Origin of the sequence: Pseudomonas sp. F8002, assembly GCF_013385495.1 — a bacterium.
Classification (GTDB): Bacteria; Pseudomonadota; Gammaproteobacteria; order Pseudomonadales; family Pseudomonadaceae; genus Aquipseudomonas.
On the sequence record NZ_JACAPW010000041.1, the window covers coordinates 169,572 to 226,315 of the forward strand.

Sequence of the window (56,744 nt, forward strand, 5' to 3'; positions counted from 1 at the left end):
GGGCCCCCCGCCGCTGCGGACACTTTCCCCAGGAGTGTTTTTATGTCCGCTTCCCTTCCGAGTCTGGGTTACGGCCTGGGTCTACGCAGCGAGTACTACCAGCAGATCCTTGAACAATCGCCGGCCGTGGATTGGTTCGAAGTGATCTCCGAGAATTATCTGGTGCAGGGCGGCAAGGCCTTGTACTACCTGGATGCGATAGCCGAGCGTTATCCCCTGGTGATGCACGGTGTGTCCCTTTCAATCGGCGGGCCCCATGCCCTCGATACCGATTACCTGAAACAACTCAAGCAGCTCTCCGAGCGCATCCGGCCGGCGTGGATTTCCGATCACCTGTGCTGGAGCCGTGGCAACGCGCACCAGTTGCATGACTTGCTGCCGCTGCCCTACACCGAAGAAAGCCTGTACCACGTCGCCGGGCGCGTGCGGCAGGTGCAGGATGTGTTGCAGCGCCCGTTCGTGCTGGAAAACGTCTCCAGCTACGTGCGCTCCAAGGCGGATGAGTTTACCGAATGGGAATTTCTCAACGCCCTGAGCCACCTCACCGGCTGCCAGTTGCTGCTGGACGTGAATAACGTCTACGTCAGCTCGCGCAATCACGGGTTCGACGCCTGGGAATTTATCCGCAACCTGCCGCCCGAAAGCATCCGCCAACTGCACCTGGCCGGGCATATGGATTACGGCGACTACGTGATCGACACCCATGACCATCCGGTATGCGATCCGGTGTGGGCGCTGTATCAGCGGACCCTGGAGCACCTCGGGCCAGTCTCGACCTTGCTCGAACGCGATGACCATTTCCCGCCTTTCCAGGAGCTGCTCGACGAGTTGAACAAGGCCCGCGAACTGGGCGCGAGCGCGCTGGACAGGAGAGCGTTATGCGCCTGATCGATTGGCAATTGGCCTTTGAGCGGCATTTGCTGGCCGAATCTTCCACTGCCAGCAACAGCTTCAGCGCCACCTTGATCGGCGGCCCGACCCTGGATGTCGAGACGGGCCTGGCGATTTACCACAACGCCTATCACGCCCGATTGCAGGAAGTGCTGCGCGATGACTTCAGCGCCGTCTGGTATTGGCTGGGGGACGAGGAGTTTGCAGCGTTGGGTTCGGCCTATATCTGCCGTTATCCCTCGGCCCATTACAGCCTGCGCTGGTTTGGCGAGCGGTTCCCCGGGTTTATCGTTGAGCATTATGGCGAGCAAGGTTTGGCGCCTGCCGAGCTGGCGCGGCTCGAATGGGCATTCACCCTGGCCTTTGATGCACCGCAGGGCGAGCCGTTGACCCTGCAAGACATGGCAACGCTGCCGCCCGAAGACTGGCCCGGGCTGCTGGTGCAGTTCGTGCCCTCGGTGCAGCAGGTGCTGTGTGATTTCAACAGCCTGGGCATCTGGCGTGCGAGCAAGGGCGAGTGGGACTTTCCCGGCAGCGAAGCCCTGCCATTGGCGCAGGTGTGCCTGGTCTGGCGCCATCAGAATGTCTGCCAATACCGCAGCGTTGAACCGGCGCAAGCCTGCGCGCTGACAGGCATGGTCGCCAACGGTTGGAGTTTTTCCGAACTGTGTGCCGAGTTGGCAGTCACTTACCAGGAGGGCGCGCCATTGCAAGCGGTTACCTGGCTGAAACAGTGGGTCCAGGAGGGTTTGCTCCAGCGGCGGGCACCATAGAAAGGCGCTATTGTTTCGATAGCCTGCTAATTTTTCCGTGGATGGTCTACCCTCATTTCAGACGTCTGAAACAAGGGGGGACTACTCATGCTCGCGCAACTTCCACCGGCCTTACAGAATCTCAAGCTACCGCTGCGTCTTCGACTCTGGGACGGCCATGAATTCAACCTGGGCCCGGATCCCAGCGTCACCATTGTGGTCAAGGACCCCATGATGGTTTCAAAGCTCAGCCATCCGACGCTCGATTCACTGGGCGAAGCTTTCGTCGAGGGCAAACTGGAGCTGGAAGGCTCCATTTCCGAAGTGATCAGGGTCGTTGACGAGTTGAGTCATGCCCTGGTTGATGACGACGAGGGGAGTCGTCCGGTGCGCTCGATCCACGACAAGGCCACCGACGCAGCGGCTATTTCCTACCATTACGACCTGTCCAACGAGTTCTACCAGCTGTGGCTGGACCGCGACATGGCCTATTCCTGTGGGTATTTCGAAACCGGCAGCGAATCCCTTGATCAAGCCCAACAAGACAAATTCCGCCACCTGTGCCGCAAATTGCGGCTGCAGCCGGGGGAGTATTTGCTCGACGTGGGCTGCGGTTGGGGCGGGCTGGCGCGGTATGCCGCGCGGGAATTCGGGGTCAAGGTGTTTGGTATCACCCTGAGCAAGGAACAGCTGGCGCTGGCCCAGGAGCGGGTGAAGGCCGAAGGCCTGGAAGACCAGGTAGAGCTGACGCTGCTGGACTACCGCGACTTGCCTCAGGATGGCCGGTTCGACAAGGTGGTGAGCGTGGGGATGTTTGAACACGTCGGCCACGCCAACCTGGCGGAGTACTGCAAGATTCTCTACGGCGCGGTGCGTGAGGGCGGCCTGGTGATGAACCACGGGATTACCGCCAAGCACATTGATGGCCGGCCCGTGGGCCGTGGCGCGGGGGATTTTATCGAGCGTTATGTGTTCCCCAACGGCGAGTTGCCGCATCTGTCGATGATGACCGCCGAGATCAGCGACGTGGGCCTGGAAGTCGTCGATGTCGAAAGCCTGCGCCTGCATTACGCGCGCACGCTGGATCACTGGAGCGAGCGCCTCGAAGACAACTTGGAAGCGGCAGGCAAGATGGTGCCGGAACAAGCCTTGCGCATTTGGCGCCTGTACCTGGCCGGCTGTGCGTATGCGTTTGCCCGGGGCTGGATCAACCTGCATCAGATTCTGGCGGTGAAACCCCATGCCGATGGTAGCCATGAGCTGCCGTGGACGCGGGATGACCTGTACCAGTAAGCAATGGTACCGGTGATCTGAATGTGGGAGCGGGCTTGCTCGCGAAGGCGTTGTATCAGAAACACATTCAGTGAGTGACACTCCGCTTTCGCGAGCAAGCCCGCTCCCACATTGGGTTCGGTGCAAGCCTTACAAAATTGGAGAAATCAGCCGCGCGATCCGCATGCCCAATTGTTGCAGGCGGTGGGTCTGGCGGTTTTCTTCCTGGCTGATTTCATGGGCCAGGGCGAAGTCTTCCAGCAGCATGTGCTCCACCTGGCTGGCGAAAGTGTCATCTACCGTCAGCAACATCACTTCGAAATTCAGCCGGAACGAGCGGTTATCCAGGTTCGCACTGCCGATGGCGCTGATTTCACGGTCGACCAACACCACTTTCTGATGCAGGAACCCTGGCGTATAGCGAAATACCCGCACCCCGGCGCGCACGGCTTCGATCGCATACAGGCTGGAAGCGGCGTAGACGATGCGGTGATCCGGCCGTGACGGCAGCAGCAGGCGCACGTCGACACCGCGCAATACCGCCAACCTCAAAGCCGCAAACACCGCCTCATCGGGAATGAAATACGGGCTGGTGATCCACACCCGCTCGGTCGCCGCATGAATGGCCTCGACGAAAAACAGCGAGCAGGTTTCGTAGGGATCCGCCGGGCCGCTGGCCAGCAACTGGCAGAGCACGCCGTCGTCCGGGTAGGTATCCGGCAGCAGCAGCGGCGGCAGCTCACGCGAGGCCCAGAACCAGTCTTCGGCAAAGGATTCCTGCAAGCACGCCACCACCGGGCCGCTGACTTGCACATGGGTGTCACGCCATGGCGCCAGCGGCGGCTTTTTGCCCAGGTACTCATCGCCGACGTTATGCCCACCGACGAACCCGGTAATGCCATCCACCACCACGATCTTGCGGTGGTTGCGGAAGTTGACCTGGAAGCGGTTGAGCCAGCCGCTGCGCGTGGCGAAGGCCTTGACCTGCACCCCGGCGTCTCGCAGCGACTGCACATAACGATGGGGCAGGGCATGGCTGCCGATACGGTCATACAGCACGAAAATGGCTACGCCTTCGGCGGCTTTTTCCTTGAGCAAGGTGTGCAGTTGGCGGCCGAGTTCGTCGTCATGAATGATGAAGAACTGGAACAGCACAGCGGTCTTTGCCGAGCGAATCGCCTCGAAAATCGCGCTGAACGTAGCCTCGCCATTGATCAGCAAACGCACCTGATTATTCGCCAGGCAAGGCATGCGTCCCAGCTTGGGCATGGCCCGCAGCGAAGCGTAGGCCTGGGAGTTGCGCGCGGCCAGCGCCTCTTCAACCCATGGGCGCCAGTTCAGCTCGGTGATCGCCTTGTGCATTTCCTGGTTGGCCTGGCGCCGCGCCTGAATGTAGGCGTCGAAAGTGCTCCGGCCAAAGATCAGGTAGGGAATCAGCGTCAGGTAGGGGATGAACATCAGCGACAATGCCCAGGCAATCGAGCCTTGGGCGGTCCTGACGGTCAGCACCGCATGGATGGCGGCGAGGGTGCCCAGAAAATGCAGGGTGGCAATGAAATAGGCGAGCAGGTGCGGGCCAAAGAAATCCATGGACAACGGTACTCCTGACGAACAAGTGCCTAACAGACCATGTTCGGCCACGAATGTCGCTATTTTATTTGCTGTGCAACACTGGCGCTTTTGCGGCGTCTAACGCCGACAATTGCCCAGGAGTTACCCGATGAATGCTCGTCTGCTTGGTTTGGCCATGGTTGTTGGTTTGACGCTGCCTGTGGCGGCGCAAGCGCAGATGTTGGCGCCGGGCTTGTGGGAGTTGACCACCAGCAACATGAAGGTCGATAACCAGGACCTGCCGGACTTGTCGCTGATCCTCGGTCAGCTCAAGCAACAGATGACCCCGGAACAACGCGCGATGCTTGAGAAGCAAGGCATCACCATGGCCGGCAAAGGCGTACAGGTGTGCCTGACCCCGGCCCAGGTGGCGTCCGATTCCATCCCGCTGACCGACCCGCAATCGGGTTGCAAGCAGGAAGTGACGGACAAGACCGGCAACCAATGGAAATTCCGTTTCAGCTGCCCGAAAGCCCAGGGCACTGGCGTGGCGACGTTCCAGAGCCAGCAGGAATTCACCACTACGGTTAACGGTACCTTCAACGCCACCGGCGTACAGCAGAAGGGCAGCCTGGACACCCACGCGCAGTGGTTGGGCAGCAACTGCGGCACGGTCAAACCCCGCGCTTAACCTAAGACATACCCCGATCAAAATGTGGGAGCGGGCTTGCTCGCGAATGCGGTGAATCAGTCACAGGTGTATTGGCTGACCCACCGCATTCGCGAGCAAGCCCGCTCCCACATTTGATTGGATTGCCAGGTACAGAGTCTCTTCAACGCTGGAAATGCAGCGGCAACCCCTGGCAACTGTCGTGCACGCGCCCGTCGTGCCAGGCCAGGTGGCCGGACACAAGCGTGGTGCTGACGCTGTGCCGGAAGCTGCGCCCGGCAAAGGGCGTCCAGCCGCACCGGGCCAGGATCGGCTGGCTGCTGACGGGTTTGCCGTGAGGCTCGGGTTGGATCAGCACCAGGTCGGCCCAATAGCCTTCGCGCAGGTAGCCACGGTCGGGGATCGCAAACAGGTCCGCGACCCGATGGCTGGTTTTCGCCACCAGCGTGGTCAGCGGCAGCAGGCCGTCGGCGACCAATTCCAGCAGCGCCGGCAGGGCGTGTTGCACCAGCGGCAAGCCTGACGGCGCTTCGCGGTACGGCAGCTGTTTTTGCGCCCAGGTGTGCGGCGCATGGTCACTGCCAATTACATCCAGACGATCACTCAACAATGCCAGGCGCAGGGCGTTGCGGTCGGCGCGTGTCTTGATCGCCGGGTTGCATTTGATCTGGTGGCCGAGGCGGGCGTAGTCGCGGTCATCGAACAAGAGGTGATGCAGGCAGACCTCCGCCGTGATGCGTTTTTGCGCCAGGGGTTTATCTTCGAACAGCACCAATTCCCGGGCGCTGGTGATGTGCAACACATGCAGGCGCGTGCCGTGCCGCTTGGCCAGTTCCACCGCCAGGGACGAGGAGCGATAGCAGGCCTCGGCATCGCGGATCAGCGGGTGCGCCACGGCAGGAATGTGCTCACCGAAACGCTCGCGCATCCTTTGCTCGCGGGCCAGGATGCTGGGGGTGTGCTCGCAGTGGGCCAGGAGAATGGTCGGCACCTCGGCGAACAGACGCTCGAGGATCTTCGGATCATCCACCAGCATATTGCCGGTAGACGCACCCATGAACACTTTGACCCCGGCGACTTCCCGCGGGTCCAGCGCGGCGACGGTGTCGAGGTTGTCGTTGCTCACTCCGAAGTGAAAGCCATAGTTGGCCACCGAATGCAGCGCCGCGCGGCGCTTCTTGTCGGCCAGGGCATCCAGGTTCAGGGTCGCCGGGTTGGTGTTGGGCATGTCCATGAAACTGGTGATTCCACCCGCCACCGCCGCGCGGGACTCGCTGTAGAAGCTGCCTTTGTCCGGCGCGCCGGGCTCTCGGAAGTGCACCTGGTCGTCGATCATTCCCGGAAGCAGCCACTGGCCTTGGGCGTCGATTTCCACGGTGGCGTTGGCGTTGTCGATGCTGCCGGCGATCTTCTCGATACGGCCATTGGCGACCAGCAGGTCAGCCTCGAATTCCTCGCCTTCGTTCACCAGGCGGGCGTTGCGGATCAGCAGGCGGCTCATGGTCAGAACTCGTTTTGCAGGGCTTTGTAACCCAGCACCAGGTCGACGTTGGTGCGCGCCACGTCTTCGGAAAACTCCGAAGCGCTGACACTCACCGGCGGGAACTGGGACAGGTCGGTGTTGGGGCCGATGCGGGTGGTGGAGGGCACGTAGAACGCGTCGGGCAAATCGCGGCCGTCGACTACAGAGTTGTGCCGCACCACGCAGCCATCGCCGACGACGCAATTGAACAGCACGCTGTTGAAGCCGATGAACACCCGGTCACCAACGGTGCAGGGCCCGTGGACGATGGAGCGGTGGGCGATGGAGGTGAACTCGCCGATGGTTACGGCGGCGCCGGATTTGGAGTGGATCACCACGCCGTCCTGGATATTCGAATTGGCACCGATGGTGATCGGGTCCATGTCACCGTTGGCGTCGACTTCGTCGGCGCGGATCACCGCGTAAGGGCCGACAAATACGTTTTCGCCGATGACCACCTTGCCGCAGATGATTGCGGTTTTGTCGACGTAGGCCGATTCGGCAATCACGGGCAGATCGCCGGAAGGGTTCTTGCGGATCATGGGTCAGGCTCCTTGAGGGGCGCGGTGATGATGTTGACGTGATGGCCGTCGATGGCGTTGTAGAAGCAGGTGGGCCGGCCGGTGTGGCAGGCCGGGCCTTGCTGGTCGACGATCAGCAATACCGCGTCGCCGTCGCAATCCAGGCGGGCCTCCACCAGCAGTTGCCAGTGGCCGGAGGTTTCGCCCTTGCGCCACAGTTGCTGGCGCGAACGGGACCAGTAGCAGACGTGCCCGGTGGCCAGGGTTTCGTCGAGGGCCTGGCGGTTCATCCAGGCCAGCATCAACACTTCGCCGCTGCCGTGTTGCTGGGCGATGGCGGCGATCAGGCCATCGCTGTTCCACGGCAGGGCGTCGAGCACGCTATCGAGTGGAAAGCGGCTGCCGATGGCAGCCTCTTCCAGGTCAAGCATGCTCAGGCTCATGGCTTGCTCAGGGCCGCGCACAGGGTGTTGAGGTTGTATTCGAACAGGCCGGTGAAGGTGCTGGCCGGACCTTCTGCAGCCAGGGCGTCCGAGTACAGCGTGCCGCCGATCTGCGCGCCGCTTTCGTCAGCGATCTGCTGGAGCAGACGCGAGTCCTTGATGTTTTCCATGAACACGGCCTTGACCTTGTCCTTGCGGATCTGGGTGATCAGCGTGGCGACTTCGGCGGCCGACGGTTCACGTTCGGTGGACAGGCCTTGAGGCGACAGGAACTCGATACCGTAGGCCTGGCCCAGGTAGCCGAAGGCGTCATGAGAGGTGACGATGCGACGGTTACCCGGTGGCAGCGCGCCAAACTTGGCCTTGGCTTCAGCCAGCAGGCGGTAGATTTCTTTCAGGTACACCTGGCTGTTGTGCTCGTAGTCGGCCTTGTTGGCCGGGTCGGCAGCGATCAGCGCCTTGGTGATGTTGTTCACGTAGATAACGGTGTTGGCCAGGTTGTGCCAGGCGTGCGGGTCGGGGATGGTTTCGCCGTCCTCTTCCATGGTGTGGGAGAGCACGCCTTTGCTCGCAGTGACCACAGTGGCCTTGGTCTCGGTGCTGGTGACCAGGCGATCCAGCCACGGCTCGAAGCCCAGGCCGTTCTTGATGATCACCTTGGCCTTGAGCAGGGCCTTGGCATCGTCCGGTGTTGGTTCGTAGGTGTGGGCGTCGGCGTCGGGGCCGACCATGTTGCTGATCTGGATATGATCGCCACCGACCTGGTGGGTCATGTCGTCAAGAATACTGAAGCTGGTAACCACCTGAAGCTTGTCGGCAGCCTGGGCCGTCGCGAACGACAGCGGCAGCAACACACTGAACAGCACGAGTAGAGCGCGCATCGGGAAACACCTCATTGGGATGTAAGCAAAGGCGGGCGGCGCAGCAAGCCGTGCACCGGACCGAAGACCACGGACAGCAGGTACCAGCCGCCAGCCACCAGCACAATTGCCGGGCCGCTGGGCAGCGAGTAGTAGAACGACAGCAACAAGCCAAGCCATACCGACAGGCATCCCAGCACCGCTGATATGGCGATCAACACTGGCAGGCGCCGGCTCCAGAAACGTGAAGCAATCGCCGGCAACATCATCAGGCCGACCACCATCAACGCGCCGATGGCCTGGAAACCGATCACCAGGTTCAGCACCACCAGCGTCAGGAACAGGCCGTGGGCCAGCGGGCCGAGGCGGCTGACGGTTTGCAGGAACAGCGGGTCGAGGGTGTCCAGCAGCAGCGGTTTGTAGATCACCACCATGGCGATCAGGCTGAAGCCCGAGACCCAGAGCATGCCGGTGAGGGTCGGGCCGTCTACCGCCAGGGCCGAGCCGAACAGCAGGTGCAGCAGGTCCAGGCGTTTGCCGGCGAGGCCGAGGATCAGCACGCCGCTGGCCAGGGAGATCGGGTAGATGGCGGCGAGGCTCGCGTCTTCCTTCAGCCCGGTACGACGGGTAATCCAGGCGGCGAGGCCGGCCATGCTCAGGCCGGCGCCCAGGCCGCCGATGGTCAGCGCGGGCAGGCTCAGGCCGGCAAACCAAAAGCCCAGGGCGGCGCCGGGCAGGATGCCGTGGGACACCGCGTCACCGATCAGGCTCATGCGGCGCAGGATCAGGAACACCCCAAGCGGCGCCGTGCTGCATGCCAATACCAGACCGCCGACGAGCGCGCGGCGCATGAAAACGAAATCGAGAAACGGCATCCACAGGTGGGCGGCGAAGTGCATCAGGCCACCTGCATTTGCGGCTGCGGGCGGATCAGTTCTTTGCTGGAGCCGAACACGCAGCCACTGCTTTTGATCTGCACCACTTGCTGGGTGTGTTGGCGTACGGAGCCGAGGTCATGGCACACCACGACCACCGTGCGGCCTGCGTCGTGCCAGGCGTGGATGTGTTTCCAGCACAGCGCCTGGCCGTCTTCGTCGAGGGCGGCGTGGGGTTCGTCCAGCAGCAATATCGGCGACTCAGCCAGGCTCATGCGGGCGAGCAGGGCGCGTTGCAGTTCGCCGCCCGACAAGGCCATCAACGGCCGATGCTCCAGGCCACTGAGGCACCAGTCTTCGAGCACGGCGCTCAGGCGTTCGGTACGTTGTTGCGGGGTTTGCTTGCTGCCCCAAAAACCGGCGGCCACCAACTCTTCGAGGCTGATAGGAAACTGGCGATCGAGGTTCTGTTGCTGGGGCAAAAACGACAGGCCGCCACGGCGTGGAACATCGATCGTCACCTTCCCCGCCAGTGGCTTCTGCAATCCGGCGATAACTTTCAACAGGCTGCTTTTGCCGGTGCCGTTGGCGCCGATGATGCCGGTAAGGCTGCCTTTTTCCAGGGTGAAATCCACGGCGGGGGTCAGTGGTTGGCCGGGGGCGCCCCAGCGCAAAGCGGTGCAGGTGATCATTCGGAAGGTCTCGTCCAGCGGCTTTCGGCCACGGCATCGTGCGCGTGAAGGCTTTCGGCGTGGATCACTTTCAAGTGGAAGGCATTGACCGCATCCGAGCGTTTCAAGGCGAGGTTCAGGCGGCGGGCGGCGTCTTCGCAGAACATCAGGTTCTGCCCGTTGGCCAGGGCGAAGGCTTGTTCGTCTGCACGCTTTACGGCGGTTTGCACGGCAGTGCCGAGGGCGGCTTCGGTTTCGTCGATCAACTGGGTCAGCGGCAGTGTTGGCTGATCGCCTTGAAGCCGGACCTGCAACAGCGCGCTGCTGCGCTGGCTGTGGGGCGTGGCGACGATGCCGTTTGCGCTGCCGAGCCAGGTCAGTACGTCTTCGTGCTGCAGCGGTGTGCCGGCAAAGTCCTCGATAAATTGCTGCTGAATCAATTGCCTGGCGAGGGCAGCGGAGCAAGGGCAGGTTGAAGAGTAAGTAACGTCAATTTTTAGTTCCACGTGGAACATCTGGTTTTCCAGGCGCGCCTCGATGCTTACCGGGTAGCTTTTCCAGCCGGCCAACGGGCTGACCAGCGCCGGGCGTTTCAGCAGCAGACCTGCATGAATCCGCAGGTAGGCATTTGTGGATAAACCTTCATGACTGTCGAGAAAACGTTGCAATACACTGCGCAGCAGTGCTGGCGTAAGCGGCTGCTGTTCAAGCATTTCCAGCGCCAGGTAAAGCCGTGACATATGAATGCCACGGGCCTCGCCGTCGTCCAGGCTGACGCCGGCATCAGCCGTGGCGCTAAGGCTTTGGCCGTCGATCAGAATGGGCAGGGCAATGCCGCACATGCCCACCCAATCGAGCGGCGAGGCTTGGCGTGAAGCCTGCGCGGCGATATCGGGCAGAGTCAGCGCGTTCATGAGCAGGTCCATCGTTGGAAATAAAAAGACATGTTATATTATTACAATTGAAACGACGAAAGTTTTTCTGTTCTGTCTTTTATTCAGTCATGTCGAGTACGGAAGCTCCTTTATTTGCGGTGTAAGTCATGCACAGACGTCAACTTCTCAACCTGCTGCTGGCCAGTGCGGTGTTCACCTTGCCCTTGGGCGTGTCTGCCGCGCAGATCCGCAATGCACGGCTGTGGCGGTCGGATAACAAGCTGCGGCTGGTGCTGGACCTCAGCGGCCCGGTGCAATACAAGACCTTCACCCTGACCGCGCCGGAGCGGTTGATCATCGATTTGAGCGGCGCGAAGCTGACCGGTGATTTCAGCCAACTGGCCCTGACCAACAGCGGCATTACCTCGATTCGCTCGGGGCATTTCGGGCAGGGCGATACGCGGATCGTGCTGGATTTGAAGGCGCCGATGCAGCTCAACAGCTTTCTCCTGCCGCCGCAGGATGGCCAGGGCCACCGCCTCGTGCTGGACCTGACAAGCGCCACTCATGCGCCTATGCAAATCGCTGCGGCACCGGCCGCGTTGGCTGCACCCGTGCCGGCGCCGGTGGACAGGGCTCATCCGAAACGCGACATCATCGTGGTGGTCGACCCTGGGCACGGCGGCAAGGATCCCGGCGCGATTGGCTCAAAGGGCCAGCGCGAAAAAGACGTGGTGCTGTCCATCGCCCAATTGCTGGCCAAGCGTCTGAAGCGCGAGAAGGGCTTCGATGTGAAGCTGGTGCGCAACGACGACTTCTTCGTGCCGCTGCGTAAACGTGTGGACATCGCCCGTCAGCACAAAGCCGACATGTTTATCTCGGTACACGCCGATGCCGCGCCACGGCTTACGGCGTCCGGCGCCTCTGTCTATGCGCTGTCTGAAGGCGGCGCCACCTCCGCCACTGCACGGTTCATGGCGCAGCGGGAAAACGGCGCCGACCTCTTGGGCGCCACCACCTTGCTCAATCTCAAGGACAAGGACCCGATGCTGGCCGGGGTGATTCTCGACATGTCGATGAACGCCACCATCGCCTCCAGCCTGCAACTGGGCAGCTCGGTACTGGGCAGCCTGCAAAGCATCACCACGCTGCATCAAAAACGCGTGGAACAGGCCGGCTTTGCGGTGCTCAAGTCGCCGGACGTGCCGTCGATCCTGGTGGAAACCGGGTTTATCTCCAACACCCAGGACGCCCAGCGACTGGTCACCGCACGCCATCAACAGGCGGTGGCAGACGGTTTATTTGAAGGGTTGAAGAACTACTTCCAGAAGAACCCGCCGATGAACAGCTACATGGCCTGGGTTCAGGAACAGAAAACCGGCCAGGTCTAACAGCCGGTGATTCGACTACAGGTGAACTTGGCGCTGGCACCACCGGAACTGGAAAACCGGTTGAGGGTGGTCCAGCCCACTCGCCGCGTGTAGCCCACCCACGCCTCACCATCGGAAGCCAACCCGGTAAAGAACGTCAGTTGCCCGTAGCGGCTGCTGGTTTGTGCCCAATAGCGTTTTCCGATCACTTCAAAGCCCCGCAAATACGTAGTGCTGCCTGCCGTCGCGACGCTGTAGGCATTGCCCTGGGCGTCGACGCACGCCAGCAGGTTGGCGCTGCGGGTGCAGTTGGCCAGCAGGCTGGGCACCTGGGCGTTGGCCAGGCTCGCCAGCATCAGCAACACAGCACACAGCAGGTATTTCATAGAGGCTCTCGGGGCGTTATTCGGCTGCCAGCATTGCGCCCTTCGTCGTCACGAGCAAGGGGGATTGGCTTATTTGCATTGTTATACTATAACATTAAAAAACAGCCTGACCCGTGAACCACCTCCGATGACCGAACAAGACCTTCTCGCCCAACCCTGCGCCGACTACATGAATGAAGCCCAGCAAGGTTTCTTCCGCGAGCTGCTGCTGGCCCAGCGCAACGAGCTGCAAGCGCGTATTGACGCTGAATTCATGGTGCTGCGCGAACAGGAGCCCAACAGCGATCCCGCCGATGTCGGCAGCGCCGAAGAACAGCGCCAATGGCAACTGCGCCTGCTGGAGCGCGAAAAAAAGCTGTTGGACAAGATCGACGAAGCCCTGGAACGCCTGGCCCGCGGTGAATACGGCTGGTGCCGTGAAACCTGCGAACCCATCGGCCTCAAGCGCCTGCTGCTGCGCCCCACGGCCACCCTGTGTATCGAAGCCAAAGAACGTGAAGAGCTGCGCGAACGCCATCAACGGGCGATTTGACCGGCCAACCCTGATGAGGAATACCTGATGCCCAATCGTCTCCCCGTTACTGTGCTGTCCGGATTCCTCGGCGCCGGCAAAAGCACGCTGCTCAACTACGTCCTGCGCAACCGCGAAAACCTGCGGGTGGCGGTGATCGTCAACGACATGAGCGAAATCAACATCGATGGCAGTGAGGTCCAGCGCGACGTCACCCTCAATCGCTCCGAAGAAAAGCTGGTGGAGATGAGCAACGGCTGCATCTGCTGCACCCTGCGCGAAGACTTGCTGGAAGAAGTCGGAAAGCTCGCCAAGGAAGGTCGGTTCGATTACCTGTTGATCGAGTCCACTGGGATCTCCGAGCCGTTGCCGGTGGCGGAAACCTTCACCTTTCGCGATGAAGAAGGCCAGAGCCTGGCGGACATTGCCCGGCTCGACACCATGGTCACCGTGGTCGACGGCATGAACTTCCTGCTCGACTACCAGGCTGCCGAAAGCCTGGCGTCCCGGGGCGAAACCCTCGGTGAAGAGGACGAGCGCTCGATCACCGACCTGCTGATCGAGCAGATCGAATTTGCGGATGTGATCCTCATCAGCAAGATCGACCTGATCAGCAGCAGTGAGCGCGAGGAGTTGATGGCGATCCTGGAGCGCTTGAACTCCCAGGCTGAAATCATCCCGATGGTCATGGGCGAAGTGCCGTTGGCGAAGATCCTCAACACCGGCCGTTTCGACTTCGAGCGTGCTTCCCAGGCGCCGGGCTGGTTGCAGGAACTGCGTGGCGAACACCTGCCGGAAACCGAAGAGTACGGCATCGCCTCCACCGCCTATCGCGCCCGCCGCCCGTTCCACCCGCAGCGGTTTTTCGACTTTATCGACCGGCCTTGGGTGAATGGAAAACTGCTGCGCTCCAAGGGCTTTTTCTGGCTGGCCAGCAAACACCAGGACGCCGGTAGCTGGTCCCAGGCTGGCGGCCTGATGCGCCATGGGTTTGCCGGGCGCTGGTGGCGTTTCGTGCCGAAAACCCAGTGGCCCCAGGACGAGGAAGGCATCGCCGCAATCATGAAAAACTGGCAACTGAGCACCGGCGATTGCCGGCAGGAGCTGGTGTTTATCGGCCAGAACATCGACTTCGCCCAGATGACCGCCGAGCTGGACGCTTGTTTGCTGACCGACGATGAAATGGCCACGGGTGTCGAAGGCTGGCGCTTGTTGGCCGATCCCTTTGGCCCTTGGTTCGAAGAGGCTGCCTGATGCTGGCACCGACCCTGAAACTGCGCCCGGTGGTACGCCAGACCCACGGCGAAACCCCGGCCGTGCTCACTGATATCCTTGAGGACGGCGTGAACCTGGCGGTGTGGCAGCGTCAGTTGCCCCTGCACATCGCCGAGTTCGGCGCGTTACTGGTGGCACTCAATGAGCCATTGGCCGAGTCGCTGGTGGTTGAACTGAACAGCGAAGACGCCGAGCCAAACCTGCAGGACTTGGCATCAGGTTGCCGTGATCTTGAAGGCTACGAAGGCTTTATCGCCGATGTGTCGTGGCTGGTCAGCGCCTTTGCCTGTTTGCTCGGAGCCAAGCGTATCGGCGTGCGTTTGCGGCTATTGGACAAGGCCATGTGCCCGCGTTTTCATGTGGATCATGTGCCGGTGCGGCTGATCACCACCTACGCCGGCATCGGCAGCCAGTGGTTGCGCGAGGGGGTTTTGGAGCGGCGACACCTGAGCCAGGCGAGTGCTGAGCCAGAAGAACGCATTGAGCAAATCCACTGCGGCGAAGTGGCCTTGCTCAAGGGCGAAAAATGGCACGGCAACGAAGGCTTTGGCCTGATCCACCGCTCGCCGCCGCTGCAAGCGGATCAACGACGGTTGATTCTGACGCTGGATTGGTTGGCGTAACCGGGTAGGATCGAACCTCTCTACACGGTCTGAATGATGTCCACCATGCTGCAGAACATTCCCACCCACGTGATTGCCGGGCCCCTGGGCGCCGGCAAGACCAGCCTGATCAAGCACCTGCTGGCCCAGCGCCCGGCCAACGAGCGTTGGGCGGTGTTGATCAATGAGTTCGGGCAGATTGGCCTGGATGCCGCGTTGCTCACCCGTGATGACGACGGGATTGCCCTCGGGGAAGTGGCGGGTGGCTGCCTGTGTTGCGTCAACGGGGCGCCGTTCCAGGTAGGGCTGGGGCGTTTGTTGCGTAAGGCCAGGCCCGACCGGCTGTTTATCGAGCCGTCCGGGCTTGGGCACCCGGCTCAATTGCTCAAGCAGCTGCGGGAAGCACCCTGGCAGCAGGTACTGGCGGTGCAGCCGTGCGTGCTGGTACTGGATGCCCAGGCGTTGGCGGCGGGCAAACCTTTACCCAATGCCCAACGGGAGGCATTAGCCAGCGCCGGGCTGTTGGTATTGAACAAGAATGAAGCCTTAAGTGATGCGCAGCGCCTGTTGATTCAAGGGCAACTGCCCGGCCGGCCGATCTATTGGACGCAGCAGGCGCAACTGCCCTTGGCCCGGTTACCGGGTGTGAATGCTCAAGCGGCAGCGGCTGTGGATAAATTCGAGTTGCCCAAAGGCCTGGGGCAAATGCCGGCCATCTGGACGGATCCGGCATCGCCGATCTGCCTCAGCCAGGGCCAGGAGGATGGCTGGAGCATTGGCTGGCGCTGGCATCCGAGTCAGCGATTCGACGCGCGGCGCATTCAGCAATGGCTGCAGTCGTTGGACTGGCGACGGGCAAAACTGGTTATCCACAGCCTGGATGGCTGGGCATCGGCCAACGCTGTGGATAACACAGCATTGGCCTGGCAGCCCAGCGAATGGCGGCGGGATTCGCGTATCGAATTGATCTTCAGTGAAATGCAGGACGTTGCGCAGTTACAGGGTGGGTTAACCGCTTGCCGTCAGTGACGGGTCTTGCTGTTGCCATGCTCCTGGCGCCACTGGCTTAGCTCAATGATCTCGGCGCTGGGCAATGGCGTCTTGATCTCGAACGGGTAGGGCGCCAACTCGATTTGTGCACTGTGGGCGCCGAATTGGGTGATGGTCCCCGGGTGCCGCGTTTCGCCGGTCACGGTGAATTCGAAGTTGTAGATCCGTGCCAGGCGCCGCCGCCCGCTGGCATCTTTCACAAAACCGATGCGCTTCAACGCCACGGCGCCATCGAGCAGCTCGATGTCGAGCTTGGCGCAGTGCTGCTTGACCCGTTCCAGCGCCCGCTCGCGCAGGCCGTGGTTGTGCCACAGCCAGGCGGCACCGGTCGCCAGCAGCATCAGCACGAAGATATTTCCGAGGGTCAGCATTCGATGAACTCCAACAAAGTAGGGCCAGCTTAACTGCGTCTCCGGTCTGTCGTACAGGCCGCGTTTAGTCGCATACTGCGCAGCCAGAATATCAACGGCTTTACGGAAATCCCCTGCATGAAACGTACGCCCCATCTGCTTGCGATCCAGTCTCATGTGGTCTTCGGCCACGCCGGAAACAGCGCCGCCGTGTTCCCCATGCAACGGGTCGGGGTGAACGTGTGGCCGCTCAATACGGTGCAGTTCTCCAACCACACTCAGTATGGTCAGTGGGCGGGAGAAGTGTTGGCGCCGCAGCAAATTCCTGCGCTGGTGGAAGGCATCGCGGCGATTGGCGAGCTGGGCAACTGTGATGCAGTGCTGTCGGGCTACCTGGGCAGTGCGGCCCAGGGCCGGGCGATCCTCACCGGCGTAGCGCGGATCAAGGCGATCAACCCCAAGGCTCTTTACCTGTGTGACCCGGTGATGGGGCATCCGGAAAAAGGCTGCATCGTGCCCCAGGAGGTCAGCGACTTCCTGCTGGAGGAAGCGGCGGCGATGGCCGACTTTCTGTGCCCCAACCAGCTGGAGCTGGACAGCTTTGCCGGGCGCAAGCCGCAGTCGCTGTTCGATTGCCTGGGGATGGCCCGTGCATTACTGGCCCGCGGGCCGAAAGCGGTGTTGGTCAAGCACCTGGATTATCCCGGCAAGCTGCCGGACGGCTTCGAAATGCTGTTGGTGACGGCTGAAGGCAGCTGGCACCTGCGTCGGCCACTGCTGGCATTCCCGCGTCAGCCGGTGGGCGTGGGCGACCTGACGTCGGGCCTGTTCCTGGCGCGGGTGTTGTTGGGCGATAGCCTGGTGGCGGCCTTTGAGTTCACTGCTGCGGCGGTGCATGAAGTACTGCTGGAAACCCAGGCGTGCGCCAGCTATGAGCTGGAACTGGTGCGCGCCCAGGACCGGATTGCCCATCCGCGAGTTCGCTTCGAGGCAACCCCGATAGGGCTTTAAGGCCCGTCTGCCTTGATTTCCTGATAGCGCTTTTCCAGCTCCTGGCGAATCTGCCGGCGCTGTTGAGCCTGCACAAACCGGCGCTTGTCTTCGCTGTTCTGCGGTTGCAGCGGCGGCACGGCGGCCGGTTTGCGCTGGTCATCCACCGCGACCATCGTGAAGAAGCAGCTATTGGTGTGGCGTACCGAACGCTCACGGATGTTCTCGGTGACCACCTTGATCCCCACTTCCATCGACGTGTTGCCGGTGTAGTTGACCGAGGCCAGGAAGGTCACCAGCTCGCCGACATGGATCGGCTCGCGAAAAATCACCTGGTCCACCGACAACGTCACCACATAGCGCCCGGCATAACGGCTGGCGCAGGCGTAGGCCACTTCGTCGAGGTACTTGAGCAGCGTGCCGCCGTGCACATTGCCAGAGAAGTTGGCCATGTCAGGGGTCATCAATACTGTCATCGACAGCTGGGCGTTTCCGGGTTCCATAGCACACTCACGGGTTGTAGGCATTGGGTGGGGAGGCACCTCTGCGGGTGCTGAGATCTTTGCAGAGCCATTCATAACGGGACGCTGGGCCCCGGCTTGCCGTCACGCCCGGGGCGATCTGTTTCCATATATTGCACCGGCTTTCTGCCGCAAGTCGCGGTGTTACCCTTCAAAAGCCCGTCTCAAAGGCAATTCTTACGATCAAGGCAGACTTTTCTTTCCGTTCATTGCGACCTTTCGGGGTGCATGCGTGGAAATGGGAAAAGCGCCAGTACCCCTCAAGGAGCCCCTCGCCATGCACGCCATCAGCTTTATCCAGGACCTGGCCGTGATCATGCTGGTGGCCGGGGTGGTGACGATCCTGTTCCATCGGCTCAAGCAGCCGGTGGTGTTGGGGTATATCGTCGCCGGCTTCATCATCGGCCCGCACACCCCACCGTTTGGCCTGATCCACGACGAAGACACGATCAAGACCCTGGCCGAGCTTGGGGTGATCTTCCTGATGTTCTGCCTGGGCCTTGAGTTCAGCCTGCGCAAGCTGTTCAAGGTTGGCGCCACCGCATTTATCGCGGCGTTCCTCGAAATCATCCTGATGATCTGGATCGGCTACGAAATCGGCCGCTGGTTCGACTGGAACACCATGGACTCGCTGTTCCTGGGCGCGATCCTGGCGATTTCCTCGACCACCATCATCGTCAAGGCGCTCAATGACCTGAAGATGAAAAACCAGCGCTTTGCCCAGCTGATTTTCGGGGTGCTGATCGTCGAAGACATCCTCGGCATCGGCATCATCGCCTTGCTGTCGAGCATTGCCGTCAGCGGCACGGTCAGCTCCGGCGAGGTGTTCTCCACCGTCGGCAAGCTCTCGCTGTTCATGATTGTCGCGCTGGTGATCGGGATTTTGCTGGTGCCACGCCTGCTGGAGTACGTGGCCAAATTCGAAAGCAACGAGATGCTGCTGATCACCGTGCTGGGTCTGTGTTTCGGTTTCTGTCTGCTGGTGGTCAAGCTGGAATACAGCATGGTGCTGGGGGCATTCCTGATCGGCGCGATCATGGCCGAATCCCGGCAATTGCTGAAGATTGAGCGCCTGATCGAACCGGTTCGCGACATGTTCAGCGCGATCTTCTTTGTCGCCATTGGCTTGATGATCGACCCGCAGATCCTCCTGCAATACGCCTGGCCGATTGCGGTGATTACCGTGGCCGTGGTGCTGGGCAAGATGTTGTCCTGTGGGTTGGGGGCGTTTATTGCGGGTAACGATGGCCGCACTTCATTGCGAGTGGGGATGGGGCTGTCACAGATCGGCGAATTTTCATTCATCATCGCCGCGCTGGGGATGACGTTGCAGGTCACCAGCGACTTCCTGTATCCGGTGGCGGTGGCTGTTTCTGCGATTACCACACTGCTCACACCCTATCTGATCCGTGGCGCAGACCCGCTGTCGCTGAAGATTGCCGCAGTGATGCCCAAGCGCATGAGCCGGGTGTTCGGGATGTATGGCGAGTGGCTGCGCAGCATTCAGCCCCAGGGCGAGGGTGCGATGCTGGCGTCGATGATCCGCAAGATCATTCTGCAGGTGGGGGTGAACCTGGCGCTGGTGGTGGCGATCTTCTTTGCTGGCAGCTTTTTCGCGGCGCGTATTGGCAGCTACCTGGAAGGCTGGGTCAGCGATCCGAGCTGGCAGAAGGCATTGATCTGGGGTGGGGCGTTGCTGCTGTCGCTGCCGTTTTTGATTGCGGCGTACCGCAAGCTCAAGGCGCTGTCGATGCTGCTGGCGGAGATGAGCGTGAAGCCGGAAATGGCCGGGCGCCACACTCAGCGCGTGCGCCGGGTGATCGCCGAAGTGATCCCGCTTCTTTCGCTGCTGGTGATTTTCCTGCTATTGGCAGCCTTGTCGGCCAGTATCCTGCCGACCAACAAGTTGCTGGTGCTGATCGCCGTGGTGACGGCCGCGGTGGCCGCCGTGCTCTGGCGCTGGTTCATCCGCGTGCATACGCGGATGCAGGTCGCCTTGCTGGAGACCCTGGATAACCATAAGGATACGCCGGAGCACTGAGTGGGTCGCAGAGGGCTGCTTCGCAGCCCAGCGCGAGCAAGCTCGCTCGCCACAACAAGCGCCCTCGGCACACAGGGGTCTCAGCTTTCCAGCCAGACGTCCCGTGCCCAGTGCCACACCGATTCCCAGGTTTCTTCGGTGACGAGTTCTTCTTCGCCGGACCACAGCACCACGGTGCCGTCTTCCTCGACGCAGTAGTAGTCGTCGCCGTCCTGGCAGATCGGGATCATGCTGCGGTCAACACCGGCATCCCAGGCGTTGGCGGCAACGTCCGGCAGGTAGGTGTGGGACTGTGGGTCGGTGACGGTCACCGGCTCCAGGCTGCCGTAGACCACATCGCTGACGGTCAGCAGAAATTCACGGAAGACGAACGGAATATCGATGAACAGTTGTTCCTCGATTTCCACCAGTTGATCTTCGTCAGGCAGCTCCAGAGGAACCGGTACCGGTTCGTTGGCTTCACGCAATTGTTCGATAACTTCTTCCACGGCCGGGATCCTCTTGCTAGATGGCGCGGTTTATAGGGGCGTTTTATACAGTAGCTCGCTATAAGTGCAACCGTGAAATAGAAAACCCCGGACAAGTCCGGGGTTTTTGTTACTGCGTACTCAAGCGGGCAGGGATCAGCCGTTCTGGCGGATACCGGCGACCAGCCAAGGCTGGTTTTCGCCTTGTGGGCGCTCCATGTTCCAGCTTTCGCTGAACACTTCGCCCTGGTCGAAACGCGAGGTCTTCGACACACCGCTGAAGGTCAGGGTGGCGATGGTCTTGTCGGCGCGGTCATCCACACCTTCAAGCTGCACTTTCAGGTCGTCGATGTAGGTCGACTGGAAGCCGTCGCCCAGGTCGGCACGTTCGCGCTTGAGGAACTCCAGCAGTTGCGGGGTCACGAACTCGGCGATCTTGTCCATTTCGTTGGCGTCCCAGTGTTGCTGCAGGGACTGGAAGTGGCTGCGGGCCGCTTCGACGAAGCGCTCTTCGTTGAACCAGGCGGGTGCGTTGATCACCGGACGAGCGGCAGCAGGAGCAGTCGAACCGCCGAAGATCGAACCCATGGCAGCAGGCTTTTGCTCGAACACTTCACGCTGCATCGGCGCGCCGGCTGGAGCCATGTGCTCCTGTTGTTTGCGGCGACGGGCGGCGATAAAGCGGAAGATCAGGAAGGCGATGACCGCCATGATCAGGATGTCGAAGATCTGCATGCCCTGGAAGCCGCCGCCCATGAACATGGAGGCGAGCAGGCCGCCGGCCGCGATACCGGCCAGAGGGCCCAACCAGCGCGAAGCACCGCCAGCCTTGGCAGCAGCGCCTGCGGCACCGGCAGCGCCAGCGGTCGCAGCTGCGCCGCCCATGCCGCCGCCGGAGGGGGCCATTTGGCTGGTCTGGTGGCTCGGCGCCGAGCCCATGGATTTGCCGCCACCGAAGCGCTTGGCGTTGGCGTCGAGGCTCATCGTCAGGCCGATGCACAACGCCATGGCGATGCTAAGAAAACGTTTCATAAAGGGAATTCCCATTTGTGGATTGCACGCGCGCCATGTTGCACAGGTGTGATGTCAGTGGCTAGCGGCATAGTGTTTCGGGCTTTTGCGTAGGGCCAATACCGAATCGTCTGTAGGACTTAATACAGATATTGGCCCCGCCGCTGCCAAATACAAGGGTGGGGCAACATCCTTCATGTTCTACAGTTGTTTCAGATTGCTTCGAGCTTGGCGTAGCCCATCATCAGCCACTTGCTGCCTTCGGCGAAGTTCACCTGCACCCTGGCCTGGGCACCGGCGCCTTCGAAGTTGAGGATCACGCCTTCGCCGAAGATCGCGTGCTTGACCTGCTGGCCAAGGCTGAACGGCGTCTCGGGGATTTCCGAACCAGCGAACATGCTGCTGGAGTTCTGCTGCTGGCCGCCGCCGAACGGGCGACTGACGCTGTTGGACAGGCGCACTTCCTGAATCAGCCCTTTCGGCACTTCACGTACGAAGCGCGACACCTTGTTGTAGGTCTCACTGCCGTACAGGCGCCGGGTTTCGGCGTAGGTCATCACCAGGTTCTGCATCGCCCGGGTGATGCCCACGTAGGCCAGGCGGCGTTCCTCCTCAAGGCGGCCGGGTTCTTCCAGGCTCATCTTGTGGGGGAACAGGCCTTCTTCCATGCCCACCAGGAACACGTAGGGGAATTCCAGGCCCTTGGCACTGTGCAAGGTCATCAGCTGAATGCTGTCTTCATGCTCATCGGCCTGGGTGTCGCCGGCTTCCAGGGAAGCGTGGCCGAGGAATGCCGCCAGTGGCGTCAGGTCTTCGTCTTCTTCGGTGTTTTCGAACGCACGGGCGGCGCTGACCAGTTCCTCAAGGTTTTCTACCCGGGCCTGGCCTTTCTCGCCTTTTTCCGCTTCGTGGTAGGCGATCAGGCCGGACTGCTCGATCACGGTCTGGGTCATCAGGTGCAGGGGCATTTCCATGCACTTGGCGGCCAGGTTCTCGATCAGCTCGATAAACACGCTCAAGGCACCGGCCGCACGGCCGGTCAGGCCCTTGTTGGCGATCAGCAGGCGCATCGCTTCCCACATCGACACATCGCTGTGGCGTGCGTGGTCGCGAATCGCCTCGACGGTCTTCTCGCCGATGCCACGGGCCGGAATGTTGATCACCCGTTCCAGCGCCGCATCGTTGCCGCGACCTTCCAGCAAGCGCAGGTAGGCCATGGCGTTCTTGATTTCGGCACGTTCGAAGAAGCGCTGGCCACCATAGATGCGATACGGAATGCGCTCGCGCAGCAGGGCCTCTTCCAATACCCGTGATTGGGCGTTGGAGCGGTAGAGAATCGCGATATCGCTGCGGGCCAGGCCGGTTTTCAGGGCGCTTTCGATGGTTTCCACCACGTAGCGCGCTTCATCGTGTTCGTTGAAGGCGGCGTACAGGTTGATCGCTTCGCCTTCGCCGCCGTCGGTCCACAGTTCTTTGCCCAGGCGCCCGGTGTTGTTGGCGATCAAGGCGTTGGCGGCCTTGAGGATCCCGGCGGTGGAGCGGTAGTTCTGTTCCAGGCGGATGGTTTCGGCGTCCGGGAAGTCGTCGCTGTACTGGTAGATGTTCTCGATTTTCGCGCCACGCCAGCCGTAGATCGACTGGTCGTCGTCGCCCACCACCATCAGGCTGTCGCCGCCCTTGGCCAGCAGGCGCAACCAGGCGTACTGCACGGCGTTGGTATCCTGGAACTCGTCCACCAGGATGTGGCGGAAGCGCTTCTGGTAGTGCGCCAGCAAGCCCGGGTTGTCGCGCCACAAGTCGAGGGCGCGCAGCAGCAGTTCGGAGAAGTCGATGACGCCGGCGCGCTGGCAGGCCACTTCATAGGCTTCATAAATGCTGCGCATGGTGGCCAGGAACAGGTCGCCGCTGGCCTGGATATGTTGCGGGCGCAGGCCTTCATCTTTCTGGCCATTGATGAACCACTGGGCCTGACGGACCGGCCAGCGTTGTTCATCCAGGCCCAGCTCGCGGATCACCCGCTTGACCAGGCGTTGCTGGTCGTCGCTGTCGAGAATCTGGAAGGTCTGGCTCAGGCCGGCTTCCTGCCAATGCGCCCGCAACAGGCGGTGCGCCAGGCCGTGGAAGGTGCCCACCCACATGCCGGCCGGGCTGATGCCCATCAACTGCTCGATGCGATGACGCATCTCGGCAGCGGCCTTGTTGGTGAAGGTCACCGACAGGATGGAATGCGGTGAGGCGTTCTCGACCTGGATCAACCAGGCGATACGGTGCACCAGCACTCGGGTTTTACCGGAGCCAGCACCGGCCAGGACCAACTGACGGCCAACGGGGGCCGCTACGGCCTGGCGTTGGGCATCGTTGAGGGAGTTCAGCAAAAGAGAGAGATCATCGCGCATCGGCGCATTCTAGGGTGCCCGGGGGAGTCGGGCAAATCCCAATGCCGGGTGGTCACGGGAAAACTTCTGCGTCGACACAGGATAAGGCAACAATCTATTCACGGTGATGACCGGTCGGTCATCGCCCACAGCCCGCGCCCTGTCTCACTCAAGCTGTCTGGCTCCAAGGTTTGCGCCTGATTGTCGCACTGTTTTTATGACTTGGGGCAGTTTGGCCCGAGCGTTTGCTTGTGTATGCTCCGTCGACGTTTCGGGCTCACCATTATAAGAACACTGCCTATGACCCTTAGCATTGACCTGGCGGGACCCTCCGTGGCGCCGGCGCAGGTTATCCGCAAGCACTACGCCATGGAGATGGCGGTGGAGCGCACGCGCCTGCTTTACCAAGGCTCCCTGCTGCCTACTTTATTAATGCTGGTGAATGGACTGGTCTGCGCCTGGTTGCTCTGGAGCCCGCAGCGCTATCTGCTGGACAGCATTTGGCTGGTATGGCTGCTGGCGCTGGTGGCCTTGCGGGTAATTCAGGTGGCGGCGTTCGATTCCGCCATGCCCAGCCGCCAGGCGCAGCCGATCTGGCGACGCATGTTCATGCTGGGCTCGGCCGTCAGCGGCTTGACGCTGGCCAGTGCTGCCATCGCCCTGGTACCGGTGGACAGCTTTGCGCAGCAGGCCTGGGTGTTCGGCCTGCTCGGCGCGGCGACCTTGTCCGCCAGTGTGGCCTATGCCGTCAGCCTGCCGGCTTTCCTGTCGTTTGCCGTGCCCTGCCTGGTGCCGGCCATCCTCTATTTATTCTGGAGCGGCGACCCGCAACAGCAAGGCTGGGGTTGCCTGGGCCTGATTCTGCTGGCATCCCTGAGCCTGGTGGCATGGCAGGTCAATCGCCTGATCCAGCGCGGGCTGCTCAGGCGCTTCCAGAACCAGGCGTTGATCGAGCATCTGCAGCAAGCGCAGCAACGCAGCGAGCAACTGAACCAGGAACTGGTGCGTGAGGTGGAGCAGCGGCGCCAGGTCGAACAAGAGTTGCGCGAAGCACAGATCGGCCTGCAGCAACGCGTCGATCAGCGCAGTCAGGAACTGGACGCGGCCAGCCTGGCCCTGAGCAAAAGCGAGGCGCGTCTGGCCATGGCGTTGCAGGCCAGCGAACTGGGGCTGTGGGACTGGAACCTGCAAACCGATGAGGTCCACCATACCCAGCTCAAGGAGTTGTTCGGCCTGGAGCCGGAATACGTCACGGCGATGCTCAGCCACCTCAAGCCACGCCTGCACCCGGACGACTTGCCGCTGCTCAAGCGCGCGCTGGTGGAGCACCTTAAAGGCCGCAGCGAGGACTACCTGGTGGAATACCGGGTGCGCCATGGCGATGGCCATTGGGTATGGATCCAGGATCGTGGCCGCGCCGTGGAGCGCTCGGCAGGCGGGCGCGTCACGCGGATGCTCGGTACCCGCCGCGACATCAGCGCCGGCAAGGTCCTGGAAGAACAGCAGCGCCTGGCATCGACGGTGTTCGAGGCGGCCAGCGAAGGCATAGTGATCCTCGACCCGGACTACGTGCTGATAGCCGTCAACCAGGCATTCAGCCGCGTCACCGGCTTCGACATTGACGACATGATCGGGCGCAATGTCGTGGAACTGCCCAGCAGCCGCGACGCACGGCGCCACTTCCCGGTGATCCGCCAGGCGTTGCTCAGCCACGGCACCTGGCAGGGCGAGCTCGTGGAGACCCGCAAGAACGGCGAACTCTACCCGCAATGGCTACAACTGAATGTAGTCCGGGATATTCGGGGAAATGTCAGCCATATCGTGGGTTTCTTCGCTGATCTGTCCGCGCGGCGCGAATCCGAGGAGCGCATGCGCTACCTCACGCATTACGACGAATTGACCGGGCTGGCCAACCGCTCGCTGTTCCGCGAGCGGTTGCGCGAAGCCCATCAGCGGGTGCGCCAGGGTGGCCGCAGCCTGGCCTTGCTGCATATCAACCTGGACCGTTTCAAGCTGCTCAACGACAGCCTCGGGCATGAAGTGGCCGACCAGTTGTTGCAGAAAATGGCCCGCCGCTTGATCAACGCCTTGCCCGAAGCCGACACCATAGCGCGGCTCTCTGGCGATGAATTCGCCGTGCTGTTCGACGCCTACGGCAACCTGTCGAGCCTGGCGCGGGTGGCCACGCGGTTGCTGGCCAAGTTGCGGGTGCCGGTGACGGTGGAAGGGCACGAGCTGGTGGTCAGTGCCTCAATGGGCGTCAGCCTGTTGCCCGACAATGCGCGGGAAATATCCGCGCTGGTCAGCCAGTCGAACATGGCCATGCAGCACGCCAAGCACCTGGGCGGTAATAACTTCCAGTTCTACACCGACAGCCTGCAGGCCAGCACCCTGGAACGTTTGCAGCTGGAAAACCAGCTGCGCAAGGCGATTGATGAGCGCCAGCTTACGGTGTTCTACCAACCCAAACTGTGCCTGGCCAGTGGCAAGCTGAATGCGGCCGAAGCATTGATTCGTTGGGAACATCCGCAGTGGGGCATGGTGCCGCCCGGCGACTTTATCGGGCTGGCCGAAGAAACCGGCCTGATCGTGCCGCTGGGGGAGTTCGTGTTGCGCCAGGCGTGCTGGCAGGCTTGTGAATGGCAACGCCAGGGGCTGGCGCCGATTCGGGTGTCGGTCAACCTGTCGGTGCACCAACTGCGCCAGGGCAAGCTGATCAGCCTGGTGCGCCAGGTGCTGGAAGAAACCGGGCTTGATCCGCAATACCTGGAGCTGGAACTGACCGAAAGCCAGCTGCTCGACAGCGTCGAGCACATCATCTCGACCTTCCAGCAACTGCGCGACCTGGGGGTGAAGCTGGCGATTGATGATTTTGGCACCGGTTACTCATCCCTCAGTTACCTCAAGCGCATCCCCGTGGACTACGTGAAGATCGACCAGACGTTCATTCGCGGCCTGGGCCAGGGACGCGAAGATGCCTCGATCACCCGCGCAATCATTGCCATGGCCCACGGGCTGTCGCTCAAGGTGGTGGCCGAGGGTGTGGAAGATCAGCAGCAGCTGGACTTTTTGCGGGATGAGCAATGCGACGAGGTGCAGGGCTATTTGATCAGTCGGCCGGTGGAAGCGGATGGCTTGGCGGATTTGTTACGAAAAAATGCCGATTTTCCATAGTTGAGCCCAAGCCGCACGCGGGGCTACATCGAGCCTGCCCGCTGAATCAGCGGGCAGCAGCGTGATTAAGTGATGCATCGAACGGGCAAATCGGTAATTCTTGTAGTATAACTACAAGCTTGCTACATCCCTGGCGTCTGCCAATAACAAGAGTCCAGCCCTTTGAACCTGTTGCAACATATCGCCCAGTCGCGCCACCTGTTACGCAAATCGGAACTCAAGGTTGCCGATCACGTGCTGCTTGACCCTGCGGCCGTGATGCACAGTTCCATGGCCGACCTGGCCCACAGCGTGGGCATCAGCGAGCCGACCATCGTGCGCTTCTGCCGCGCCATCGGTTGCTCCGGTTTCCAGGACTTGAAGCTCAAGCTGGCCCAGAGCCTGGCGGCCGGTGCGAGCTTTGGCCAGTTTGCGATCCACGAAGACGATTCCGTCGCCGACTACAGCCTGAAAATCTTCGACACCACTCTGCACACCCTGATGGAAGTGCGCGAAAAGCTCGACCCGGTGGAGCTGCAAAAAGCCGTGACCGCCATGTCCCAGGCCCAGCGCGTGGAGTTCTACGGTTTCGGCGCGTCCGGCGCGGTGGCGGCGGATGCCCAGCACAAGTTCTTCCGTTTGCTGCTGACGGCGGCGGCCTACAGCGACCCGCACATGCAGGCGATGTCGGCGGTGACGTTGAAGCCCAGCGACGTGGCGATCTGCATTTCCCAGTCCGGCCGCTCCAAGGATTTGCTGATCACCGCCAACCTGGTGCGTGAAAGCGGCGCGACCCTGATTACCCTGTGCCCGAGCCAGACGCCATTGGCAGAGCTGTCGACCGTCAACCTGGCGATCGATGTGCACGAGGACACCGAGATCTATACGCCGCTGACCTCGCGTATCGCCCACCTGGTGGTGATCGACGTGCTGGCGATGGGCGTGGCCATGGCGCGCGGCCCGAGCCTGGTCAACCACCTCAAGAGCGTGAAGCGCAGCTTGCGCAGCCTTCGGTTGTCACCCAAGTCCGTAAAAGCCCTCGACGACTGACTCAAGGGCGTCCACGGTCAAAATGTGGGAGCTGGCTTGCCTGCGATAGCGATCTGTCAGTTGCCATCTTCATGGGCTGATGCACCGTTATCGCAGGCAAGCCGGCTCCCACAGTTGATCGTGTTGAGCCCCGCAAGATTCATCGTCCTGTCATCCCCATGCCGCTAAACCGTCATTGCCCGAGCCCATCCTGAACTCCCCTTACTCGCATTGGGAGACTCGAAATGGCTCGGCAATACGAAGAAAGCAACAGCACCGTCAAGACCCGCCGCCAGCAGGAAGACCAGCGCCGCATGGCCTTCCGTCGCGCAATTGAAGACCGCTGCGATCAGCGTCAATTGCAACAGAGCATCAGTGACTATCCGGAACTCCACTGGCAGGCACCCGCGGCTGCCCAGCGAAGCGTTCAGCCAGCGCGCTGATCTGCAGCCGCTCGCTGCGGATAAAGCCCAGGAATGCATGGGCCACCGGTGACAGGCGCTTGGCCTTGGCCTGCACCAGGCACCAACTGCGGTACAGCGGCAGTTCTTCCACCGGCAGCTCCCTGAGCCCGCCGGTGGCCAGTTCCAGGTTGACCGCGTGGCGTGTCAGCAGCGCCACGCCCAACCCGGCGGTCACGCACTCGCGCTGCGCTTCGGCCGAAGACACTTCCACCGTCTGGGTGAAGTGCACGCGCTTCTCCTTGAAATACTCTTCGCACGCCATCCGCGTCCCGGACCCCGGCTCGCGCAACAGCAGCGTGTAAGGCTCAAGGTCCTGCAGGCGCAACGGCCCTTGATGGCTCAGCGGATGATCGTGGGGTGCCACCGCGACAATCGGGTTGTTCAGGAACGGCAGGAATTCCAGGCCCATGTCCTGGGGCACCATCGACATGATCACCAGGTCATCGCGGTTGTCTGAAAGCCGGCGAATCACCTGGGCGCGGTTGACCACCGTCAGGTGCAGGTTGACCTCCGGATGCTGGCGCTTGAAGGCGGCAAACAGGTGCGGCACGAAGTACTTGGCGCTGGATTCCACCGCCAGTTTCAGCTGGCCCTGCAACGAGCCCTGCATGTCGGAGAGTTGCATGTCGAGGTTTTCCAGGCGGCCGAAAATGTCCCGGCTGGCCCGTTGCAAGGCTTCAGCAGCTTCAGTCATATAGAGCTTTTTGCCGACGTAATCGAACAATGGCTGGCCCAGCAGCTCCTCCAGCTGCTTGATTTGTAGGCTAACTGCCGGTTGCGTGAGGGACATTTCCTCGGCTGCGCGGCTGTAGGAACGCAAATCACAGACTTCATTGAAAATCTGCAATTGACGCAATGTCATACGCATCAATGACTTACGCATTGTTCAAACACTCCTGGCGACCCTTGATGCGACGACTATAAGTCTTTGCTTATACACAACCCAATAATTATTGATTTTTGTTAATCCCTGCAGGGGCATAGTGTGTGTCACGCGACTGCCATGAAACATTTGGTCACGCGCCGACCCGCTTCCAGGGTCGAAGTAGGTAGCAATCGGCTCAAGGGAATTTCCAAGTGATAAAAAAGATCCTGATCGCCAACCGTGGTGAGATTGCCGTACGTATCGTGCGTGCCTGCGCCGAGATGGGCATTCGTTCGGTCGCGGTCTATTCCGATGCCGATCGCCATGCCCTGCATGTAAAGCGTGCAGATGAAGCCCACAGCATCGGTGCCGAGCCATTGGCCGGTTACCTGAACCCGCGCAAGCTGGTGAACCTGGCGGTGGAAACCGGTTGCGACGCGCTGCACCCCGGCTACGGCTTCCTCTCGGAAAACGCCGAGCTGGCAGACATTTGCGCCGAACGTGGGATCAAGTTCATCGGCCCGTCCGCAGAAGTGATTCGCCGCATGGGCGACAAGACCGAAGCCCGCCGCAGCATGATCAAGGCCGGCGTACCGGTGACCCCGGGCACCGAAGGCAACGTTGCCGACATCGCTGAAGCCCTCACCGAAGGCGACCGCATTGGTTACCCGGTGATGCTCAAGGCCACCTCCGGTGGTGGCGGTCGCGGTATCCGTCGCTGCAACAGCCGTGAAGAACTCGAACAAGCCTTCCCCCGGGTAATTTCCGAAGCCACCAAGGCCTTCGGTTCGGCGGAAGTGTTCCTGGAAAAATGCATCGTCAATCCCAAGCACATCGAGGCGCAGATCCTCGGTGACAGCTTCGGCAATGTGGTGCACCTGTTCGAGCGCGATTGCTCGATCCAGCGCCGTAACCAGAAGCTGATCGAAATCGCCCCTAGCCCCCAGCTGACCCCTGAACAGCGCGCCTACATCGGCGACCTGTCGGTGCGCGCGGCCAAGGCCGTGGGCTACGAGAACGCCGGCACCGTGGAGTTCCTGCTCGCCGAGGGCGAGGTGTACTTCATGGAGATGAACACCCGGGTGCAGGTGGAACACACCATTACCGAAGAAATCACCGGCATCGACATCGTGCGTGAACAGATCCGCATTGCGTCGGGCCTGCCGCTGTCGGTCAAGCAGGAAGACATTCAGCACCGGGGTTTTGCGTTGCAGTTCCGCATCAACGCCGAAGACCCGAAGAACAACTTCCTGCCCAGCTTCGGCAAGATCACCCGTTACTACGCACCCGGCGGTCCCGGCGTGCGTACCGACACGGCGATCTACACCGGCTACACCATCCCGCCGTTCTACGACTCGATGTGCCTGAAGCTGGTGGTGTGGGCGTTGACCTGGGAAGAAGCCATGGACCGCGGCCTGCGCGCCCTGGACGACATGCGCCTGCAAGGCGTGAAGACCACCGCCGCCTATTACCAGGAAATCCTGCGCAACCCGGAATTCCGCAGCGGCCAGTTCAACACCAGTTTTGTGGAAAGCCACCCTGAGCTGACCAACTACTCGATCAAGCGCAAACCCGAAGAGCTGGCCCTGGCCATCGCCGCCGCCATCGCCGCCCACGCAGGCCTGTGAGGAATATAAGAATGAGCAAGAAGATCTTCGTAACCGACACCATCCTGCGCGACGCCCACCAATCGTTGCTGGCAACCCGCATGCGCACCGACGACATGCTGCCGATCTGCGACAAGCTCGACAAAGTCGGCTACTGGTCCCTGGAAGTCTGGGGCGGCGCGACCTTCGACGCCTGCGTACGCTTCCTGAAAGAAGACCCGTGGGAGCGCCTGCGCAAACTGCGCGCGGCGTTGCCCAACACGCGCCTGCAAATGCTGCTGCGTGGCCAGAACCTGTTGGGCTACCGCCACTACAGCGACGACGTGGTCAAAGCCTTCGTCGCCAAGGCCGCCGTCAACGGTATCGACGTGTTCCGCATCTTCGACGCGATGAACGACGTGCGTAACCTGCGAGTGGCCATCGAAGCGGTAAAAGCCGCCGGCAAACATGCCCAGGGCACCATCGCCTACACCACCAGCCCGGTGCACACCATCGAGGCGTTCGTGGCCCAGGCCAAGCAAATGGAAGCCATGGGTTGCGACTCGGTGGCGATCAAGGACATGGCCGGCCTGCTGACGCCATACGCCACCGGCGAGCTGGTCAAGGCGCTGAAGGCCGAGCAGAGCCTGCCGATCTTCATCCACTCCCACGACACTGCGGGACTGGCTTCGATGTGCCAGCTCAAGGCCATCGAAAACGGTGCCGACCATATCGACACCGCTATCTCCAGCTTCGCCTGGGGCACCAGCCACCCGGGTACCGAGTCGATGGTCGCGGCCCTCAAAGGCAGCGAATTCGACACCGGCCTCAGCCTGGAACTGCTGCAGGAAATCGGTTTGTACTTCTACGCTGTGCGCAAGAAGTACCACCAGTTCGAAAGCGAATTCACCGCCGTCGACACCCGCGTGCAAGTCAACCAGGTACCGGGCGGGATGATTTCCAACCTGGCCAACCAGCTGAAAGAGCAGGGCGCGCTGAACCGCATGAGCGAAGTGCTGGCCGAAATCCCGCGGGTGCGTGAAGACCTTGGCTTCCCGCCGTTGGTCACCCCGACTTCGCAGATCGTCGGTACCCAGGCGTTCTTCAACGTGCTGGCCGGCGAGCGCTACAAGACCATCACCAACGAAGTGAAGCTGTACCTGCAAGGCGGCTACGGCAAGGCGCCGGGCATCGTGAATGAAAAACTGCGGCGCCAGGCCATCGGCAGCGAAGAGGTGATCGACCATCGCCCGGCCGATCTGCTGAAGCCGGAAATGACCAAGCTGCGCGGCGAAATTGGCGCGTTGGCCAAGTCCGAAGAAGACGTGCTGACCTACGCCATGTTCCCGGACATCGGGCGCAAGTTCCTCGAAGAGCGTGATGCCGGCACCTTGAGCCCTGAAGTGCTGTTGCCGATTCCTGAAGCCGGCGGCGTGGCCCGTGCCGGTGGTGAAGGTGTGCCGACCGAGTTCGTGATCGACGTGCACGGCGAAAGCTACCGCGTAGACATCACCGGGGTGGGCGTCAAGGCCGAAGGCAAGCGCCACTTCTACCTGTCCATCGACGGCATGCCGGAAGAAGTGGTGTTCGAGCCGCTCAACGAGTTTGTCAGCAGTGGCGGCAGCAAGCGCAAGCACGCCACCGCGCCAGGCCATGTCAGCACGGCGATGCCGGGCAACATCGTCGACGTGCTGGTCAAGGAAGGCGACGTGGTGAAGGCCGGCCAGGCTGTGTTGATCACTGAAGCGATGAAGATGGAGACCGAAGTACAGGCGTCGATCGCCGGCAAGGTCACCGCCGTACACGTGGCCAAGGGCGACCGGGTCAACCCGGGTGAAATCCTGATTGAAATCGAAGGCTGATCAACAGCCTTCGAAACTACCGCTTAAACCTCGGGGGGGCATGTGCCCCCTTTTTTTTGCCCGCAATAATCAGAACGCCAGGGTCCACTGGCCCAGCAAACCCTGGTTACGGCTGTGGGTGCCGACCTCGGCGGTATAGGCCAGGCCCACGGTGTGCCGAGTCGACAGCGCCAGGTCCACCCCGGTGTGCAGCGCCAGGCTGTCGCGGTCCAGGGAGGTGCCTTCGATGGTGAAGTCACTGTTGAAGCCCGGCCGTTTTACCCACGCGGAGGACTGGCGCACGGTGCTGCTCACGTCACCGTAGAGGTGCTTCCAGCCTGTGCTCAGGTGCGGCTTGAGGGCCATCTGGTTGTCCAGCGTAAAGGCACTGGCCAGGCGCAAGCCGAAGGTGCTGCTGAGGTTTTCCTGGGTCTGGGCGCCGACATTCAGCGCTGTAAAGCCGCCTTTTTCCTTGTAGCGGTCGCGGTGATAGCGCTGGTAGCCGATCCCCGCATAAGGTTCGATGCTGAAACTGCCCTTGTCCAGTTGATAGCCCAGCTCGGCGAAAGCGTTCTGGCTTTGGGCGTTGTATTTGCCTTTGGACTGCTCGCGGTGCTCGACGAAATCAAAGTCTACGGTGCGTTGGGTTTGGCCGGCATGGCTGCTGTAGATCGCCCCCAGGCGCAGTGCAAGGGGGCCGTCCTGACGCACGGCGTAACCGCCGAGGTGCCAGCTGTCCAATTCGCCCTTGAAGCGTTTGGCGTTCAGGTCGCTGGCGGACTTGGCGCCCATCACACCCACCCGCCAGGCATCGTCCACTGCCCAGTCGCCGCCCAGCATCAGGCCTTGGGTGTGTTGCTGCAGGCCCACGCTACCGTGCTGTCCTTCAAGCTTGCCAGCGTTGCCCAGGGCCTGGAACCATACGTGGCCATTGCCTTCGGCATCCGTAAGGTTGCGTTCGTCGCCTGTCCTGCGCATGACTGAAAGCAGGCTGCTGTTGAGCTGTTTCATACTGTCTTGAGTGGCGGCACCAAGGTTGGCGTTCTGGCTGCCTGCCAGTTGCTCCAGAACTGCACCCACACGGCCCGGTGCCAGCCTGCCAAGTTCCCGGGCGATATTCTCCAGTTCGTACTCCTCCCAGTCATTGAGTTCGCCCGACTTGATGAGGGTGTCCACGGCAGAGTCCAGTACGCGGGCAACCTGCTGGCCGTTACGGGTGGTGGCGTGGTCGGTAAAGTTAAAGTCGGGAGTGGGCTTGGGTGGCTTGGGGCGCTGGTGGCCTTGCTGGCCGGCCTCTGGCGCCGGGATGAACCACTCGCTGTCTGGATCGATGTCCCCTCGCGCCTGGACGAATTGAGCGTTGGTGGCACCCAGCGCGAAGGTGATGGCGAGTGCGAGTTGTTTCTGAAGGAGTGGCATGCAGGTCCGACCTCTTGATGTATGAGGTCGGGAAATCTAGCGGGGTAAAGGGCGGATAAATGTCAGGCCATCCACCCTTTGCCTGCCAGAGATGTCTCTAGTGGGCCGCGATTAAAAACTCATCTGCCATTGCCCGATCAACCCGTGATTGCGGCTGTTACTGCCTATTTCGCCGCTGTAGCCCACGCCGAGGGTATGGCGTGCCGACAGGCCTACATCCAGCCCGGCTTCCAGCAACAGGCTGTCGCGGTCCAGGGCGCTGCCTTCGACGTTGAACGCGGTGCCGCCCATCAGGAAGGCCTGGCGGGTGCTGCTGTCCACGTCACCGTAGGTGTGTTTCCAGCCGGCGCTGACCCGCGGCGTGAGACTGATGCCGTTGTCCAGCTGGCTCAAGTGCGCCAGGCGCAGGCCGAAGGTGCTGCTGAAATTGTCCTGGGTTTGCCCGTCGACATGCAGGGCGGCGGCGCCGCCTTTTTCGTTGTAGCTGTCGCGGTGGTAGCGCTGGTAGCCGAGGTTGGCGAACGGCTCGGCGCTCAGGCGCCCGCTGCCCATGGCATAACCCAGTTCGGCGAAGGCTTGTTGGCTGTTGGCGTCGTAGTCACCTTTGGGGCGATCGTTGAAACCGTCAAAGGCCACCGTACGTTTACTGTCTCCCTGGTGCCCGCTGTACGCAGCACCCAGGCGCAAGGCCAGCGGTCCGCTCTGGTGCATGGCGTAGACGCCGGCGTGCCAGCTGTCGACGCTGCCGTCGACGCCGGTGGTGTCCAGGTCGGTCTTCGAATAACCGCCCAGCACGCCCACGCGCCAGTCCGAATCGAGCGCCCAATCGGCCCCCAGCACGCTGCCTTTGGTGCGCTGGGTCAGGCCATTGCTGCCGTGGTCGCCGTCGAGCTTGCCGTAGCTGCCGATGCCTTGCAGCCACAGGCGGCCCCGGGCATTGGGGTCGTTGAGGTTGCGGGCTTCGGCGGGTACGCCGGTGGCGGCCAGTACGGGTGTGTCTTTTTGATCAAGGCCTACCAGCAATCCTGCGCCGCCGCCCAGTTGATGCATCGCGCTCAGCATGCTGTTGCCGACCTGAGCGCTGGCACCGAGGGTGGCACTGGTCAGGTTGGCGGTGCTGCTGCCGGCCAATTGCTCGATGGCGGCACCGGCGCTGCTGTTGGTGGTGTTGAGCAAGGCGTTATACAACGCGTTGTTCTTGCCCAGGCTCGCCAGGGCGTTGGCGGCGCGGGTGCCGTTGCCCGTGTTGGCGAACTGATTGAACGCCACGTCATTGCGGGAATAGGTAAGGCCCACCTGAGTAGGGCTGTAATCCAGTGTGGGGGTGAGGAAGGCATAGTCGCTGGTGACCTTGCCGAACGTGCCATTGATGCTGCCGGCCTGCAGCACCGTGTAGTGGCTCTGCCACGGGTAGGTGCCGGTGCCGGGATTGACCGCCAGGGTCGCGCCATTCAGGTACGCGGTGCCGCCGACCTGGACCGGTGCGCTGCTGCCGTCGGCATTCACGCCATAGGCCAGGGTCGAGCCGCTGGTCATCGTCAGGTCGCGGGTGATGCTGGCGGTGCCGAGGGCGGTATTGGTCTGCAAGGTGCCTTTGACCAACAGGCTGCCGACACTGCCGCCACCGGCATAAATACCGCCTTCATCGACGGTCAGGTTGCCAGCGATCCCGCCCTGGTTGATCAGCTTGGCGCCGCTGAAAATCTCGCCGCCGTCGCTGAAGTCGCCGCTGCCGGTGAGGGTCCAGGTGCCTTGCTTCACGTCCAGCCATTCGAAGTTGCGGCTGTCGCCAAAACTGCCGCCGGCGACGTCGTCCATGATCACGCGGTCATATCCGGTGCCGCCATCCACCACGCCGACAAAGCGGCTGCCGCCGAGCAGGGTCAGCGTGTCATCGCCGCCGCCCAAATCCAGGGCGAGGCCGTTGCTGCCGCTGATCACGCCGGCGTTGACCACCGTGTCGGCAAACTCGCCGACGAACTTCACGCCGAAGCCGTTCAGGCCCTGAATGGTGCCATGGTTGATCAGGGTGGTTGCAGCGAGTCCCGGGCCGTCGCTGCCGTCGTCCACCAGGATCGCGTTGTTGGCACCGCTTACCAATGCACCCACGCCGTTGAACACATAGCCACCGCCGAGGGCGATGCCTTCGCTGCCGTTGGCAAAGCCGTTCTTGTCGACACCGCCGGCGCCGACGCCCTGGATGATGCCGTAGTTTTCAATGTGGGCGATCTTGTCGATGTCCACGCCGTCACCATCGCCGTCCGGCTGCAGTCCGGAAAATGCGCCGGTAATAGTGCCATGGTTGATCACCGTGCCATCGCCGTCGGAACCAAAGCCCGAGCCGTTGCGGCCGATTACCGTGCCGTAGTTGGTCAGCGTGGCGCCCAGGTCGGTGGTGATGCCGTGGCGCCCGCCGGAAATCAGGCCGTAGTTGGTGACGGTCACGCCAGTAGCGGAGTCGATGTCGACGCCGTCGAATTTGTCATCGCGCGAGTGGGTGTCGCCGGTGGAAATCTCGCCGTAGTTGGTGATCGTAGCGTTGCCGCCGGTCTTCATGCCGTCGCTGGCGTCACCGCGAATCAGCCCGCCCTGGCGGTTGATGATAGTGGTGGTGACGTTGGAGCTGCGGATCGCATCCAGGTCCAGCCCTTGGCCGGTGGCGGAGCGAATGGTGCCGCTGTTGTCGATCAGCAGGCTGCCGCTGGCGAAGTTGCTGTCGATGCGCAGCGCGTCGTTGGCGCCCTGGATCACGCCACCGGCGCGGTTGTAGATGCTGTAGTTGCGCGCGGCGGTGAGATCGCCGCTGCTGTCGATGGCCCGGCCACCCGTGGAGGTAATGCTGCCGGCGTTGTCGATCACCACGCCATTGTCGCGGGTGCCGTCCTTCAGGGTCACGGCCACTTTGCTGGTGGTGATGCTGCCGGGTGCCGAGATCGTCAGCGAGTCACTGCCGCCCAGGGTTTGCCCGGTGGTGGTCGGTGTGTCGATCTGCAATGTCTTGGGCGGGGTCGGGGCTGCGTCAGCAAAGCCGCTGCCCACCAGCAGGCCGAGGGTGAGTACGAGGCGCTGGGGTGACGGAGGCATGGCAGACGTCCTTATTTTTGGAAAAGAGTCGACCTGTATAGCGGAGGTTTTTTACAGAATGATGGCGGGGAGGTTACTGAGGTGGTGCGTCGTTTGGGGGGAGGTCACCATGCTGAACCAAATGTCGATGTGCACGTGCGTACTCTGGTGTATATCGAACACGGCGAGGGCAATCAGACGCTCAAGTCGTTGAATGCGGCGCTCAGGCCGTTTGGGTTGAAGATGGGCGGGGTTGGCTGAGCACAAGGCTCGGATACGCTGAAGATACAATGTGGGAGCCGGGCTTGCCCGCGATGACGGTGTGTCAGTCAATACATTTGTGACTGATACACCGCTTTCGCGAGCAAGCCCGCTCCCACATTTGTCAGGGGTGGCAGGGTGGCTTAGGTACGGCACTCCACCAGCGTTTTCAGTTGACCCGATCCCGCCTGGTTCTCATCCGACAGCCACCGCTCAAACCCTGCTCCAATCGCCGGCCATTCCCCATCCAGGATCGAATACCACGCCGTATCCCGGTTCTTTCCCTTCACTACCGTGTGCTGGCGAAACACCCCTTCAAAACTGAAACCCAAACGCTCGGCGGCGTTTTTGGAGCGGGCGTTGGCGTTGTTGCACTTCCACTCCAGGCGGCGATTGCCCAGCTCAAACGAGTGCCTGGCCAGCAGGTACACCGCCTCGGTGCTTTTCGGTGAACGTTGCATCGGGGCGCCGAAGGTCACGTGGCCAATTTCAATGCGGCCTTGCTCGGGCACGATGGACATCAGGCTGAGGATGCCTTGCACCTCGCCGCTGGCCTTGTCGATCACGCTGAAGAAGTACGGGTCGCTGTGGGACGCGTGGTTGTTCAGCCAGGCATCGAAGGCGGCGCGCTCGGGGAATGGGCCGTAAGGCAAATAATCCCACAGCTTCGGATCCGCGCCGGGGCCTTGCAGGGCGTTGAACAGGTCATCGCCGTGGCGGGCCGGGTCGAGTTTTTCCAGGCGCACGAAGCGCCCTTCGATAAGGGTGACGGTGGGCGCCGGGACACCTTTCCAGTCGGCCAATGATGTCGTCATGCTGTGCTTCTCCTTAAAGACCTTTGCGAAACTGGATAAAGCCGGGGCGTTCGGCGATGCGTTCGTACAGCTGGATGGCGGTGGCGTTGGTCTCGTGGGTCAGCCAGTGGACCTTGCAGCAACCGTCGGCCTTGGCGGTGGCGTAGACGAATTCGATCAGCTTGCGGCCGACGCCGGTGCCGCGCTGGGCCGGATCTACCAGCAAATCCTGCAGGTAGCAGGAGTTCTCGATGCTCCAGTTGGAACGGTGGTAGATGAAATTGACCATGCCTACGGCCTTGCCGTCCTGCCAGGCCAGGGCCGAGTGGGTCGGCTCATGGGCGTCGATCAAGCGTTGCCAGGTGTTCTGGCTGACGGCGTCGGGCAGCTCGGTGTTGTAGAAGCGCAGGTAGGCTTGCCACAGGGGCAACCAAGCGGCGTGGTCGGCGGCGCTGACCTGGCGGATTTCGATCTGGCTCATGATGGCTCCTTGGGAATAAAGCGGGCGAGGGTCTGGTCGCGTACGTCGGTGCTGGCGGCCAGGCCGTCGCGAACACCGGCGATGTCCGCCGGGCTGCGGTTCTGGCTGAGTTTGCGTTTGCCTTCCAGGCGCTGGATCGGCAGGGCAAAGCCGACAATGGCCTTGAGCATGCCGTCGATGTAGTCGGCCGGGGCGTCGCTGACTTTCCAGGGTTGGGCGCGATTGCCTTCATGGCGGTCGGTGAGGGCGCTGACCAGTTCGAGCAGGCGCTCGGCGTCGGTGAACACTTCGCCGGTGCCGTAGGCGTGTACCGCGATGTAATTCCAGGTCGGCACCACTTTGCCGTGTTCGGCCTTGGCCGGGTAGAACGCCGGGCTGACGTAGGCCTCGGGCCCGGCAAAAATCACCAGGGCCTCGCCGCCATTTTGCAGGTCCTGCCATTGGCGATTGGCCTTGGCCATGTGCCCGTAAAGGGTGCCGTTGGGCCCTTCATCCGGGTTGAGCAGCAGCGGCAAATGGCTGGCTTGCAGGCCTTGTTCGCCCAAGGTCACCAGTTGCGCCAGGCGCGTGTGCTGGATCAGTTGCTGGATTTCAGGCAAGTCATCGAGGGCAAAGGCGCGTGGTGTGTACATGAAGATTTTCCTTGGCGAATGCCTGCATCCTAGGCAGGCTATTGGTTCGTTGTAAGAGCCATCTACAGTAAATTTTATAGGTCCAATTCCATGCCTGCGCTAGAACCACCGCTCTCGTTCAACCCGGCGGGTATCGAGTTGGACCGCCGCCAGGGACTCACCCGCCAGCTCTATCAGGCGCTGCGCCAGCGAGTACTGGATGGCCGGTTGGTCAGTGGCACCCGGCTCCCCGCCAGCCGTGACCTGGCGGCCGCGCTGTCGATCTCGCGCAACAGTGTGGTTCGCGCCTACGACCAACTGTACGCCGAAGGATTTATTGAGGGCCGCGTGGGTGATGGCACCTATGTGGCGCAATTGCCGCAGACGCCGACGCCCGCAAAAAAACTATCCACAAAAGTGTCCACAGGGTTATCAACAGGCTTATCCCCAGGTTTATCCACAAGTCGGTCGGATTTACCTGTGTTTTCGTCCAGTCAAGTTATCCACAGCGGTGCGCTGGCGCGGGTGGAAAACAATCATTTGGCGCTTCCGCCCAGTGGTCCGCCGAGGGCTTTCAGGGTGGGCGTACCGGCTTTCGATCTGTTCCCGTTTGACGTGTGGGCCAAGCTGAATGCGGCTTTCTGGCGCAAGCCGGACTTGCAGCAACTGTGTTATGGCGACCCGGCGGGCGACGCGCGCCTGCGTGGATTGATTGCGGCCTATCTACGCAGTTCTCGCGGCATGCAGTGCACGGCTGAGCAAATAGTGATCACCAGTGGCGCGCAGCAGGCAATCAGCCTTTGTGCACAGCTGCTGGTGGAGCCCGGCGATGAGGTTGCCATCGAGAATCCGGGGTATCGGGCAGCAGGCCATGCGTTCGCGGTGGCGGGCGGCCAATTGCATGGCGTGACGGTGGACAGCGAGGGCATCGACTGCGCTGCCTTGAACCGCCTCGGCGGTTGCCGCCTGGCCTACGTCACCCCGTCCCATCAATACCCCACCGGCGTGGTGATGAGCCTGGCCCGGCGCCTGGAGTTGCTCGCCTGGGCCGAGCGTACGGGCGGCTGGATCGTCGAGGATGACTACGACGGTGAGTACCGCTACAGCGGCGCGCCCCTGGCGCCACTGGCAGCCCTCGATCGTACGGGGCGGGTGCTGTATGTCGGGACCTTCGGCAAGGTGGCCTTTCCGGCGCTGCGCCTGGGCTACCTGGTGTTGCCGGCCGGCCTGGTCCAGGCCTTTGCCCGGCGCCGCGCGGTGGACGTGCGCCACTCGGAAGTCAGCACTCAGGCGGTGATGGCGGAGTTCATGGCGACCGGGCATTTTCAGCGCCATGTACGCCGCATGCGCCGCGCCGCGCAGAGCCGGCTCAATGCGCTATTGGCCGAATGGCCCGCCGACATTGAAGGCGTTGGCCGCCTGCCGTCGGTGGCGGCCGGGCTGCACCTGACCGTGCGGGTCGACAGCCTGGCGCGGGAACAGGCGCTGATCCAACAGGCGGCGGCGGTGGGTGTGGAGATCAATGGCTTGAGCAGCTATTGGTTGCCGGAGTCACTCACGCCGCAGGATCAGCGTGCCGGATTGGTATTGGGGTTTGCTGCCGTGCCCGAGGCACAGATCAGCCAGGCGTTGAAGCGCTTGGGCCAGGTTTGGCGCGCGCCGGTTGCGCACTGAGGCGCAACCGGCGGCAACCGATCAGGTGCCGGACTTGATCTTGGTCCAGGCGCGGGTCCTGGCTCGTTCGGCGTCACGTCCCAGGGGCTTGAGGGTATACAGCGTGGCCATGGCCGCCTCGGTCGGGTACAGGTTGGGGTTGTTGCGAATCGCCGGATCCACCAACCCGGTGGCGTCCTTGTTGGGGTTGGGGTAACCGACAAAATCGCTGATCGGCGCGATCACGCCCGGTTGCAGCAGGTAGTTGATAAAGGCGTAGGCGTCTTCCGGGTCCTTGGCGCCTTTGGGGATCGCGAGCATGTCGAACCAGATTGGCGCACCTTCTTTCGGCAGGCGCATGTCCACGGTCACGCCGTTCCTGGCTTCCTTGGCGCGGTTGGCGGCCTGGGAGAAGCTGCCGGAATAGCCGACCGCCACGCAGATGTCGCCGTTGGCAATGTCAGCCATGTACTTGGACGAGTGGAAATAGGTGATGTACGGGCGGATCTTCATCAGCAATGCTTCGGCTTTGACATAGTCCGCCGGGTTGCTGCTGTTGGGGTCCAGGCCCAGGTGTTGCAGGGCCAGGGGCAGGATTTCCGACGGCGAATCCAGCAGCGCCACGCCGCATTGCTTGAGCTTGCTGATGTTCTCTACGTTGAAGATCAGGTCCCAGCTGTCCACGGGGGCGTTGGCCCCCAGCGCGGCCTTGACCTTGTCCGGGTTGAAGCCGATCAGGATGGTGCCGTACATGTAGGGCACGGCGAATTTATTGCCGGGGTCGTTGGCCTCGATCAGCTTCATCAACTTGGGATCGAGGTGGTTCCAGTTGGGCAGTTTGCTGCGGTCCAGCGGCTGGAACACCGAGGCTTCGATCTGCTTGGCCAGGAACACGTTGGACGGCACCACCACGTCATAGCCGGAGTTGCCGGTCAGCAGCTTGGCCTCCAGGGCTTCGTTGGTGTCGAAGATGTCGTAGACCAGCTTGACGCTGGGGTTCTGCGCCTTGAAATCTTCCAGGGCCTTGGGCGTGATGTAGTCGAACCAGTTGTAGACCCGCAGGGTTCTTTCTTCGGCGTGCGCGGCCCCGCTCAGCACGGCGGCGCAGAGGACGAGATGCTTGAGCATGTTCATTGGGCGAATCCCTCAAAACCTTCGAGAACGTTGACGGCATTGATGCCGATTTCTTCCACGGCGTAGCCGCCTTCCATCACAAACAGCGTCGGTTTGCCGAGGCGGGCGATTCGCGCACCCATCGCCAGGTAGTCGGGGCTGTCGAGCTTGAACTGGGAGATCGGGTCGTCCTTGAAGGTGTCGACGCCCAGCGAGACCACGATGATGTCGGCGCCGTAGCGCTCGATATCCCCGCAGGCCTGCTCCAGGGCGGCGCTCCAGCGGTCCCAGTCAGAACCTGCGGGCAACGGATAGTTGAAGTTGAAACCCTCACCGGCGCCTTCGCCCAACTCGTCGGCGTAGCCCAGGAAGAACGGAAATTCCGCCTCCGGATGGCCGTGGATCGAGGTGAACAGCACATCGTCGCGCTCGTAGAAAATCGACTGGGTACCGTTGCCGTGGTGGTAGTCCACGTCGAGGATGGCCACCTTTGTGTGGCCCTGGTCGAGAAACGCCTGGGCTGCGATGGCCGCGTTGTTGAGGTAGCAATATCCGCCCATCAAGTCGCTGGCGGCGTGGTGCCCGGGCGGACGGCACAGGGCGAAGGCACTGCGGGCGCCTTGCTGGATCGCCTGTTGCGCGGTGAGAGCGACTTGCGCCGCGCTGTAGGCCGCTTGCCAGGTGCCGGCGGTGATCGGCGCGCCGCCGTCGAAACTGTAATAGCCGAGCTGGCCGTGCAGGCTGGTGGGGATCACCCGGCGCAAGGTGCGTGCGGGCCAGGTGTAGGGCAGCAAGTCTCCGTCCTGGCCAAATGCCGTCCAGCGTTGCCAGGCGCCTTTGAAGAAGTCCAGGTACGCGGGGCTGTGAATACGTTGCAGCGGCGCCAGGCCAAAATCCTCAGGCGCTTGCACCGGGCCCAGTTCGCGGTCCTTGACCCGTTGCAACACATGGTCGGCGCGCGAGGGCATTTCAAAACAGGGCATCAGTTGCCCGTCCATCAACTCGCACCGGCCATGGTGCAGGTGGTGATCGTCCGAGTAGATCGTCAGCATATTGTTGTTCTCCGCAGGCTGAATCGGTGAGGTCCAGTCTTGCGGCGGGCGCGGTTTATGAGAATGGCAGGAGCGGCCAAAAGGGGATCGATATGGCCAAATTGTCTGTCCGCAATTCGCCCCTCAATAGCGCAGCCATGCCCTTGAATGGATCAAGGCCGGAACTGGCTGGGCGCCACGCCGCTCCAGCGTACAAATGCATGGCGGAAACTGGCGGTCTCGCTGAAACCCAACTGCTCGGCAATCCGATGGATCGGCAGTGCATCTTCCCCAAGCAACTGCTTGGCCCGCTCGAAGCGTAGCTCGTCGAGCAGTTCCTGGTAGCTGCACCCCAGGTTCTGCAAGTGCCGGCGCAAGGTGCGGGCTGAACAGTTCATTTGCTGCGCCAGCCCATCAAGGCCCGGGGCCGCGTGCAGCTGCGAGCCCAGCAGTTGGCGAATGCGCCCCAGCCAGGCCTGGCGCCCGGTGAATTCGGTGTTCTGCTTGCGGCAGCGCTCGGCCATGGCCTGGTGCGTTACCGCGTCGGCCAGGGGCAATGGCTGGTCTAGCCAGCGGCGGTCGAAGGCAAACGCATTGGCCGTGGCTTCAAATTGCAGCGGGCAATCGAAGTGTTCGGCGTAGTGGGCCCGATAGGCCGGGGCGTCGTGTTCAAAGCGTGCGCCGAGCAAGGGCAGGGGCTGGCCCAGCAAGTCGTCGCAGATGACTTTCAACGAGACCAGGCACAGCTCGACGTTGAACATCGCCAGCGCCGGGTCTTCTCGATAATCGCTGGCGGTGAACCAGATGCGCTCCTCTTCTTGCACCAGGCTCAGCTCGAAGAGTGTTCCCAACAGTGCGGGATAACACAGGGCCAGGCGCAAAGCGTCACCGAAGGTGGCACTGGTGAGCAGGGCATAGCCAAGCATGCCGTAGGACGAAACATGCATGCGCTGGCCCAGTTCCAGGCCGATATCCTGCTGCAACGCCACGGCATTGGCACACACCCGCATCTCCTGGTGGGTGGTGATACGCGCATCGGCACGGCCCAGGTCGGCCGCGCAGATACCGCTGCCGGCGAGCAACGCTTCGCTGGGCATGCCCTGGGCCTTGAAGGTGCCGAGTACCAGGGAGACGGCGTTGAGGGTGGTGAGGTGTGAGTGCAACATGGGCAATTCCCGCCGGAGACTGCCCTGGACCGAGCAAGTTACATGCCGCGCCGCGTCATCAGCCGATCGCGAAGAATACCCGCTTGGCCTGGTCGAGGCTGAATTCGCTGCGGTAAAACGCGGCCAGTTGGTGCTCGCTCAAGCCTTCAGTCGTATCGGCAGCAGAGCCGCGGCGGAATTCGTCTGGGGTTTTCAGGCGGGCCGAGATAAATGCCTTGGCCGGTGTCCAGGCGGCCGAATAGTGAAAGTGCGCGTACCAGAGGATCTTGCGGGTGGAGCGCTCGGTAATGGTGTACTCGTCCAGGTAGTCCGGGCTGGGTGCCTTGAGGCGGCGACGGTTGATGGTTTTCTTGATGGTGATTTCGTTGCGGTTTTTCAACCATTCCACGCCGTCGAGGGTGGGTGGGCGTTGCTTGGTCAGTTGCAGTCGATGCTGGGCAGCCTTTTGGTAAAGCGCTTCGGCAGCCTGGCTGAGCTGTTTGCCCAGGGCGGCGGCGGAGGTGGTATCACTTTCCGTGGCGTTGATCAGGGTCAAGGCGTGCTCGATGTCCCGATTCGCTTGCTCCAGGTGCATGGCGTGCTGGTGAAGCATCTGCTCGATGCCTTCGATGGTGCGTGACGGCTTGCCCATTTGCACGGCGGCCCGCTGGTTGAAGGTGGGCAAGCCATCGATCAATGCCTGCCCATCGCGCAAGCTGGTTGCCAGGTCGGGCGCGGGAGGCGGCGTGGCCGGTGCCTCGATATGCCGGAACCACAGGCCTGGGAGTTTCTCGTGGAAGGTCGCCATTACGGTGTCGGTCAGCGGTGACTTGATGTCGACCAAGTGGGTCTCCAGGCCAAGTTCTGTCAGGCGCGGCTCGCCCACCAGCACGCCGTCGAAGCGGGTCTTGATGAATTTTTTGCGCGGGCGCGGCGGCGTGGGCGGCGGGGTTGGCCGGTTCCTGAGTATGTCGCGTTCGGCATGCAGCAAGGTCAGGTTGCTCAACGCACGCTGGGAAAATTCGCTCAATTGCTGGCGCAACTGCTGGATCGGCGTGTCCTGGGCGGTCCCGGGAAACTCTCCGGGGAAGTCTTCCAGGCGTTCATCCACGTGCTTGAACTGGTCAATCAGGCTGCTCAGGGTTTCGATGCGCTCATCGAGCCGCGACTCGCTGCGTTCGCCCAGGGTGTCGCTCAAGGTTTGCACCGCGATGGCCGCCTTGTCGACAATCTGGTCGATCGCCGTCCAGGCCTGTGGATGGGTGCCGAGGGTGGTTTCGGACACGCAGAGGTTGCGCGCCAGCGTCACTTGCAGAGCCTTGAGGTGATCGCTGGTGTAGGACGGCAGCAGGCGCCTGGTCTCCTGGATCAGTTGCAATCCCTCCCTGGCCAGGCCCTTGAGTTGCTCGAGGCGTGAGGTGGTGTAGTCGAGGCGGGTGATCATGTCCTGGATCAGCTCGCTCATTTGCCGCGCGTCTTCGATATGCCGTTCCCCGGGCGCTTCAATCTGGCGTTCGACCTGGTCGAGCACGGTCTTGAGCTTGGGGCTGAACCGGGTCTGGACTTCACTGATGCCGGCCTGGTTGAGATCGAGCTGGGCCTTCAAATAGCTCAGCGCCCGAGGCTGGTAGTCGGGCATGTTGGTGAAGATGCTCAAGGTTTTCAGATTTTGCAGCGCCGCGTCGTACGCGCTGCGCTGGGTGTCGAGTTTTTCCAGGTAAGTCTGGCGCTGGGAGTCGGCGGAGGTGCCCGGGGCGTTGTTCATGTCTTGGCGGGCCTGCTCCAGTTGGCGCTGGGCTGCCTGCTTGCCGCTTTCAAACAGCGCCAGTTTTGCGCGTACCTCGGCGGCTTTGACGGTGGCCAGGTCCTGGGCTTTCTTGGTCATGATTTTCGGCCCGCCGCCGCGCAGGTGCAGGCGCGTGTCGATGAACCATTCACCCTTGAGGTTATGAATCAGCAGTGGGCCGGTGTGGGCGGGTTGGCTCGGGTCGACAATCAGCACGTTGGCGTTTTCGTCCAGTTGCACTTCGAACCAGCGCTCTCCCACAGGCGCATACCATTTCGTACCCAACGGGTAGAGATGCTGATGAGCGTCGACCTGAGCGCTGGCCTGGCCGAGCCCTTCGGGCTTGCTGACCTTGAAGCGATCCAGCAGGTGTGCCAGGCCGCTGGGAGTACGGGTGACGGCGCCAAGTACATGCAGCGACTGTGGATGGCCGGCCGGCAGTTCGGTGGTCGCGATGTTCGGCTGTTGCTGGATCACGCTGGTCTTGGGTTTGGCCGGGGCGAGGGGGGCTTTTTCCGCCTGATAGCCCGGCAGGCGGCGGCTGGCGGGGTGGCTGCGGCCGGTGGCGTGCAGGGTGATGGCCATGCCCAGGTTCAGCAGCAGTTCGGTGAAGGCCTGCCATCGGTCTTCGGATTTGCCACGTTGTTGTGCGTCGGCCAGGGCTTGTACCTGGTCCATGAGTTGCCAGATCCACGCCGCTGTACCTGCAGTGCGGCCGAGGAACGGCAGTGCAGCATTGAGCAGCAACCAGCCGGCCCGTTTGAATGTCGCCCAGCGGGCTTCGGTGTTGGACACCGATTGGCGGTCGGCCAGCTCCACCAGGGCTTTGGCGTTGGCGCGGAACAAACCCTCGAACAGATCCCCAGGCAGTACTTGGGTACCCAAGGCCATGGGGCCGGACATAGCCCAGAGCTTGGTCGGCTCCACCAGAAACCGCAGCACCGCCCACGGCGAAGGCAATGCGCCAGGGAACACGTAGTTGACGTAGTCGCTGCGCACGCTTTCCGGCAGCCAGGCCAACACCGAATCGCGCAGGTTGCGGTCCTGGGTCAGGGTGTATAGCAAGTTGGCGGGCGAAGGGTATTGGCTCAAGGGTTGGTCGAACAGCGGCCGGTATAACAGGCAAGGGCCCGCGCTCGAGTCTTGAGGGGCGATGACGAACATGTTGGCCACTTCATCCACGGTGTTTCCGGCCCGGCGTTGCGGAGCAAAGGCCAGCGGGCGCAATACGATGGTCTGGCCTTGCACCTGGCGCTTGGCAACATCCGTCTCCATCAGCGCCGCGACGTACCGGTAGCCGAGTTCGTCGATACCCGCTTGCTGGTGGATCTTGCATTGCAGCGCCAGCAACGGCAGCTGCACCTGCAGGTGCTGGCGGTACAACTGCTGGCGGCGGGCTGACTCCAGTGAGTCATCCAGCAGCTTGGCCTTGACCAGTGCCGGGTAGCGGTTGCCGATATCGACCTGGCTGATCAAGCGTTCGACGTAGGCCACCGTCAGCCACGCGGGAGCCTTTGTTGCGTTGTGCAAACGCAAGGTCTTGTTGCCCAGCGGCAGGGCGATCAGGTTTTGCAGCGCCAGGTCCGCCAGGCTGAACGTGGTTGTTTCGACCTGCCCGGGTACGGTGAAGAGGCCCCATACCACCTGGCTGTCTACGCGCATTTCAAGGTCGTTGAGGTTCAGTTGCGCCGCATCGGGATGGTCGGCGGTCATGCGGGCCTTCAGTTGAGTGAGTGCGTAGTCGCGCAGCGGCGGGATGTCATCCTGGTAGGACTTGCCCTGGTTCTGGCTGTGCAGCGCCGCGAGGTCCTTCAAGTGCCGGGCGTACAGGTTCAGGTCACTGCTCAAGGCATTGGCCAGCCAGTTGGGCAGCCGGGCTTGATACCAATCGAGGCCGGGGCCCTGGCGGGCAACCAGAGACTGCACGGCCGGCGGCGCGCCGAGCGGTTCGGGGTTGGCATCGACCTGGCGCAGGGCGGGAAAATCAATGGCCGCAATGGCCTCGATCTGAATGCCGATCAGTGCGCAGGCCTGTTGGTCAAAGAAGTTGCCATCGGGGCGGTACAGTCGCCATTGCAGTTGCGTACTTACGATCAAAGTACCCAATGCGTTGCCCAGGTTCTCCAGGGTGGCAAACTTCTGATAACCATGGACCAGCGAATGACAGAGGATCCGCGAGCTCGATTGATGGGTACCGATCAGCACGGCCATGGGCATCAGGTTGAGTGAGGTCAGGGTGTTGCCTTCCACCTGGCAGATATCGATCAGGTAGGCCTTGCTGGCGTAGGTGTCGGTCGCCCGACGGTTGCTTTGGTCGGGGGCGTTGTACAGCACCCGTGCCATGGCACAGTCATCACTGTCCCAGCCCTCGACGGTATCGACATTCCACACCGCCTGCAGGCTGCTGGACAGCGTGCGCCACTGGGGTTGGCCTTCGATCATGCGGTTCCAGTAATTGAGCTGTTGCTCCTGGAAGGCACAGAGCATGACGGGCGCCAGCACATTGAGCATCTGGGCGACCTCGCCGATGCGCACCGGCAAATGCAGCGGTGGGTCGCTGAGCGGCTGCTGGGTCAAGAAATGCACACCCTCGATGTACAGGGTCGGGATGCCCGATACGGCCTGGTGCGCCAGGATGTCGGTGATGGCCTGGTAACGGGGTTCGAGCGGTCGGACCTGATCTCCGACAATCTCCCAGGCGGGTGTGCAGACCAGTACGATATCCGGGTCCAGCGCCAGGACGGGATACAACTTGTGCAATGAATAGCGCAACTGCACGGAAGCGACCTCGCGAAACGAGGGGCCCAGGCACAGTTGGGTGAGCAGGCTTTCAGGCGTTGGACGGAGCGGGGTGGGTGTGGTCATGGCGGGCATCCCTGGCGTATGAAAACGACCCGAGGCGATGCCTCGGGGAGTTCATGCTAGGGAGCGGCCTGGCAGATCAGGGGGTGGATATATAGGGCGATCAGCCTCAGGCGAGTTCGCCGCACAGGTCCAGTTCCACCAGGCGGCGAACCTCGGCCACTGGCAGGCCGGCACCGAGCAGTGCATTGAGCTTGCCGAACGCGGCTTCACGGGTCATCCCGCCACCCGACAACACCCCGACGCCCCGCAGGCGGCTGCCGGCCTCGTACACGTCCAGCTCCACACCGCCTTCATGGCATTGGGTGATTGCCACCACGACCACGCCGTTATCCTGCGCGCGCTGCAGGCTGGCGAGGAACTGCGGGTTGTCGCTCGGCCCGGTGCCGCTGCCGAAGCATTCCAGCACCAGCGCCTGGATGCCGCTGTCGATCAACGCGTCCAATTGCGCGGCGGCGATGCCCGGCACCAGTGGCAGCACACCCACATTGGCCAGCGCCTTGGCCTGGCGGTAATGCAGTGCCGCCGGAATCATGTCCGCCTTGGCGACGCCGCCGATACGCTGCAACGCGGCAAACGGGTGGCGACCAAAACTGCGGATTTTCGCGCAACGGGTCGGGGCCATCAGTGCACCGTGGAAGTACAGTTGCACGCCCGGCGCCAGGCCTTGGCCCAGGGCTGCCAACGCACCGCTGACGTTTTCCCAGGCATCGCTGTCGGGCACACCGGCCGGCAGCATCGAGCCGGTAAACAGCACCGGCGCGGGCAGGCCCAGCAGTTGGAAACTCATGGCCGCAGCGCTATAGGCCAGGGTGTCGGTGCCGTGCAGCACCAGTACGGCGTCGCAACCCTCGTCCACCGCCTCGATCACGGCGACGCGCAGGCGCTGCCAATAGGCGGGGGTCATGTTCGCACTGTCGATCAGCGGGGACATTTCCCGAAAGCGCCAGGCTGGCATATTCAGTTGGGCGAGGGCTTCGCTCATGCGCGCTTCAAACCCCGAAGCGGGGGCCAGGCCGTTGGCGCTGGCCTGCATGCCGATGGTGCCGCCGGTGTAGAGCACCATGACGTTGTTGGCTGGTTGCATTGAAGAGTCTCCTGAACGAAAAACGCCGCCGGGCCCAGAGCATGCCCAAGGCCGGGCGGCGTGTCATCTATCTAGGTTTAGCGTTGCGTTTGAGCGCTCAGTTCAGCCGATGCTTGAGCGGCTGGCTCAGGCTTCACCGGATTTGCCGGCCAGGCCTTGCGGTCCAGGTCCAGGTCCGGGAACTTGCTGGAATCAAACACCGGGGTCTTGATGCCTGCAGCACGCTGGCCGTCGTAGTCATTCAGGATGCGCATGGCGATCTTGAACAGGAACGCCAGGGCGAACAGGTTGACGAACGCCAGCATGGTCATGGTGATGTCGGCGAAGGCAAACACGGTGCTCAGGTTCTCGATGGAACCCCAGAAAATCAGCACCAGCACCAGCGCACGGTAGCCCATCAGCACCTTGCGGTTGTCGCCCACGATGAAGCGCAGGTTGCTCTCGCCGAGGTAGTAGTTGTACATGATCGAGGTGAACACGAACAACGCCAAGGCCACCGAGATGAACATCCGGCCCCAGTCACCCACCACCGCCGCCAGGGAGTTCTGGGTCAGGGCAATGCCGTCGCCTTCAAAGCCCGGGGTGTAGAAGCCTGAGAGCAGGATCAGCAGCGCGGTGCAGGTGCAGATGACGAAGGTGTCGAGGAACACGCTGAACGCCTGAACCACGCCCTGGGCGATCGGGTGTTCAACCGAGGCGACTGCCGCCACGTTAGGCGCACTGCCCAGGCCGGCTTCGTTGGCGAACACGCCGCGTTTCACACCCATGATGATCGCGCTGCCCACCAGGCCACCGAAGGCCTGGTCGAGGCCGAAAGCGCTCTTGACGATGGTCGCGAGCATGGCCGGCACGTGGTCGAATTGCAGCACGATCACGTACAGGGTCACCGCGATGTAGACCAGGGTCTTGACCGGTACCAGCAGGTCGGCGATCGAGGCGATACGCTTGATCCCGCCGATGAACACCAGGCCCAGCAACACCGCCAGGGCCAGGCCGGTGTAGGTGGTGTCGAGGCCAAACGCGTTGTTCAGCGAGTGGGTGACGGCGTGGGCTTGCAGGCCATTGAAGGCGAAGCCGAAAGTCACCAGCAGCAGGAACGCCATCACCATGCCCAGCCAGCGTTTGTGCAGGCCGTGCTGGATGTAATACGCCGGGCCACCACGGTAGGTGCCTTCAGCGTCGGTGCGTTTGTACAGTTGGCCGAGGGAGCACTCGATAAAGCTCGAAGACATGCCCACCAGTGCGGTGACCCACATCCAGAATACGGCGCCCGGGCCACCCAGGGTCACGGCAATGCCGACGCCTGCGATGTTGCCGGCACCCACGCGCCCGGCGAGGCTGAGCATCAGCGCCTGGAACGAGCTGAGCTGGCCGGCGCTGCTTTTCAGGCTGTCGCGAAACACCGAAAACATGTGGAAAAAGTGACGCAACTGAACGAAACGCGAGCGGATCGTGAAGTAACCACCGAGCCCGACAATGAGCACGATCAATACTTTCCCTGAGAGGAAGTCGTTGATGACTTCTAGCATGGAGTGTTCCTCGCTGATTTTTCTAATGGCAAACGCAGGACGGTCCGACGCATCGCTCGGCACCAGGCAGTGCACGACGCTTCGACCCCAATCCTTTTGCGGGTGTTGTTATTCATGCGGTTTCGCGCTTCCCAGGGTCTCGTTACCGACGACCGCTGACGCGAAGAGGGGCGGCACTATACCTAGGAGTGGGTGATCCGTCTGCACGAGGCGATTAAAGGTTTCAGCCAAGGCGTTACGGGCAAGGCGGGTTTGTTGGGCGATCTTGGAGTTTTTATTGGCGGCATTTCACAACCTTGAGGCAAAAAAAAGGGCCTGAAGAACGAGCCTTCAGGCCCTCAAAAGGTGAGAGGTGTCTAGTCCCTCAACCTGGTGAGCGGTGCAACAAACGCTTAGGCCTTCAGAGGCACCAAGCGTGGGGCAATCATGTTTTCGGGGCGCAGGATGTCGTCGAGCATGGCGTCGTCGAGCAAGCCTTCTTCGCGCACCAGTTCCAGCACGCCGCGGCCGCTTTCAAGGGCGATACGGGCGATGCGGGTGGCGTTTTCATAGCCGATGTACGGGTTCAGCGCGGTGACCAGGCCGATGGAGTGTTCCACCAACTCGCGGCAGCGGGCTTCGTTGGCAGTGATGCCGACGATGCAGTGCTCGCGCAGCATGTCCATGGCGCGTTGCAGCAGGCGGATCGAGTCGAAGATCTTGTAGGCGATCAGCGGCTCCATCACGTTCAGTTGCAGCTGGCCGCCTTCGGCCGCGATGGTCAGCGCCAAATCGTTACCGATGATTTGGAACGCCACCTGGTTCACGGCTTCCGGGATCACCGGATTGACCTTGCCGGGCATGATCGAGCTGCCTGGCTGACGCGCCGGCAGGTTGATTTCGTTGATGCCGGTGCGCGGGCCGCTGGACAGCAGGCGCAGGTCGTTGCAGATCTTCGACAGCTTCACCGCGGTACGCTTGAGCATGCCGGAGAACAGCACGAAAGCGCCCATGTCGGAGGTGGCTTCGATCAGGTCGGCAGCCGGTACCAGCGGCTGGCCGCTGATGGTCGCCAGGCGCTGGACGGCCAGGGCCTGGTAACGCGGGTCGGCGTTGATGCCGGTACCGATGGCGGTGCCGCCCAGGTTCACTTCGGTCAGCAGCTCAGGCGCCAGGGTCTTCAGGCGGGCCAGGTCTTCACCGAGGGTGGTGGCGAAGGCACGGAATTCCTGGCCGAGGGTCATCGGCACGGCGTCTTGCAGCTGGGTACGGCCCATTTTCAGGACGTGGCTGAATTCTTCACCCTTGGCAGCGAACGCCTGGATCAGGCTGTCGAGGCTGGCCAACAGCGCGTCGTGGCCCAGCAGCAGACCCAGGCGGATCGCGGTCGGGTAGGCGTCGTTGGTCGACTGCGCCATGTTCACGTCGTTGTTGGGGTGCAGGTATTGGTATTCGCCCTTGCTGTGGCCCATGGCCTCCAGCGCGATGTTGGCGATGACTTCGTTGGCATTCATGTTGGTTGAAGTGCCAGCGCCGCCTTGAATCATGTCCACCACGAACTCTTCGTGGAAATCGCCGCGGATCAGACGGGCACAGGCTTCGCTGATGGCAGCGTGCTTGGCTTCGCTGAGTTGGCCCAGCTCGCGGTTGGCGTCAGCAGCTGCCTGCTTGACCATTGCCAGGCCGACCACCAATTTCGGGTAATGCGAAATCGGAACGCCCGAGAGACGGAAGTTGTTCACCGCTCGCAGGGTCTGGATGCCGTAATACGCTTGAGCGGGTACTTCGAGTACGCCAAGCAGGTCTTTTTCTGTGCGGAAAGATGCAGCGGAGGACATGACGGAAATCATCTCGATATGGACCCGGGCTAGGCCGGAACGCTGTGAATGCTAGGCTTGCAGGAGATTTTGGGCCAATGCTGTTAAACACTGGCCTATGCATAAACGGCATAATGTCGGTGTGACCCCGTTACCATGACGGACGTGTGTGCCAAAATGGTGCGTGCCCCGGGAGGATGTGATGAACCTTGAAAGCAAATGGCTGGAAGACTTTAGCGCCCTGGCTGCCACCCGCAGCTTCTCCCAGGCGGCTGAGCGGCGCTTCGTCACCCAGCCGGCGTTCAGTCGGCGCATCCGCAGCCTGGAGGCGGCGCTGGGGCTGACCCTGGTCAATCGCTCGCGCACGCCGGTCGAACTGACGGCGGCGGGGCAGTTGTTCCTGGTCACCGCGCGGACCGTGGTCGAGCAGCTCGGCGAGGTGCTGCGCCACCTGCATCACCTGGAAGGCGGGCAGGGTGAAGTCATGCAAGTGGCGGCGGCGCACTCCCTGGCCCTGGGTTTCTTCCCGCGCTGGATCGCGCAGTTGCGCAACGAAGGGCTGAACATTGCCACGCGGTTGGTCGCCACCAACGTGGGCGACGCCGTGCATGCGCTGCGTGAAGGCGGTTGCGATTTGATGCTGGCGTTCTACGACCCGGATGCGGCGATGCAGATGGACCCGGAGATCTTCCCGTCGCTGCACCTGGGCAACACCGAGATGCTGCCGGTGTGCGCCGCCGATGCCGACGGCAAGCCGCTGTTCGACCTGGAAGGCGAGGGCAGCGTGCCGCTGCTGGCCTACAGCGCCGGGGCTTTCCTGGGGCGCTCGGTAAACCTGCTGCTGCGCCAGCGGGCGCTGCGCTTTACCACGATTTACGAAACCGCCATGGCCGACAGCCTGAAAAGCATGGCCCTTGAGGGCTTGGGCATTGCCTGGGTGCCGCAGTTGAGCGTGCGCGCCGAGCTGGCCCGGGGTGAACTGGTGGTGTGCGGCGGCCCGCAATGGCATGTACCGCTGGAGATCCGGTTGTATCGCTGTGCGTTGGTGCGCAAGGCGAACGTGCGGTTGTTGTGGCGCAAGCTGGAAGGCGGCGCGGCGCAGGCACCGGCGGCTGAACGCGGTTAAATGTGGGAGCTGGCTTGCCTGCGATAGCGGTGTATCAGCTGACATTTCAGGCACTGACCCTCCGCCATCGCAGGCAAGCCAGCTCCCATAGTATTTTGTGGTGTGTTCGCTGACCTGGAAGTCAATAAAACCGCCTGTTTGCGGTGTAAGACAGATGGTCATTCCAGGGGCTGTTTATCTGCGTTATTACGGTATACTGCGCGGCCTTCGGCCGGTCCAACCGGCCTTAATTCGTACAACAAGCCACGCTGGATTTCCCGCGTGGCTTGTTGTTTTTTGACGCGCCTGCGGGCGCCCAGAGAGAAGAGGCACGACGATGAGTGCATTGGTTGGCGTGATCATGGGCTCCAAGTCCGATTGGTCCACCCTTAGCCACACCGCCGATATGCTGGAAAAACTCGGCATTCCCTATGAAGTGAAGGTGGTTTCCGCCCACCGCACTCCGGATTTGCTGTTCCAGTATGCCGATGAAGCAGAATCCCGTGGCATCGAGGTCATCATCGCCGGTGCCGGCGGCGCAGCTCACCTGCCAGGCATGTGTGCAGCCAAGACTCACCTGCCAGTGCTGGGCGTACCGGTGCAGTCGTCGATGCTCTCGGGCGTGGATTCGCTGTTGTCCATCGTGCAGATGCCCGCCGGTATTCCGGTGGCCACCCTGGCGATCGGCAAGGCCGGCGCGATCAACGCTGCCTTGCTGTCCGCCAGCATCCTCGGCGCCAAGCACCCGCAGTTCCACGCGGCGCTGAAAAAATTCCGTGCTGAGCAGACAGACAGCGTCCTGGACAATCCAGACCCACGCATTGCCTGAGGTGGTTGATTGATGAAAATCGGTGTAATCGGTGGCGGCCAACTGGGCCGCATGCTGGCCCTGGCGGGTACGCCGCTGGGGATGAACTTCGCTTTCCTGGATCCGGCACCAGATGCCTGCGCGGCTGCGCTGGGTGAACACCTGCGTGCGGACTACAGCGACCCGGATCACCTGCGCCAACTGGCCGATGAAGTCGACCTGGTGACCTTCGAGTTCGAAAGCGTCCCGGCTGAAACCGTGGCCTTCCTGTCGCAGTTCGTGCCGGTATACCCGAGCGCCGAAGCCTTGCGCATCGCTCGTGACCGCTGGTTCGAGAAGAGCATGTTCAAGGACCTGGGCATCCCGACACCGGCTTTCGCCGACATCCAGTCCCAGGCTGACCTGGACGCCGCAGTCGCCTCCATCGGCCTGCCGGCCGTGTTGAAGACCCGCACCCTGGGTTACGACGGCAAGGGCCAGAAAGTCCTGCGCACCGCCGCCGACGTGGTCGGTACCTTCGCCGAACTGGGCAGCGTCGCCTGCCTGCTGGAAGGCTTCGTGCCGTTCACCGGTGAAGTCTCGCTGATTGCCGTGCGTGCCCGCGATGGCGAAACGCGTTTCTACCCGCTGGTGCACAACACCCACGACAGCGGCATCCTCAAGCTGTCCGTGGCCAGCACCGATCACCCGCTGCAAGCCCTGGCCGAAGATTATTCGAGCCGTGTGCTGAAGCAACTGGATTACGTCGGCGTGATGGCGTTCGAGTTCTTTGAAGTCGACGGTGGCCTCAAGGCCAACGAAATCGCCCCGCGCGTTCACAATTCCGGGCACTGGACCACCGAAGGCGCCGAGTGCAGCCAGTTCGAAAACCACCTGCGGGCGGTAGCGGGCTTGCCATTGGGCTCCACGGCAAAAGTCGGCGAGAGCGCCATGCTCAACTTCATCGGCGTGGTGCCGCCGGTTGATCGCGTGATCGCGATTGATGACTGCCATCTGCATCACTACGGCAAGGCGTTCAAGGCCGGGCGCAAGGTCGGCCACGCCAACCTGCGCTGCAAGGATCGCGCGACGCTGCAAGCGCAGATCCTCAAGGTCGAAGCGCTGATCGCCGAGCAATAACCCAAGGCCGGGCGGAACCATTGGTACCCGCCACCCTCTGATTGCAGGAAGCCAAAGTCTGACTAGGCTTTGACTGAATTCACTTCAATCAGAGGGAAATGCCATGGGTATCATTGGGACCATCTTTATCGGTTTGATCGTCGGCCTGCTGGCGCGTTTCCTGAAGCCAGGCGACGACAGCATGGGCTGGATCATGACCATCCTGCTGGGTATCGCCGGTTCGCTGGTTGCGACCTATGGTGGCCAGGCACTGGGTATCTATCAGGCGGGCCAGGGCGCAGGCTTCATTGG

48 protein-coding genes (1 of these 48 only partly in view) are annotated in these 56,744 nt (G+C 62.1%); 21 read left to right on the forward strand and 27 right to left on the reverse strand.

The window, feature by feature from the left end; translation table 11 throughout:
- The first annotated feature begins 42 nt into the window (after nt 1-42).
- The 3 genes from HX811_RS27680 (at nt 43) to cfaB (ending at nt 2,936) form a co-directional block, all read left to right on the forward strand.
- Complete coding sequence (locus HX811_RS27680; protein ID WP_177048283.1) at nt 43-888, forward strand: DUF692 domain-containing protein; 846 nt, start codon at nt 43-45, stop codon at nt 886-888.
- Nucleotides 879-1,664, forward strand: a complete 786-nt coding sequence (locus HX811_RS27685) for a DNA-binding domain-containing protein (protein WP_177048285.1) — start codon at nt 879-881, stop codon at nt 1,662-1,664. The genes HX811_RS27680 and HX811_RS27685 overlap by 10 nt, the downstream gene beginning before the upstream one ends.
- An 87-nt stretch (nt 1,665-1,751) precedes the next feature.
- Entirely contained in the window at nt 1,752-2,936 is a 1,185-nt protein-coding gene (gene cfaB / locus HX811_RS27690) for a C17 cyclopropane fatty acid synthase CfaB (protein ID WP_008439517.1), read from the forward strand.
- A gap of 129 nt (nt 2,937-3,065) precedes the next feature.
- Here the strand turns inward: cfaB and cls are convergent, their stop codons facing one another.
- On the reverse strand, nt 3,066-4,505 hold the full coding sequence (gene cls, locus HX811_RS27695; RefSeq protein WP_003213496.1) for a cardiolipin synthase: 1,440 nt from the start codon (nt 4,503-4,505) through the stop codon (nt 3,066-3,068).
- Between the two features lie 130 nt (nt 4,506-4,635).
- Here cls and HX811_RS27700 point away from each other — a divergent pair, with 130 nt between their 5' ends.
- Nucleotides 4,636-5,157 carry a DUF3617 domain-containing protein gene (locus tag HX811_RS27700; protein ID WP_003213494.1) on the forward strand — a complete coding sequence of 174 codons (522 nt, stop codon included), beginning with the start codon at nt 4,636-4,638 and terminating at the stop codon, nt 5,155-5,157.
- 142 nt (nt 5,158-5,299) lie between these two features.
- Here the strand turns inward: HX811_RS27700 and HX811_RS27705 are convergent, their stop codons facing one another.
- From HX811_RS27705 to folE2, 7 genes are read right to left on the reverse strand one after another with little or no spacing between them, the layout of a single operon-like run.
- Nucleotides 5,300-6,637: a dihydroorotase gene (locus tag HX811_RS27705; protein WP_008439513.1), complete on the reverse strand. Its 1,338-nt coding sequence runs from the start codon at nt 6,635-6,637 to the stop codon at nt 5,300-5,302.
- A gap of 2 nt (nt 6,638-6,639) precedes the next feature.
- A complete protein-coding gene (locus HX811_RS27710; protein WP_003213490.1) occupies nt 6,640-7,200 on the reverse strand; it encodes a DapH/DapD/GlmU-related protein in 561 nt (186 codons plus the stop codon).
- On the reverse strand, nt 7,197-7,622 hold the full coding sequence (gene hisI / locus HX811_RS27715; protein ID WP_008439510.1) for a phosphoribosyl-AMP cyclohydrolase: 426 nt from the start codon (nt 7,620-7,622) through the stop codon (nt 7,197-7,199). Before hisI ends, HX811_RS27710 begins: the two co-directional genes overlap by 4 nt.
- On the reverse strand, nt 7,619-8,503 hold the full coding sequence (locus tag HX811_RS27720) for a metal ABC transporter substrate-binding protein (protein WP_003213485.1): 885 nt from the start codon (nt 8,501-8,503) through the stop codon (nt 7,619-7,621). Before HX811_RS27720 ends, hisI begins: the two co-directional genes overlap by 4 nt.
- A gap of 11 nt (nt 8,504-8,514) precedes the next feature.
- Entirely contained in the window at nt 8,515-9,381 is an 867-nt protein-coding gene (locus HX811_RS27725) for a metal ABC transporter permease (protein WP_003213483.1), read from the reverse strand.
- Nucleotides 9,381-10,049 carry a metal ABC transporter ATP-binding protein gene (locus tag HX811_RS27730; protein WP_177048288.1) on the reverse strand — a complete coding sequence of 223 codons (669 nt, stop codon included), beginning with the start codon at nt 10,047-10,049 and terminating at the stop codon, nt 9,381-9,383. The genes HX811_RS27725 and HX811_RS27730 overlap by 1 nt, the downstream gene beginning before the upstream one ends.
- Nucleotides 10,046-10,942 (reverse strand): GTP cyclohydrolase FolE2, encoded by an 897-nt coding sequence (folE2, locus tag HX811_RS27735; RefSeq protein WP_177048290.1) that lies wholly within the window; start codon nt 10,940-10,942, stop codon nt 10,046-10,048. Before folE2 ends, HX811_RS27730 begins: the two co-directional genes overlap by 4 nt.
- A gap of 128 nt (nt 10,943-11,070) precedes the next feature.
- On the opposite strand from folE2, the gene HX811_RS27740 reads away from it, so the two are divergent.
- Entirely contained in the window at nt 11,071-12,294 is a 1,224-nt protein-coding gene (locus HX811_RS27740) for an N-acetylmuramoyl-L-alanine amidase (protein WP_003213478.1), read from the forward strand.
- Here the strand turns inward: HX811_RS27740 and HX811_RS27745 are convergent.
- The gene (locus tag HX811_RS27745; protein ID WP_003213476.1) at nt 12,291-12,659 is read right to left on the reverse strand and encodes a hypothetical protein; all 369 of its coding nucleotides are present in this window, start codon (nt 12,657-12,659) and stop codon (nt 12,291-12,293) included. The genes HX811_RS27740 and HX811_RS27745 overlap by 4 nt on opposite strands.
- A gap of 127 nt (nt 12,660-12,786) precedes the next feature.
- Here HX811_RS27745 and dksA point away from each other — a divergent pair, with 127 nt between their 5' ends.
- Genes dksA through HX811_RS27765 form a run of 4 tightly spaced genes read left to right on the forward strand, consistent with a single transcriptional unit; the run spans nt 12,787 to nt 16,076 of the window.
- A complete protein-coding gene (gene dksA, locus HX811_RS27750; protein ID WP_003213474.1) occupies nt 12,787-13,191 on the forward strand; it encodes an RNA polymerase-binding protein DksA in 405 nt (134 codons plus the stop codon).
- Between the two features lie 27 nt (nt 13,192-13,218).
- A complete protein-coding gene (gene zigA / locus HX811_RS27755; RefSeq protein ID WP_003213472.1) occupies nt 13,219-14,424 on the forward strand; it encodes a zinc metallochaperone GTPase ZigA in 1,206 nt (401 codons plus the stop codon).
- Nucleotides 14,424-15,068, forward strand: coding sequence for a DUF1826 domain-containing protein (locus HX811_RS27760; protein WP_177048292.1), 645 nt, complete (start codon nt 14,424-14,426; stop codon nt 15,066-15,068). Before zigA ends, HX811_RS27760 begins: the two co-directional genes overlap by 1 nt.
- Nucleotides 15,069-15,113: 45 nt before the next feature.
- Entirely contained in the window at nt 15,114-16,076 is a 963-nt protein-coding gene (locus tag HX811_RS27765; RefSeq protein ID WP_177048294.1) for a GTP-binding protein, read from the forward strand.
- Here HX811_RS27765 and HX811_RS27770 read toward each other — a convergent pair.
- The gene (locus tag HX811_RS27770) at nt 16,070-16,468 is read right to left on the reverse strand and encodes a DUF3301 domain-containing protein (protein WP_003213466.1); all 399 of its coding nucleotides are present in this window, start codon (nt 16,466-16,468) and stop codon (nt 16,070-16,072) included. The genes HX811_RS27765 and HX811_RS27770 overlap by 7 nt on opposite strands.
- Before the next feature lie 117 nt (nt 16,469-16,585).
- Between HX811_RS27770 and pdxY the strand changes: the two genes are divergently transcribed.
- Nucleotides 16,586-17,458, forward strand: a complete 873-nt coding sequence (gene pdxY, locus HX811_RS27775) for a pyridoxal kinase PdxY (RefSeq protein WP_003213465.1) — start codon at nt 16,586-16,588, stop codon at nt 17,456-17,458.
- Here the strand turns inward: pdxY and HX811_RS27780 are convergent.
- The gene (locus HX811_RS27780) at nt 17,455-17,940 is read right to left on the reverse strand and encodes an acyl-CoA thioesterase (RefSeq protein ID WP_003213461.1); all 486 of its coding nucleotides are present in this window, start codon (nt 17,938-17,940) and stop codon (nt 17,455-17,457) included. The two genes, pdxY and HX811_RS27780, sit on opposite strands and share 4 nt — an antisense overlap.
- Nucleotides 17,941-18,235: 295 nt before the next feature.
- On the opposite strand from HX811_RS27780, the gene HX811_RS27785 reads away from it, so the two are divergent.
- Entirely contained in the window at nt 18,236-19,999 is a 1,764-nt protein-coding gene (locus tag HX811_RS27785; protein WP_177048296.1) for a cation:proton antiporter, read from the forward strand.
- An 80-nt stretch (nt 20,000-20,079) separates the two neighbouring features.
- Here HX811_RS27785 and HX811_RS27790 read toward each other — a convergent pair whose 3' ends face one another.
- From HX811_RS27790 to uvrD, 3 genes are all read right to left on the reverse strand, one after another.
- Entirely contained in the window at nt 20,080-20,487 is a 408-nt protein-coding gene (locus tag HX811_RS27790; RefSeq protein WP_003213456.1) for an SMI1/KNR4 family protein, read from the reverse strand.
- Nucleotides 20,488-20,622: 135 nt separating this feature from the next.
- Nucleotides 20,623-21,498 carry a Tim44 domain-containing protein gene (locus tag HX811_RS27795; protein WP_177048298.1) on the reverse strand — a complete coding sequence of 292 codons (876 nt, stop codon included), beginning with the start codon at nt 21,496-21,498 and terminating at the stop codon, nt 20,623-20,625.
- Between the two features lie 191 nt (nt 21,499-21,689).
- Nucleotides 21,690-23,873, reverse strand: a complete 2,184-nt coding sequence (gene uvrD, locus HX811_RS27800; RefSeq protein ID WP_177048300.1) for a DNA helicase II — start codon at nt 23,871-23,873, stop codon at nt 21,690-21,692.
- Between the two features lie 279 nt (nt 23,874-24,152).
- Between uvrD and HX811_RS27805 the strand changes: the two genes are divergently transcribed.
- From HX811_RS27805 to HX811_RS32100, 3 genes are all read left to right on the forward strand, one after another.
- Nucleotides 24,153-27,026, forward strand: coding sequence for a GGDEF domain-containing phosphodiesterase (locus tag HX811_RS27805; protein WP_177022400.1), 2,874 nt, complete (start codon nt 24,153-24,155; stop codon nt 27,024-27,026).
- Between the two features lie 162 nt (nt 27,027-27,188).
- Nucleotides 27,189-28,055, forward strand: a complete 867-nt coding sequence (gene hexR, locus HX811_RS27810; RefSeq protein WP_003213447.1) for a transcriptional regulator HexR — start codon at nt 27,189-27,191, stop codon at nt 28,053-28,055.
- A 224-nt stretch (nt 28,056-28,279) separates the two neighbouring features.
- Nucleotides 28,280-28,477 (forward strand): PA3496 family putative envelope integrity protein, encoded by a 198-nt coding sequence (locus tag HX811_RS32100; RefSeq protein ID WP_003213445.1) that lies wholly within the window; start codon nt 28,280-28,282, stop codon nt 28,475-28,477.
- Here HX811_RS32100 and HX811_RS27815 read toward each other — a convergent pair.
- Complete coding sequence (locus tag HX811_RS27815; protein WP_003213443.1) at nt 28,407-29,381, reverse strand: LysR family transcriptional regulator; 975 nt, start codon at nt 29,379-29,381, stop codon at nt 28,407-28,409. The two genes, HX811_RS32100 and HX811_RS27815, sit on opposite strands and share 71 nt — an antisense overlap.
- A gap of 194 nt (nt 29,382-29,575) precedes the next feature.
- On the opposite strand from HX811_RS27815, the gene HX811_RS27820 reads away from it, so the two are divergent.
- Nucleotides 29,576-30,991: an acetyl-CoA carboxylase biotin carboxylase subunit gene (locus tag HX811_RS27820; protein ID WP_003213442.1), complete on the forward strand. Its 1,416-nt coding sequence runs from the start codon at nt 29,576-29,578 to the stop codon at nt 30,989-30,991.
- An 11-nt stretch (nt 30,992-31,002) separates the two neighbouring features.
- A complete protein-coding gene (gene oadA / locus HX811_RS27825) occupies nt 31,003-32,811 on the forward strand; it encodes a sodium-extruding oxaloacetate decarboxylase subunit alpha (RefSeq protein ID WP_003213440.1) in 1,809 nt (602 codons plus the stop codon).
- Nucleotides 32,812-32,880: 69 nt separating this feature from the next.
- On the opposite strand, the gene HX811_RS27830 is transcribed toward oadA, so the two are convergent.
- From HX811_RS27830 to HX811_RS27850, 5 genes are all read right to left on the reverse strand, one after another.
- A complete protein-coding gene (locus HX811_RS27830; protein WP_177048302.1) occupies nt 32,881-34,209 on the reverse strand; it encodes an autotransporter domain-containing protein in 1,329 nt (442 codons plus the stop codon).
- Nucleotides 34,210-34,320: 111 nt separating this feature from the next.
- Nucleotides 34,321-37,293, reverse strand: coding sequence for an autotransporter domain-containing protein (locus tag HX811_RS27835; protein ID WP_177048313.1), 2,973 nt, complete (start codon nt 37,291-37,293; stop codon nt 34,321-34,323).
- Nucleotides 37,294-37,676: 383 nt separating this feature from the next.
- A complete protein-coding gene (locus HX811_RS27840) occupies nt 37,677-38,348 on the reverse strand; it encodes a GNAT family N-acetyltransferase (protein WP_177048315.1) in 672 nt (223 codons plus the stop codon).
- 13 nt (nt 38,349-38,361) lie between these two features.
- Complete coding sequence (locus HX811_RS27845) at nt 38,362-38,808, reverse strand: GNAT family N-acetyltransferase (protein ID WP_177048318.1); 447 nt, start codon at nt 38,806-38,808, stop codon at nt 38,362-38,364.
- Nucleotides 38,805-39,440: an FMN-binding negative transcriptional regulator gene (locus HX811_RS27850; RefSeq protein WP_177048320.1), complete on the reverse strand. Its 636-nt coding sequence runs from the start codon at nt 39,438-39,440 to the stop codon at nt 38,805-38,807. Before HX811_RS27850 ends, HX811_RS27845 begins: the two co-directional genes overlap by 4 nt.
- A 90-nt stretch (nt 39,441-39,530) precedes the next feature.
- On the opposite strand from HX811_RS27850, the gene HX811_RS27855 reads away from it, so the two are divergent.
- A complete protein-coding gene (locus HX811_RS27855) occupies nt 39,531-41,093 on the forward strand; it encodes a PLP-dependent aminotransferase family protein (RefSeq protein WP_177048322.1) in 1,563 nt (520 codons plus the stop codon).
- A 21-nt stretch (nt 41,094-41,114) separates the two neighbouring features.
- On the opposite strand, the gene HX811_RS27860 is transcribed toward HX811_RS27855, so the two are convergent.
- From HX811_RS27860 to aspA, 7 genes are all read right to left on the reverse strand, one after another.
- Nucleotides 41,115-42,206 (reverse strand): polyamine ABC transporter substrate-binding protein, encoded by a 1,092-nt coding sequence (locus HX811_RS27860; RefSeq protein WP_008439486.1) that lies wholly within the window; start codon nt 42,204-42,206, stop codon nt 41,115-41,117.
- A complete protein-coding gene (locus tag HX811_RS27865) occupies nt 42,203-43,237 on the reverse strand; it encodes a histone deacetylase family protein (RefSeq protein ID WP_177048324.1) in 1,035 nt (344 codons plus the stop codon). Before HX811_RS27865 ends, HX811_RS27860 begins: the two co-directional genes overlap by 4 nt.
- Nucleotides 43,238-43,389: 152 nt before the next feature.
- On the reverse strand, nt 43,390-44,382 hold the full coding sequence (locus HX811_RS27870) for an AraC family transcriptional regulator (RefSeq protein ID WP_177048327.1): 993 nt from the start codon (nt 44,380-44,382) through the stop codon (nt 43,390-43,392).
- Between the two features lie 58 nt (nt 44,383-44,440).
- On the reverse strand, nt 44,441-49,012 hold the full coding sequence (locus HX811_RS27875) for a hypothetical protein (protein ID WP_256344473.1): 4,572 nt from the start codon (nt 49,010-49,012) through the stop codon (nt 44,441-44,443).
- Nucleotides 49,013-49,118: 106 nt separating this feature from the next.
- Nucleotides 49,119-50,096, reverse strand: coding sequence for an asparaginase (locus HX811_RS27880; RefSeq protein WP_177048333.1), 978 nt, complete (start codon nt 50,094-50,096; stop codon nt 49,119-49,121).
- A gap of 77 nt (nt 50,097-50,173) precedes the next feature.
- Nucleotides 50,174-51,625: a sodium:alanine symporter family protein gene (locus HX811_RS27885; protein ID WP_177048335.1), complete on the reverse strand. Its 1,452-nt coding sequence runs from the start codon at nt 51,623-51,625 to the stop codon at nt 50,174-50,176.
- Nucleotides 51,626-52,017: 392 nt separating this feature from the next.
- Complete coding sequence (gene aspA, locus HX811_RS27890; protein WP_003213415.1) at nt 52,018-53,442, reverse strand: aspartate ammonia-lyase; 1,425 nt, start codon at nt 53,440-53,442, stop codon at nt 52,018-52,020.
- Nucleotides 53,443-53,623: 181 nt separating this feature from the next.
- On the opposite strand from aspA, the gene HX811_RS27895 reads away from it, so the two are divergent.
- The 4 genes from HX811_RS27895 to HX811_RS27910 form a co-directional block, all read left to right on the forward strand.
- Entirely contained in the window at nt 53,624-54,547 is a 924-nt protein-coding gene (locus tag HX811_RS27895; protein WP_134327546.1) for a LysR substrate-binding domain-containing protein, read from the forward strand.
- Between the two features lie 316 nt (nt 54,548-54,863).
- Nucleotides 54,864-55,355 (forward strand): 5-(carboxyamino)imidazole ribonucleotide mutase, encoded by a 492-nt coding sequence (purE, locus tag HX811_RS27900; protein ID WP_003213411.1) that lies wholly within the window; start codon nt 54,864-54,866, stop codon nt 55,353-55,355.
- A gap of 12 nt (nt 55,356-55,367) precedes the next feature.
- Nucleotides 55,368-56,453: a 5-(carboxyamino)imidazole ribonucleotide synthase gene (locus HX811_RS27905; RefSeq protein ID WP_017476761.1), complete on the forward strand. Its 1,086-nt coding sequence runs from the start codon at nt 55,368-55,370 to the stop codon at nt 56,451-56,453.
- Nucleotides 56,454-56,556: 103 nt separating this feature from the next.
- A protein-coding gene (locus HX811_RS27910; protein ID WP_003213408.1) for a GlsB/YeaQ/YmgE family stress response membrane protein crosses the window boundary here: on the forward strand, nt 56,557-56,744 show its 5' portion. It continues 58 nt past the right edge of the window; only the first 188 of its 246 coding nucleotides appear in the window; it begins with the start codon at nt 56,557-56,559; its stop codon lies beyond the right edge, outside the window.

What these genes read in the sequence shown, in the direction of transcription:
- HX811_RS27830 (WP_177048302.1), bottom strand. Translation starts at nt 34,209, where the DNA reads ATGCCACTCCTTCAGAAACAACTCGCACTCGCCATCACCTTCGCGCTG.
- HX811_RS27780 (WP_003213461.1), bottom strand. Translation starts at nt 17,940, where the DNA reads ATGGAACCCGGAAACGCCCAGCTGTCGATGACAGTATTGATGACCCCT.
- pdxY (WP_003213465.1), top strand. Translation starts at nt 16,586, where the DNA reads ATGAAACGTACGCCCCATCTGCTTGCGATCCAGTCTCATGTGGTCTTC.
- cls (WP_003213496.1), bottom strand. Translation starts at nt 4,505, where the DNA reads ATGGATTTCTTTGGCCCGCACCTGCTCGCCTATTTCATTGCCACCCTG.
- HX811_RS27730 (WP_177048288.1), bottom strand. Translation starts at nt 10,049, where the DNA reads ATGATCACCTGCACCGCTTTGCGCTGGGGCGCCCCCGGCCAACCACTG.
- HX811_RS27835 (WP_177048313.1), bottom strand. Translation starts at nt 37,293, where the DNA reads ATGCCTCCGTCACCCCAGCGCCTCGTACTCACCCTCGGCCTGCTGGTG.
- HX811_RS27905 (WP_017476761.1), top strand. Translation starts at nt 55,368, where the DNA reads ATGAAAATCGGTGTAATCGGTGGCGGCCAACTGGGCCGCATGCTGGCC.
- HX811_RS27845 (WP_177048318.1), bottom strand. Translation starts at nt 38,808, where the DNA reads ATGAGCCAGATCGAAATCCGCCAGGTCAGCGCCGCCGACCACGCCGCT.
- HX811_RS27840 (WP_177048315.1), bottom strand. Translation starts at nt 38,348, where the DNA reads ATGACGACATCATTGGCCGACTGGAAAGGTGTCCCGGCGCCCACCGTC.
- purE (WP_003213411.1), top strand. Translation starts at nt 54,864, where the DNA reads ATGAGTGCATTGGTTGGCGTGATCATGGGCTCCAAGTCCGATTGGTCC.
- HX811_RS27815 (WP_003213443.1), bottom strand. Translation starts at nt 29,381, where the DNA reads ATGCGTAAGTCATTGATGCGTATGACATTGCGTCAATTGCAGATTTTC.
- hisI (WP_008439510.1), bottom strand. Translation starts at nt 7,622, where the DNA reads ATGAGCCTGAGCATGCTTGACCTGGAAGAGGCTGCCATCGGCAGCCGC.
- HX811_RS27875 (WP_256344473.1), bottom strand. Translation starts at nt 49,012, where the DNA reads ATGACCACACCCACCCCGCTCCGTCCAACGCCTGAAAGCCTGCTCACC.
- dksA (WP_003213474.1), top strand. Translation starts at nt 12,787, where the DNA reads ATGACCGAACAAGACCTTCTCGCCCAACCCTGCGCCGACTACATGAAT.
- HX811_RS27885 (WP_177048335.1), bottom strand. Translation starts at nt 51,625, where the DNA reads ATGCTAGAAGTCATCAACGACTTCCTCTCAGGGAAAGTATTGATCGTG.
- zigA (WP_003213472.1), top strand. Translation starts at nt 13,219, where the DNA reads ATGCCCAATCGTCTCCCCGTTACTGTGCTGTCCGGATTCCTCGGCGCC.
- HX811_RS27760 (WP_177048292.1), top strand. Translation starts at nt 14,424, where the DNA reads ATGCTGGCACCGACCCTGAAACTGCGCCCGGTGGTACGCCAGACCCAC.
- HX811_RS27710 (WP_003213490.1), bottom strand. Translation starts at nt 7,200, where the DNA reads ATGATCCGCAAGAACCCTTCCGGCGATCTGCCCGTGATTGCCGAATCG.
- aspA (WP_003213415.1), bottom strand. Translation starts at nt 53,442, where the DNA reads ATGTCCTCCGCTGCATCTTTCCGCACAGAAAAAGACCTGCTTGGCGTA.
- HX811_RS27865 (WP_177048324.1), bottom strand. Translation starts at nt 43,237, where the DNA reads ATGCTGACGATCTACTCGGACGATCACCACCTGCACCATGGCCGGTGC.
- HX811_RS27700 (WP_003213494.1), top strand. Translation starts at nt 4,636, where the DNA reads ATGAATGCTCGTCTGCTTGGTTTGGCCATGGTTGTTGGTTTGACGCTG.
- HX811_RS27805 (WP_177022400.1), top strand. Translation starts at nt 24,153, where the DNA reads ATGACCCTTAGCATTGACCTGGCGGGACCCTCCGTGGCGCCGGCGCAG.
- uvrD (WP_177048300.1), bottom strand. Translation starts at nt 23,873, where the DNA reads ATGCGCGATGATCTCTCTCTTTTGCTGAACTCCCTCAACGATGCCCAA.
- HX811_RS27770 (WP_003213466.1), bottom strand. Translation starts at nt 16,468, where the DNA reads ATGCTGACCCTCGGAAATATCTTCGTGCTGATGCTGCTGGCGACCGGT.
- HX811_RS27745 (WP_003213476.1), bottom strand. Translation starts at nt 12,659, where the DNA reads ATGAAATACCTGCTGTGTGCTGTGTTGCTGATGCTGGCGAGCCTGGCC.
- HX811_RS27740 (WP_003213478.1), top strand. Translation starts at nt 11,071, where the DNA reads ATGCACAGACGTCAACTTCTCAACCTGCTGCTGGCCAGTGCGGTGTTC.
- HX811_RS27785 (WP_177048296.1), top strand. Translation starts at nt 18,236, where the DNA reads ATGCACGCCATCAGCTTTATCCAGGACCTGGCCGTGATCATGCTGGTG.
- HX811_RS27880 (WP_177048333.1), bottom strand. Translation starts at nt 50,096, where the DNA reads ATGCAACCAGCCAACAACGTCATGGTGCTCTACACCGGCGGCACCATC.
- folE2 (WP_177048290.1), bottom strand. Translation starts at nt 10,942, where the DNA reads ATGAACGCGCTGACTCTGCCCGATATCGCCGCGCAGGCTTCACGCCAA.
- HX811_RS27850 (WP_177048320.1), bottom strand. Translation starts at nt 39,440, where the DNA reads ATGTACACACCACGCGCCTTTGCCCTCGATGACTTGCCTGAAATCCAG.
- HX811_RS27725 (WP_003213483.1), bottom strand. Translation starts at nt 9,381, where the DNA reads ATGCACTTCGCCGCCCACCTGTGGATGCCGTTTCTCGATTTCGTTTTC.
- cfaB (WP_008439517.1), top strand. Translation starts at nt 1,752, where the DNA reads ATGCTCGCGCAACTTCCACCGGCCTTACAGAATCTCAAGCTACCGCTG.
- HX811_RS27860 (WP_008439486.1), bottom strand. Translation starts at nt 42,206, where the DNA reads ATGAACATGCTCAAGCATCTCGTCCTCTGCGCCGCCGTGCTGAGCGGG.
- HX811_RS27765 (WP_177048294.1), top strand. Translation starts at nt 15,114, where the DNA reads ATGCTGCAGAACATTCCCACCCACGTGATTGCCGGGCCCCTGGGCGCC.
- HX811_RS27685 (WP_177048285.1), top strand. Translation starts at nt 879, where the DNA reads ATGCGCCTGATCGATTGGCAATTGGCCTTTGAGCGGCATTTGCTGGCC.
- HX811_RS27680 (WP_177048283.1), top strand. Translation starts at nt 43, where the DNA reads ATGTCCGCTTCCCTTCCGAGTCTGGGTTACGGCCTGGGTCTACGCAGC.
- HX811_RS27895 (WP_134327546.1), top strand. Translation starts at nt 53,624, where the DNA reads ATGAACCTTGAAAGCAAATGGCTGGAAGACTTTAGCGCCCTGGCTGCC.
- HX811_RS27870 (WP_177048327.1), bottom strand. Translation starts at nt 44,382, where the DNA reads ATGTTGCACTCACACCTCACCACCCTCAACGCCGTCTCCCTGGTACTC.
- HX811_RS27795 (WP_177048298.1), bottom strand. Translation starts at nt 21,498, where the DNA reads ATGAAACGTTTTCTTAGCATCGCCATGGCGTTGTGCATCGGCCTGACG.
- HX811_RS27705 (WP_008439513.1), bottom strand. Translation starts at nt 6,637, where the DNA reads ATGAGCCGCCTGCTGATCCGCAACGCCCGCCTGGTGAACGAAGGCGAG.
- HX811_RS32100 (WP_003213445.1), top strand. Translation starts at nt 28,280, where the DNA reads ATGGCTCGGCAATACGAAGAAAGCAACAGCACCGTCAAGACCCGCCGC.
- HX811_RS27720 (WP_003213485.1), bottom strand. Translation starts at nt 8,503, where the DNA reads ATGCGCGCTCTACTCGTGCTGTTCAGTGTGTTGCTGCCGCTGTCGTTC.
- oadA (WP_003213440.1), top strand. Translation starts at nt 31,003, where the DNA reads ATGAGCAAGAAGATCTTCGTAACCGACACCATCCTGCGCGACGCCCAC.
- HX811_RS27855 (WP_177048322.1), top strand. Translation starts at nt 39,531, where the DNA reads ATGCCTGCGCTAGAACCACCGCTCTCGTTCAACCCGGCGGGTATCGAG.